Consider the following 57671-nt stretch of genomic DNA (forward strand, 5'->3'; position numbering starts at 1 on the left):
TTTAAAGGACGCCCGGCCTAAGAAGACCGCAGATGAAGGTTTTGCGCCTGATTTTATCATTGACCAAGTGCTGAAGTATTCGAAGCAGGTTACGCTCGTGTTGACAGGACCGTTAACGAATTTAGCCCTTGCGGTAAAAAAATGCCCTGAGCTGATCCATCACGTAAAAGAAGTCATTTTTATGGGGGGTGTCGTGCAGGGACAGGGGAATGTCACACCGGTTGCGGAATTTAATACATATGCAGATCCAGAAGCGGCGAAATTGATGCTGGAGGCTGGTTTCCCTTCATTGACCCAAGTAGGGCTGGATGTCACGAGACAGGTTTTGTTAACGGATGAGAGAATTGATGCCATTCAAAATGAAACGTTAGCTAGTTATATCAGAGAGAGCACAAGCATTTACCGCCAGCGCTATTTTGAGCGGAATGGGGTGTGGGCATGTGCCATGCATGATCCGCTTGCTGTAAGTCTTGCAATTGATAAACAACTTGTGAATACACAGGCTTTTCATGTAGAAGTGGAGACGAAGAGTGAGTTCTGTGATGGTCAAATGATATGTGATTTTCAGCATCAATGGGGAAAAGATCGCAATCTTCAAGTGTGTATGGATGTAGATGCTGAAGGGTTTTTTGATTTAATGAGCAAAGTCTTGAATTCTTAAAAAAGAAGTCTGTGCAAACAGGCTTCTTTTTTATAAGATGGGAACATGAGGAAATGTATGCGCTCACATGAATGAGGAAGGAGTGAAGTCAATTGGCTTCTGTCAGTTTAAGTAGTATGGATAAGATAAGGGCAGCAAGCAGAGGATTGCCGCCAAAACTGAAAGCAATTGCTGAGCACATTACGAGTGAGCCCCGCGACATCATCCATTTGTCGATTGTCGAGCTTGCCAAAAAGACAGCGAGCTCAGAGGCAACGATTTTTCGTCTTTGTAAAAGGCTTGGATTTGAGGGGTATCAAGATTTGAAGATTGCTATTGCCCAGGAAATAGACCAAACGAAGCCTGATTATGTAGATGAAGAGATGAGTCTTGACGATGATACTGCCGTTTTTATGCAAAAGGTATTTCAGGCAAACATCACTGCATTAAAGGATAGTTTTCAATTGTTGAATCCAGAAGATGTAGAAAAAGCCGTACAATTAATCCATGAAGCAGAGCGCTTAGAGTTTTATGGCAGCGGTGGGTCTGGCCTCATCGCCACAGATGCTTTTCACAAATTTATGAGAACAGGCATCAACTGTATTGTTCATACAGATTCTCACTTTCAAGCGATGTCGGCAGGTCTGCTTGATCAAAAGAGCACAGTGCTTGGTATATCTCATTCTGGTCGAAATAAGGATTTACTGGATGCGATGAAAACAGCCAAGGAAAAAGGAGCGAAAACCATTGGCATTACAAGCTATCAGCGTTCTCCATTGAGTCAGCTTGCAGATGTCACGCTGTATACATCAACGCAAGAAACGGCTTTCCGAACGGAAGCGATGTCCGCTAGGCTTGCCCAGCTTACTGTGATTGATGTGCTATATTTTGCGCTTGCACATTTAAGGCAGCAGGAAACATTAACAAACTTAAAGCAAATGAGAGAAACCATTTCTCAAAAAAGAGTGTAATGGTTTCAAAAATAAATTTTTCTATTAGTGAAAAATGCTGTTGTGGTAATGATTCTAAGGTTTTAAATGAAAATTATTTTCTTTTTGGTCGTTGAATGTCGAAAAAAATATTCCTATAATGGGATTTATCAGGTACACCGGCAACACGACACTTTATTTCAAATCAATGATTGGGCGTGATACAGATGAAGGGAAACCAGGCGGTAATTGGTTTGGATATTGGAACAACAAGTACAAAGGCGGTTCTATTTGGACCACAGGGGAAAGTCATATCAAAGCATTCTGTTCCTTATGACCTCATTCACCCCCAGCCAGCATGGGTTGAGCAGAACCCTGAACATATTTTAGATGCTGTGATTGCGAGTGTAAGAGGCGCATTGACGAAAGCAGCATTTGATGCAAAAAACCTCATAGGTGTGGGAATTAGTACGGCGATGCATTCCTTAATCATCATGGATGAGAATGGAAAAGCATTAACTAACAGTATCATTTGGGCTGATAACAGAAGTGCAGAACAAGCGAAACGAATCATAACGGACTTAGATGGCTTTCAAATTTATAAAAGAACCGGAACACCGATCCATCCAATGTCACCGCTTTCAAAAATACGATGGATCAAGGAAATGACACCTGACGTCTTCAATCAGGCAGCAAAATTCATTTCCATCAAAGAGTATGTTCTTTATCATTTCTTTGGTCAGTATGTGGTCGATTATTCAATCGCGTCAGCAACAGGACTGTTCCGATTGGAAACGCTTCAATGGGACGAGGAGGCACTACGTATTGCAGGAATTCAGGTGAATCAGCTGTCTGAACTTGTTCCAACGACGCATCAGCTGCGTGGTCTTCAGCCAGAAATTGCGCTGCGAATGGGCATTGAAGAAGATACACCATTTGTTGTGGGTGCAAATGACGGTGTACTAGCGAATCTTGGTGTTGGTGCGATTGGCAAAGGTGAGGTAGCAGTCACGATTGGGACAAGTGGTGCGGTACGTACAGTCGTAGATCAGCCAATTACAGATGAGCAATCAAGAACATTTTGCTATGCATTGACGGACAAGCATTGGGTCGTCGGAGGACCGACCAATAACGGCGGAATTATGCTGAGATGGCTCAAGGATGAATTTGGGTCTTCCGAGGTGGAGGTAGCAAAGCGTCTAGGTGTAGACCCTTACGATCTGATGATTGATATTGCAGAAAAGGTTCCAGCTGGCTCAGAAGGACTGCTGTTTCTACCATTTTTAACAGGTGAGCGAGCACCTTATTGGAATCCAAACGCAAGAGGCACGTTCTTCGGGATCGGTCTTCAGCATAAGCGCGAGCACTTTATTAGAGCCGTGTTAGAAGGCGTCATTATGAGTGTTTTCTCGATCGGTGTGGCACTAAGAGATTTAACAGGTCCAGCGAAGGATGTCAGGGCTTCTGGTGGATTTGCGAGATCCCCGCTATGGCGGCAGATTTTGGCGGATACAATGGGCAGAGAAGTGCTTGTTCCAGAGAGCTACGAGGCTTCCGCACTTGGGGCGGCTGTCCTTGCACTTCATAGTTTAGGTCATATGGAAGAGATAGAAGAGGTACAGGAATGGATCCGTATTTCTGCCCGCCATGAACCAAATATGAAGAACAACGAAACATACATAGAGCTGTTTTATTTATATGAGCGTCTCTATGACAAACTGAAGGATGAATTTGATGTCATTAGTGCGTTGCAATTAAAACAAAATCGTTAAACATCGGGGAAAAGGTGGGAGAACATGCTTTTATTCATTGTGATTGCGGCTATTGTCCTTTTACTCATTCTCATTACAGTCGCTAAGTTGAATCCGTTTGTGAGTTTGATCATTACCTCTATGCTAGTAGGCTTTGCTACAGGAATGGATTTACAGGAAATCATTCAATCGATTAAAACGGGATTAGGGAACACGTTATCGTTACTGGCGATTGTACTAGCGCTTGGGACCATGCTTGGGAAAATGATGGCTGAGTCAGGGGGCGCTGAGCGGATAGCTCAAACACTCATCAGTCGTTTTGGGACGAAGAATGTGCATTGGGCGATGATGTTTGTAGCCTTTATCGTGGGGATACCTGTCTTTTTCCAGGTCGGATTCGTTCTTCTCATTCCCTTACTCTTTACCATTGCGATTGAAACGGGCATTTCGCTCGTGACGATTGGGATTTCATTAATCGCAGGATTGTCTGTTGTGCATGGGCTAGTTCCGCCTCATCCAGCTGCAATGGCAGCAGTAGGCATCTATCATGCCAACGTGGGGAAAACGATTTTCTTTTCAATCATCGTCGGTTTGCCAACAGCTATTATTGCTGGACCGATGTATGGTAAGTGGATTGGAAAACGGATACATAAACCAGTTCCAGAGATGCTCAGAAAGCAATTCACGGAACGACATGCTGATCGGAAGCTTCCTGGTTTTGCGAATACGATGTTTACCATTTTGGTGCCGGTCATTCTTATGCTGCTTGCCACGTTGGCGGATATTATTTTGCCAGAGGATAGTATGTGGTATCAGATGTTCAAGTACATTGGAGATCCCATAACAGCTTTATTGATTGCAACAGTGTATTCTTTCTTTAGCCTTGGCTTTATACAAGGGATGAGCCGTGACCGAGTGCTGTCATTCAGTAACGATTGTTTGGGACCGATCGCTTCCATTCTGCTTGTGATTGGTGCAGGTGGAGCGTTCAATAATGTACTGATCGATTCAGGCGTTGGGGATTATATTGCTGATTTAGCCAAACACTCCCCAATCTCACCGATTTTACTTAGCTGGCTGATTGCTGCGGTTATTCGTGTGGCAACAGGATCTGCTACAGTATCCATGATGACAGCGGCCGGAATTGTAGCCCCAATTGCTGCATCCATGCCGGATGTGAGCAGAGAGCTGCTTGTTTTAGCAACAGGAGCGGGTTCATTGATTTTGTCTCATGTCAATGACTCTGGTTTTTGGCTGATCAAAGAGTATTTTGGTATGACCATTAAAGAGACGTTCTTGACTTGGACGGCTATGGAGACCATCATTTCCGTTAGCGCCATTGCATTTATTATGATTATTAATATGTTTATATAACGGGACAACAGCTCAATTCTTCGGGATTGGGCTGTTTTTGGTTTGTTGTTATGCCGCTTTTGACAATTTAGGATAAAATAATGATATTGAGCTATGGGAGGCGGACACGATCGAACCTTTAAAACATGTATATAATGAACCATTTATTCAACATTTAGCAGAAAAACTTGTGCAAGCGTCAACTGTATTTGATGCTGATCACTTTCAGCAGCTCGTGTTTCAAGAGGATTGGGAGCAGCTGGAGTTAAAAGGACGAATGAGAAGAGTGACTGAATCGATGCACGCCTGTCTGCCTGAGGATTATGAGAAGGCAATCGATGTACTGCGTCAGACAGCACCGCATTTTACAGGGCTCAGTGCGCTCGTATTTCCAGACTACGTCGAGATATATGGTGTTGACCATTGGGATATCTCGATCAAAGCACTTGAATTCTTTACACCGTTTTCCACTGCTGAATTTGCCGTTCGACCTTTTCTCATTCAAGATCAAGAGAAAATGCTGACGCAGATGCTTGTGTGGTCACAGGATCAAAATGAACATATTCGCCGTCTCGCTAGTGAAGGGTGCAGGCCTCGTTTGCCGTGGGGATTATCCATCCCTGCGCTGAAAAAGGACCCTTCTGTCACGCTGCCCATTCTAGAAAATTTGAAGTCAGATTCGGCCAAGTATGTGCAAAAAAGTGTAGCGAATCATTTAAATGATATTTCTGCAATTCAGCCAGACCTCATGAAGCAAATGGTCAAAAGCTGGTATGGAACCAATGAACATACAAACTGGATTGTCAAACATGCATCCCGTACGTTATTGAAAAAAGGCGATCCAGATATCATGGCTTTATTTGGCTATGGAGATGATCCGTCTATCCAAGTAACGGATTTGAAGGTGACGCAAGACCCCATTCATATTGGAGAGAAGCTGACGTTTCATTTTATTCTTCAAACTGATAAGCCATTAAAGCTGCGCGTAGAGTATGCCATTGATTACGTGAAAGCTCGTGGTACACGCAATCAAAAGGTATTTAAAATCACAGAATTTGAAACAGAATCGGCGCTGTATAGAGAATTTGTCCGGTCACAGTCGTTTCAAAATATGACAACGAGAAAGCACTATGAGGGCATTCATACATTAACCATCATCATCAACGGCATCCCAAAAGCGTCTGTTGATTTCGAAGTCACAGCAGCTGCTCATGAAAAAACCCGCCACTGAGGCGGGTTTCAGCGTGTAGACAAACCCTCGCATTCGGTGTCAGTCCTGCGTGCTGGTGCTCACGAATGTCACATTCGCTCCGCGCCAGTACTCGTCCTTCCTAGACTGCAAAGGTTTTCTATCACGCTGAAAAGAAGACAAAGGGCTAAAATCAAGTTCATTTTAGCCCTTTATCAACAATCTGATACCCGCCACTGAGGCGGGTTTTGCTTGCGTTTCTAAGCTTTCTTTTTCATTAAGAATGAAGCAATGATGGCGGCTGCTAAGAAACTGATACTGATAATCGAGCTAGGTAAGTTCTCTGGTCTGAATAGGAACAGAACAAAACTGACACTGAGTACAAGACCAGCAAATAAAGTGAAATACGGGAATAACCAAACTTTGAAATACGGCTCCTGCGGATATCTTGGACGCAGTTTCAAATGAGCCAGACAGATGCTAATCCAAATAAGAGAGACCGCAAAACCAGGGATAGCCAGCATATAGCTGAAAATTTGATCTGGGTACAAGTAAGCAAAGAATGTTCCGATTAAAAGAAACAGAACAGTCACCCATAAACTTAAAATAGGTACACCTCTTTTGTTGACCTGTGCCAGCTTTTTTGGACCGCCGTCTGATTTAGATAGAGAATGAATCATTCTCGTCGTGCCGTAAATACCAGAGTTGGCGGCAGATAGAACGGCTGTAATTAAGACGAAATTAATGAAGTGAGAGGCACCTTGCATGCCAGCTGCTGAAAAGACTTGGACAAAAGGACTGTTATTCGGATCAATTTGATTCCAAGGAATGAGTCCACAAATAATCAAAATCGGCAGTGTGTAAAACAAGATGATGCGCCACATCATACTTTTGACAACACCAGGTAATACCTTTTCTGCATCCTTTGTTTCTGTAATGGTCAGCCCGATCAATTCAGAGCCTCCATACGAGAAGATCACCACTAATAATGAGGCAAAGACAGCACCCCATCCGTTCGGGACAAAGTTTTGGTAATTGGTGAGAACAGGCGTGCTTTGTTCGCTCGGAATGATTCCAAATAATAATGCAGCACCGAGAAGAATAAACACAATAATAACGAAAATCTTCATTCCAGCGAACCAAAACTCAATTTCACCAAAGTATTTTACATTATTTAAATTAATTCCGATGACTAAGAGCGAGCAAAGTAAACATAAAGACCATAATGGTACGTTTGGCATCCAATATTGAAGCAAACTCCCCGCTGCAATGATTTCAATGACACATACAGTGAGCCACATAAAACAGTAAACCCATCCGACAACAAATGAAAAACGTTGACCAAGCGCAATCTGTATGAGGTCGCGAAGGTTATTCCCCGGGTAGACGATGGCCATTTCAGCTAAAGCCGCCATGACAATGAGAAGAAGCAATCCAGCAAATACATAGGAAAAGATAACTCCAGGACCTGCTAAGCCGATTGTATCGGCACTTCCTTTAAAGATTCCTGTACCAATGACCCCGCCCATCGCAATCATGCGAATATGACGCGGCGATAAAAGCTTTTTTAATTCGTGTTGTTCCTGATTCGCGCTCATGACGTTCTCCTTTTTTAAAATGCTTATGTTCCATTTTCTTTTTTCGAGCGGTCAGTGTCAATATAAAAAAAGAGATTTTTCAGACAAAATAGGCGGTTGATTCTATCAAATGAGCCGTTTTCTTCCATAAATCCTTTCCATGACCCATCCCCAAAATCTGAAACTTCGTGAAAAAATGATCATTTGCCTTCATTCTGACATAAACAATTTTCAGTTTTTGTCGATATATCTTTTGTATTACTAAAGTCCTAATAAAGAATTATTTATAACTGTAAAATATTTCAAAAAAGTATGGAAGAATGAAAGGAGTTATTGAAGATGTTTATGAGAAAAGCAAGTGATTCATCGTCGGGGGCCCTTCTTAGTGAAAGCAGTCAATTAGTTGAACGAATTGAGAAGGGAGATTTTTCAGCCAGAATTGATACTGCTGCATTCTCTTCTAGTCAAACAATAGAAGCAGTTGCTCAAATAAATGAAGCGTTGCAAAAGATGCAAGAAGCGCAAGAAGATATTCATATGCGTATGAATTTAGTGACAAAAGCCATTCAAGTGGGTCTATGGGATATGACGGTTGTAGCAGGAGATCCTGTGAATCCAAAAAACGAATTCACATGGACGGATGATTTCCGCAAAATGCTAGGTTTCCAAAATGAAAACGATTTTCCGAATGTCTTAGACAGCTGGGCATCTCGAATTCATCCAGATGAGCAGGAATACACCTTGAATGCATTCTCTACGCATTTATTGGATCATTCTGGCCGTACACCGTATGATATCGAATATCGTCTGATGTTGAAAAATGGCGAGTATCGCTGGTTCAAAGCAACTGGAACGACGATTCGAGATCGAAATGGGGTACCTCTTCGTGTGGCAGGGGCTCTTTTTGATATTCATGATCAGAAATTGAAAGAAGAAGAGCTGCAAGCATTCGTGACAAGATATGACTTGATCAACCGTGCGCTTGTGGAAGCGCCTTGGGATATGGTTGTAGAGGCTGGCGATCCTGTCAATCCAAACAATGAATTCTGGTGGTCTCCACAGTTTAGAAAAACGCTTGGTTTTACAGATGAAAAGGATTTCCCGAACGTGTTGAGCAGCTGGAGTGATCGTTTGCATCCTGAAGATAAAGAATCGGCTCTCCAAGCTTTTGCGGATCACTTAAATGACCATTCTGGCCGTACACCATTTGACATTGATTATAGATTGCAGAGTAAAAATGGCGAGTACCGCTGGTATCATGCGGGTGGTGAAACCATTCGTGATGAGAAGGGTGTCCCTTTACGTGTCGCAGGAACGATTCGTGATATTACGTTAGAAAAAAATAAAGAAAAAACAGCCAATGAAATGGCTTCCCAAGTAGAGCAGCTTTCAAGTTCTATTAGTGAAATGGTATCTGGTATCAGTTCTGTAACAAACCAAGCACAAGAGCTTGCTGTCGCCCAAGAGCAGTCAACATCTGCTGCTAATTTGGCGAAAAACAGTGCAGATGAGACGAAGAACATTTCAGACTTAATCAAAGAAGTGGCAAACCAAACGAATCTGCTTGGTTTGAATGCCGCAATTGAAGCAGCAAGAGCAGGCGAGCAGGGCCGCGGTTTCTCAGTCGTTGCCGATGAAGTGCGTAAGCTAGCGCTTCATAGTGCCAATGCGACAGAAAATATCGAATCTAGTTTAACTGAAATGAAAACACAAATCGATCAAATTCTTGAAAATATCTCCAATATGACAGCTCTTACGCAAACACAGGCTGCTTTGACAGAGCAAGTGAACGCTTCAGTTGATGAAGTGAATCATATGTCTCAGCGTCTGGTGGCATATTCAAAGAGTATCTAATGCCAAAAAACCGCCTTTTCATCAGAAGGCGGTTTTTTTATTTAAGCATGATCTGCTGGGAAAACAATACCGGCGTCTTTCCTAGCGTCTTCAAGAACCTTCATGACAGAAAGACTGTCATCAAGCCATTCATAACACTTTTCGACATTTCCTGTTTCAATGATATGCTGAAATGCTTCTGCTTCATAAAACAGGCGGTTTGAATTGGTTTGTGCATTGAGTGAAGTGACTTGGTCTCCTATATGCAGCAACACTTCCTCACAGCCATTCGCACCATTTTTCACATGCAGGAACCCTTTTTCCCCTTGAATCAAAGCGAAATTCATACTGCTTGTATCTTTGCTGCCAACACTTGTGGCGATGAAATCATTGTAAGTAAAAGTTAATACACCAGATGTGTCGATGCCGTTTGGATGGCGGTTGGCCTGGTAACGAACGTCTTTCGGTGAACCAAATAGATTCATAATGAAATGAACATTGTAAATGTTAATATCCATGAGGGCACCGCCAGAAAACTCTGGGTTAAAGACATTCGGCGTTTCCCCGGCGAGCAGCTGATTATATTTACTTGAATATTGACTGTAATTGCATTGAACGAGTTTGATTCTGCCTAATTGATGAAGGTGTTTTTTGATTAAATGATAGTTGGGCATATGAACGGTCGTAATGGCTTCAAATAGGAAGAGCTGCTTTTCCTTTGCGAGAGCGATTAAGGCTTCTAGCTCTTTCACATTAGAGGTAAAAGGCTTTTCGCAAATCACATGTTTTCCGTGTTTCAATGCAGCCGTGGCATGCTCGCTATGTAAACGATTGGGTGATGCGATATATACCGCTTCTATGTGGGGATCTTCGAACATAGCGGTTAAATCCGTATAAGTCGTTTGCACCCCAAATTGATCTGCGAGTTTCTTTGCCGTAGCTTCCTTTCTTGAATAGACAGCGTGGCAAGAAGCACCTTCAAGCTGTTCAATTGCCTGGAGGAAACCTTCCACAATCACACCTGTTCCAATGGTTGCTATTCTCATTCTATTCATAACCCCTTTCATGCGAATGATGTCACGTCAAGCTGTCTCTAGTATACCTGATGTTTTCATCCAACGTGTACTTAACAGCTAGGCGCAGAGGGGTGCCAGTAAAAAATACCGGCACATCTTTGGCAGCCTCTACAATTAACTAATGTTAGCTAATGTTTGTTTCGTTAACAGTTGAATGGCCGCCTTCCTCTTTTTTAACTCTTGAATGGATTTTTGAATATCTTCTACTTTTTGTTCGAGCAGCTGTTCCGCTTCTGTTTTCGACTGTTTCTCGAATAGTGACGTGATAATTTCTCGAATTTCTTTGAGTGAAAAATCTAGCTTTCTTGCTTCAGTGATAAAGGATAGCATGAGTACATATTTTTTATCATATAAACGATAGCCGTTATGTGCTCTCTTAGGCTCGGGGAGCACACCCTCATTTTCATAAAAACGAATGGTTTCAATATGTACACCAGACATTTTTGACAATTTTCCTCTCGTAAATGTAATCATTCCCTGCACCTCCTTTCTTTGCTATCCATCATACAATTAGATTTGCTAGTTTCAAAATATTCTCCGATGAACATTTGTTCCTTTTCATACTGTTAAAATGAGAGGTCTGTTCTATTCACAGCGGATTTCATAGAATAGGTTATAATAGATGAGGATGAAGTGATTTTTTGTTACAGATATGAACAAGTAGACAGTGTGAGAAAAAAACGATAGGCTAAAATAGGTACATAGTATGATGAACAGCATGTGATCATGTAGATGATCACTCAAAATAGTGACAGCACGTTTTGCTGAGAAAAGGGGAGCAGTGAATGTATAAATTAGTCGCAATTGATATGGATGGTACGTTATTAAATGATCAGCATATGGTGCCGGATGAGGTGTTTGAAGCCATTCAACAGGCGAAGGCAGAAGGCGTTAAAATTGTTTTATGTACAGGCCGGCCGATTGGCGGGGTGCATCGCTATTTAAAAGAGCTGCAGCTTGATCAAGAGGGGGATTATGTCATCGCCTATAATGGAGCGCTTGTACAAAACAGCCATACAAATGAAGTCGTATCAGAATTAACTTTATCCTATGATGATTTGACTTCTTTATATGAACTGAGCCGTCAGCTGGATACACCTATGCATTATTTCGATTCGGCTCATCTATACACACCAAATCGGGATATTAGTGAATACACGGTACTTGAATCGTATTTAACGAAATTGCCGCTTAAGTATTTACCTGTCGAAGAGGCAGACCCATCCATGAGACTTCCGAAGATGATGTATATTGATCAGCCGGAACGTTTGGAAAAGACGATACAAGCCATTCCATCTGAAGTGAAGGATCAGTACATGATGGTAAAAAGCACAGATTTCTTCCTAGAAATTCTTCATCCTGATGTGAGCAAAGGGAATGCAGTGAAGCTTCTAGCGCATGAACTGGGGATTTCTCGTGAAGAAGTGATGGCGATTGGTGACAATGGGAACGACGTGTCGATGCTAGAATTTGCGGGCTGTGGCGTTGCGATGGGAAATGCCATTGAAGATGTCAAAGCAGTTGCGGATGTTGTGACAAAATCCAATAACGAAGCAGGAGTCGCACATATCTTGCATGAGCGAGTCATCGGAAAATAAAGAAAGAGCGGTCTACCAATGAGGTAGCCGCTTTTTTATATGTGTGAGAAAAAGTAAACAAGCATACGTCTGCTGTTCAAATTTGTTTTTTCGAGCATCGCCTTTACATGATCATGCACCGTATGAGGCGAGATAAATAACGTACTGGCAATTTCTTTTGTGGATTGTCCTTTTATTAAGCAGTCAAGGACGTTCATTTCTCTTTCTGTTAGCCGATATGTTTTCGCTATATAAGGAAGGATGTCACTTGTTTGAGCTCGTTTAATATGAATCATGACAGCCTCTTCCTGCCCGGCTGCTTGTGCTAAACGAAATGCTTGAAGAGAGAGAAAACGCCCTGTCGGCATTCTGGTGATGCTGACCGCTGTTTGGTCACCGCCGCCATATAAAAGCTTAGCACCTAATGCTCTAAACGGACGGGGCATGATGGCACCGTCATGAATTTGCTCAAAGGTTTGGAAGGTGTGGAGCCAATGAAGACCGGTTTCATTTCCATAAAGAAGATGGTAATCGTGTGAAAGAATGAGGAAGCCTTGGTGTTCCGCCGTTTCATCTTCTTCCGTTTCTCTTCTTTTAAAAAGTTCATCTCTCAGCTTGGCTGCGAGTGCTGGTGTTTGGCGACTAACCGCTTGTATATCTTGTTCATGAAAAGGTTCCTTCTCCTTTTTCCGATAAAGGCTGGCGATTCCCCAGCATTCACCTTGAATCACAAGGGCTGCCCGCAATTCATCTGCCCATCCGTTAGGCAACAAAATGTGCTGGTATCGACCACTATTGAGGTATTCTCCGCTTTGGACGAGACTGGCAACGTGGACAGGACCTTTCGCTAGATCTTCATGCTGGTGCACATCTTTTTTTAAATATTCATTTTGAAACAGCTCGTTATGTATGGCTTCAATCGGTTCATCTGTAAAAGAACCCGTCGAGAGGAGAGTAGCTGGATCAATGGTTGTGATACAGGCAGCATCAAAATCACAGATAGCAGCAAGTTCATCTCGAATGCTTTTTCTCAGCTGCTGAAAATGAGCGGCTGGATTGTTCATTTGATCTCCTCCTCAATATCCCTACTTTTAGGGATCGTTTTTTCTCATCTATCTTCTTACAATGAAGATAACATACCGTTAGTGTAAAGGAAACGAAGCAAAGCGGAAACTGGAGGAGAAGACATATGAGTGTAAATCAACATTGGCATGATCCTGTTGCTGAATCCTATGCAGCGACAATTGCACATAAAGTACCGGGCTATCATCTTTTGCATGAGCTGACAGTGGATAGAGTAGAAATCGAATTAATGGGAGCGGCTTCTCGCATGTTAACAGTCGGAGCAGGTGGGGGCGAAGAGATTATCAACATGCTTCAAAGAAATAAAGACTGGCATATCACAGGGGTTGATCCATCTCCAACTATGCTTGAGATGGCCAAGCGCAGAGTGGCACAGCTTCATATGCAAGATCGTGTCACATGGTATGAGATGGCCTTAGACAAAGTGCCGGTTGAAAAGTCGTACGATGCAGCAGTAAGTTTGCTTGTCATTCATTTTGTAAAAGATCAGCTGACCTTTTTACAGGAGATCGCCCGCCGGCTTCAACCAGGGGCACCACTCGTGTTGGCGTTTATTCAAGGAGACCCGGAAACGCCGACATTTCAGCAGGAGCTTCATATGCTTTCTCTATTCATGAAGCGTCAAGGCTTGGGAAAGGAAGTGTTTACGTCCTTCCGAGAAAGGCTGGGTGTCACAACATATCCCGTGTCTGAAGAAAAGATGACAGCACAATTAACCGAAGCAGGATTTCAAGACATCAGACCTTATTTTCAAGCGGGCATGATCAAAGGGATTGTTTGTAAAAGAGGCGATAGAAAGGCGGTTGGAAAATGAGGTCAAAAGTGATGGTGATAGGCGGTTATGGACATGTGGGGCAGCAAATATGTCTTCAATTAAGTGACGTGTATCCTGGGCAAGTCTTTGCGGCTGGCCGAAGTTATGAGAAGGCTGAACAATTTGCACGCCAAACGAATGGGCGTGTACATCCATTTCAGATAGACGTAAGACAACCAGTGGATACGGACTGGATGGATGAAACGAAACTCGTGATCATGTGTCTTGATCAAGATGACACGTCATTTGCTGAAACATGCTTACGATCAGGTATTGATTATCTCGATATTTCGGCAAAAGGAGCCTATATTGAGAAGCTAGCAAAGGTCCATCAACAGCAATTGAACGCAACGGCTGTGCTGAGCGTAGGTCTTGCACCTGGTCTCACCAATTTGCTTGCAGCGAAGGCGGCATCTATTCTGACCTCTGTGGAGCAAATTGATATTAGTATCATGCTTGGGCTAGGTGACCAGCATGGAAAAGCAGCTATTGAATGGACGCTTGATCATGTGCATACGGATTATGAGCTGACGAAGAATCATCAGCGAAAGAAAGTCAAAAGTTTTACTGGAGGGAAACGCATTGATTTTGGCAAAACGCTTGGAAAGCGGCAAGCCTATCAGTTTCCTTTCTCTGACCAGCAAACATTGCCTTCAACGCTCCATGTGCCTTCTGTGACAACAAGGCTCTGTTTTGATTCTGGTGTAGCGACACGTGCATTTGCTCTCACAAGGAAACTCGGAATGACGTCCCTTCTCACGATGCCGAAAATCAAGGAACGAGCCATTTCACTAATTCAATCTGCTCAAATGGGTACAGATCAATATGCAGTGAAAGTGGAAGCGGTAGGATTGAAGGGTAACGAAATTCATCAAGCAGCGCTTGGAATAAAAGGTCGCGATGAGTCTCAAGCAACGGCTCAAGTCGCCAGTGCTGCGGCACTGCATGTATTGAGCAAGCAGTTTCAGGCAGGTGTTTTTCATATCGAAGAATTATTTTCATTAGCGTATGAGAATGGTAATTTTGCGTTGGTGGATCAAAAAACGAAGGAAAAGCACGCATTAGCATTGAGAGCCAGCCTTTTAACGGCATAAAAGAAAACGACAAAAGATACGCATCAGCTCAAAAGAACAGGTCAGTCATGTGGGCGCTTTATTCATGATTCGAAAACAACAGCTTGCTCTCCATGTAAATGGCCGAAAGGCAATCAAGTGTTGTAGTCGGAGCTGATATAATGGTTACATTGGGCAAATAAATCTCAAGTGGGTGTTTACAAGTGTTAGATACAGAACAAGATGTAGTGAGGAATTATATAGATTCACCCCAAAAATTGAAAAAATTATATAAACGAGTATTGTTCGTTGTCAGTCTATCGCAAATATTTGGAGGAGCTGGAATAGCTGCAGGAATTACAGTAGGTGCCATTTTAGCGCAACAAATGCTTGGAACTGAAGCCTATGCAGGAGTCCCAATCGCTTTATTTACTTTGGGGTCAGCTGGGTCAGCTTTCATTGTAGGAAAGCTTTCGCAACGTTATGGACGACGCATCGGTTTATCGACAGGTTTTGTTGCTGGAGGGCTCGGAGCAATTGGCGTTGTGCTGGCAGCTATGATGAATAGTGTCATTTTATTATTTGCATCGCTCTTCATTTATGGCGCAGGAACATCAACGAACTTACAAGCGCGTTATGCTGGGACGGACTTAGCGAATTCTAAACAGCGTGCAACTGCCATTAGTACAACAATGGTCATGACAACATTTGGAGCAGTAGCAGGTCCGAATTTAGTTGAAGTGATGGGTAAATTTGCAGTGTCCATTGGTGTTCCAGCACTTGCCGGTCCTTTTATTTTATCAGCAGCAGCATTTATTGTAGCTGGTCTTGTTCTTTTTATTCTGCTGCGTCCTGATCCATTAGACATTGCCCGAAGAATAGCAACTTACAAAGCAGAACATGGGCATGGAAATAAAGCAGATGCTGCTGATAAAAAAACAGATAAAAAAGGGCTTACAGTAGGTGCCACAGTGATGATCTTAACTCAAATTGTCATGGTGGCACTCATGACCATGACACCGGTGCATATGCAGCATCATGGTCATGGATTAGCCGAAGTGGGCATTGTGATTGGTTTTCACATAGGGGCCATGTATCTTCCTTCACCTATCACGGGTGTACTTGTAGATAAACTAGGACGAACAGCTATGAGCATAGCGTCGGGCATCACATTGTTATTTGCTGGTTTATTAGCCGCATTCGCACCAAGTGATTCAATGATTCTATTAATCATTGCTTTGTCTTTACTTGGATTGGGATGGAATTTTGGTTTAATTAGTGGTACTGCTCAAATAGTGGATGCTACAGAACCATCAACCCGGGCAAAAACCCAAGGAACACTCGATGTTTTTGTTGCGTTAGCAGGTGCTTCTGGCGGTGCCCTTTCAGGAATGGTCGTTGCGAATACGAGTTATGCTACATTATCTTTAAGTGGAGGAATTTTATCATTAATTCTCATCCCTGTCATCATTTGGTCTTTTAAAAGTAAAACATAATGCAGCTCTGTGCTCATCCATCACAAAAAAGACATGCCTCCAATCATAGGAAAGCATGTCTTTTTTGAATCTCTCTTCACAGGATTCTAGTCTTCTTATGATGCTGAGGACACATCTCCTTTTTTCTTGATACTGGCTTTAATGAGCTCAGTCAATGTGTCAGAGCCTTTTGTGGAAAGGTGAACACCATCTGGCTGAAAATAGGATGGCTGTCCGGTAGCGGCTGAATGCCAATCGACTAAGCTCACATTGTGATGTTGATTGGCCACACGCTCAATGACTGCATTCACATCATTTTCCCAAGATCTTGGAACGCGAGTGTTCACAAGAAAAATATGAGCCTTCGAGAAATGTTGAATGAATGAGGTCAAAGTCCCCTCTGTAAAATAACCATTTGTGCCAAGCTCAATAATAACAGCGGCATCAGCCTTGTTAAAAGAAGCATATTGAGGGGCGATGCGGATGGCTTCGTTCATTTGCCTTCCGACCCTTGCGTCAATGGTGATGGGTTCATAGGCCTTTTCTAAATTTGAAGCAATGTCTAACATGACGGAATCACCAATGGCAAGAACTTGGTTAAATTGTTTAGGATCCGCTGCTTTTTTCTCATGTTTGTCTTTCTTTTTCTTCACTTTTGATTCTGTCTGACCGCCTGCCTTTTGGGGCGCTGTCTTAATTTGTGTTACTTCCTTGGCATGTGGGGATGTATGAGACGAGCTAGACATGCCAATGGTAAATAAAATCAAAAGGACTGCGGCAATCCCAAGAAACACTTTGTTGGACATAGACCATTGCTTGATTCCTGTTTTCCAAATCGACCAAGAGGCAAAATAGTGTCTAAACCCGAGTTTACGAATCGGCTGTTCGATCAAACGATAGGAAGCCTCTGATATGAGTAGAATTGCGATGAGCTGCAATGTGACACGTCCTATGGAAGGCTGTCCAATCTCAATGACCGGTGTGGTCAGCACGATAATTGGATAATGCCATAAGTAGATGCCATAAGACCGCTTTCCGAGCCAAACGAGTGGTTGAAAAGACAGCCATTTCCCAATAAGACTGGCAGGATGGCAGACACACGCAATTAAGATCGCTGCATTCAAACAGAATAAAAGCATACCGCCTTGGTAGAGAAAGCCGTCAAATTCGTCGACTGCATAAACACATAAGAGGAAAATGACCATCGAACCGAATCCGGCTATTTGTAACATACGTCTGCCGACAGGAAGTAACTTTCTGCTGGAAAGTCTGTGCATGGGCCAGACAAATGCAAGACTGCACCCGATGAGGAGTGCAAACGCACGTGTGTCTGTTCCATAATAGATCCTGCTTGGGTCAGTATCCGGTGAATAGAGTATGGCCATCCATAACGCAGATACAAGTGCCAGACCAAAGGTGATCATAGGAAGATGGGATCTATTTTTCACCCATTTCAGTCCAGCAATCAACAGTACAGGCCAAATGAGATAAAATTGCTCTTCAATCGCCAAAGACCATAAATTTTTTAGTGGAGATACAGCATTGAAGCTATCGAAGTAAGAGAGCTGATGAAAAATATACCACCAGTTACTCACATAAAAAAAGGACGATAAGGCATCGCCACGAATGGACATTAATGCATTTGAACCAGCAATGGCGCACCAGCTGACGATTAAAAAAATCATGACGTAGGCAGCTGGAAGCAGCCTTCTGATGCGGCCCATCCAAAAAGGCAGAAGCTCTTGATAGCCCAAATCCTGCTTATGCAGCAAGATGGTTGTAATCAAGTAACCAGAAATCACAAAAAACAAATCAACGCCAAGAAACCCGCCGCTTGCGGGTTCAATATGTAAGTGATAAGCAATGACCGCCAATACGGCAACAGCTCTCAGCCCATCTAATCCTAATATGTAACGTAAACGGTTTTCCTTGCTGTTCATGAAAAAGAATCCCCCATCAATGTCAAACGCGTCTTTTTTGTTGTCACTCCAAAAGAACAACGATTCTTTTATTTTATATAAGATTAGACGAATCAGCATTACATTTTGTTGGCGAATTTCTGTCTTTTTTAAAATTTTTTTATATGAAGAATTATTCTAAGGCTTGAGGGATTCTTATTTTTATACTCAAACCGAAAATCCCTGTCATAATAAAAGAAGAAGGAAAGGGGATGTGTTGAATGAGAACGATTGAAAATGATCTGTTATTGGTTCAAATCAATGAGAGAGGTGCCGAGGTGAGAGAGGTGCTTCATAAAGAAAGTGGACGTCAATATATGTGGTCTGGTGACCCTGCTTATTGGGGCAGGGTGTCGCCCGTCTTATTTCCGATTGTCGGACGGTTGAAGGATGATCAATACAAGATAGACGATCAAACGTATCAACTCTCGCAGCATGGATTTTTGCGTGATGTTGATTTTGAACTATTTGAAGAAGCAAAAGATCAGGTGGTTTTTCAATATCAATCAAATGGCCGTCACACGTCACAATATCCGTATGAATTTACAGCGCGCATCAGTTATGCACTGTCGGAAAATGGACTAACGATTTCCTGGGAAATTGTTCATGAAGGAGATGGCACGATGTATTTCTCGATTGGCGGGCATCCGGCATTTCATGTCCCGCTTGTTGAAGGCGAGCAGACAGCTGATTATTCACTCACATTGGCACCTTCCACCGAACATGATCCAGTCCAATATGAACTTCATGATTCACTTGTGAGAGAGAAGGAGAAAGGTGTTGAGTTTGAGCCGATTCAACTTCGCCCAGAACTTTTTCAGAACGATGCAATGATCTTTAGTCATATTGATCAAGTATCATTGATTTCTCAAGCAGGTCACGGCGTTGAGGTCGATCTCAGTGGTTTTCCGTTCGTTGGTATTTGGTCTCCATATGATCAAGAAAAGGGAACAATGGCTCCTTTTGTTTGTATTGAGCCTTGGTATGGGATCGCTGATATGGAAGGGACAAATGGGCAGTATAAGGAGAAATTCGGCATTCAAACCTTAGAGAAGCAAGAGACCTTTCACGCAGCTTACACCATTTTCTTTAAATGAACATTTGTGCATGGTGAAGTGAACAATTTGTTATGATAGAGGAAAAAAGGAGGCGTACGAATGGATCGGGACAAACAGCAATTAAGTATTGAAGCAGCAAGGCTCTATTACTTATCTGATTACAGTCAGCAGGAAATCGCCAAGCAGCTTGACCTGTCGAGGCCAACGGTGTCTCGTCTGCTTCAGTATGCGAAGGAAAAAGGGTACGTCCAAATTACAGTGATGGACCCATTTGAGGATTTAAATGAGCTGTCCTTATTGCTGAAAGAAAAATATGATCTGCTCGAGGCTCATGTGGTATTTTCACCAAAGGACGATTATCCAACGATTACGGATTACTTGAGCCGGTTTGGTGCAGATTATCTTCAGAATACGGTGAAAGACGGCGATATCGTTGGAGTGAGCTGGGGCACCACGATGTATCAAATTGCTCAAAAGATGCAACCTAAACAGGTAAAAGGGGTAGAAGTTGTTCAGTTGAAAGGTGGAATCAGCCATTCACATGTGAATACATATTCTGCGGAAACGATTCAGCTGTTTGCATCAGCTTTTCAAACGGCACCACGCTATTTGCCACTGCCTGTTGTGTTCGATAGTGCCGCCGTTAAAGAGATGGTCGAACAGGACAGACATATTCATCGCATTATTGAAATGGGCAAACAGGCAAATATCGCTGTGTTTACTGTTGGGACGGTAAGAGATGAGGCGCTTTTGTTTAGGCTTGGTTATTTCCGTGAAGAAGAAAAGGCGTTGCTCAAGACATCCAGTGTCGGAGATATCTGTTCACGTTTTTATGATCAAGAAGGACGCATTTGCAGTGAAGCGATTAACAATCGCACAATCGGTGTGGAGCTGGATGATTTGAGAACAAAAGAGCGCTCCATTCTTGTTGCTGGTGGACATCGAAAGGTTGCCTCTATCCATGGGGCGCTGAGAGGAAAATATGCGAACGTATTGATGATCGATCAGCACACAGCAAGAGCTCTTTTAAATGTCACAAAATAGATGAACAAAATTTCATAACTATATTTACAATTGTTCAATAGTCATTTAAGATGAAAGTATCATATTTAAAAGGAAGTGTGAATCATGACAATAGCAAAGCTCATTGATCATACAGCACTAAAACCAGATACATCTAAAGCTGCGATCATGCAGTTACTAGAAGAAGCAAAGACATATCAATTTGCTTCCGTTTGTGTGAACCCAACTTGGGTATCTCTTGCGGCGAAAGAACTAGAAGGAACAGGCGTTGATGTATGTACAGTCATCGGTTTCCCGTTAGGTGCAAACACAACAGCAGTGAAAGCATTTGAAACAAAGGATGCCATTGAAAACGGTGCAACTGAAGTGGACATGGTCATCAATATTGCGGCATTGAAAGATGGCGAATATGATGCAGTTGAACAAGATATTCGTGCCGTTGTAGATGCAGCAAAAGGTAAAGCCTTAGTGAAAGTCATCATTGAAACTTGTTTACTCACAGATGAAGAGAAAGTACGAGCTTGTGAACTTTCTGTAAAAGCTGGCGCTGATTTCGTCAAAACATCGACTGGATTTAGTACAGGCGGTGCAACAGCTGAGGACATCGCATTAATGCGTAAAACAGTTGGACCTGACATCGGTGTCAAAGCATCAGGCGGCGTGAGAACAAAAGAAGACGTAGAAGCGATGACAGCTGCAGGCGCAACCCGTATTGGTGCCAGTGCAGGCGTTTCCATTATTAAAGGGGATCAATCAGCTCCTTCTAAAGACTATTAATTCATACGATCCTATGGTAGGATAACAATCATGACTCATTAGATGATGAAAAAGTCATATGCGGAAGGATCTCATTTCTGGGATTTTCTTCCGCAATTTGTTTGCGAAATAGGGTTTGTTCCATACAAGCACATTAATGTAAACGAATTCATTCAAGGAGGAAAAACATGAAATACGTCATTGGTATTATCGGTTTGCTGGTGATTCTCGCCATTGCATGGCTGGCAAGTAACGGGAAAAAGCGAGTGAAATTCCGTCCAGTCATTGTCATGATTGTACTGCAATTTATTTTAGGTTATATTCTGCTCAATACAGGTGTTGGGAACTTCCTAGTCGGGGGCTTTGCAAAAGGATTCCAAATGCTTCTAGGCTATGCAGGTGAAGGGATCAACTTCGTATTTGGCGGTTTAATGAATGATAATGCATCAACTTTCTTTATCAATGTCTTGCTGCCGATCGTCTTCATTTCTGCCTTGATTGGTATCCTGCAGCATTGGCGTATCCTTCCGCTGATCGTACGCGGAATTGGGTATTTGCTTAGTAAAGTCAATGGAATGGGGAAACTAGAATCTTACAACGCCGTAGCGTCAGCGATTTTAGGTCAATCCGAAGTGTTCATTTCCATTAAGAAACAGCTTGGATTATTACCTCAACAGCGTCTTTATACATTGTGTGCATCTGCGATGTCGACTGTATCAATGTCCATTGTCGGTGCGTATATGCAAATGATTAAACCGGAGTACGTTGTTACAGCACTTGTGCTGAACCTATTTGGTGGATTTATTATTGCGTCTATCATCAATCCATATGAAGTGTCTAAAGACGAAGACATGCTTGAAGTCGTAGAAGAAGAAAGACAATCTTTCTTCGAAATGCTCGGCGAATACATTATGGATGGTTTCAAAGTAGCCATTGTTGTGGCTGCGATGTTGATTGGATTCGTTGCATTAATTGCGATGATTAATGGTATTTTCACAGCTGCCATCGGTGTTTCTTTCCAAGATGTACTTGGATATGTGTTTGCACCATTTGCGTTTATTGTTGGTGTACCATGGAGCGAAGCAGTACAAGCAGGAAGTATTATGGCGACCAAGATGGTGTCTAACGAATTTGTGGCGATGCAAATTCTTTCTGGCGATGCCTTCCATTTCACTGCTCGTACAGAAGCGATCATTTCTGTATTCCTTGTGTCATTTGCGAACTTCTCGTCTATCGGTATCATTGCTGGAGCAGTGAAAGGCTTAAATGAAAAACAAGGAAACGTTGTCGCACGCTTTGGATTAAAGCTGTTATTCGGTGCAACACTCGTCAGCTTCTTAACAGCAGGCGTTGTCGGTTTGATTTACTAAACTAAAAAAGGAATGGTGAAAACAATGAGAATGGTAGATATCATTGCGAAAAAACGTGACGGAAAAGAATTATCTTCAGAGGAAATTTCTTTCTTTGTCAAAGGTTATACGGACGGAACAATTCCTGACTACCAAGCAAGTGCCTTGGCGATGGCGATTTTCTTCCAAGATATGACGGATCAAGAACGTGCAGATTTAACACTCGCTATGGCAAACTCAGGGGACACAATTGACCTGTCTGCTATCGACGGCATTAAAGTAGACAAGCATTCAACAGGCGGTGTAGGCGATACAACAACGCTTGTACTCGCTCCTCTTGTTGCAGCACTTGATGTACCTGTTGCAAAAATGTCTGGGCGTGGTCTTGGACATACGGGTGGAACAGTCGACAAGCTAGAGGCAGTCAAAGGCTTCCACGTTGAAATTACAAAAGACGAGTTCATCGAGCTGGTGAACCGTCATAAAGTAGCGGTCATTGGACAATCAGGCAACCTGACACCTGCTGATAAAAAACTGTATGCCCTTCGTGATGTAACAGGAACTGTTAACTCCATCCCGCTCATTGCAAGCTCGATTATGAGTAAGAAAATCGCTGCTGGCGCAGATGCAATCGTATTAGATGTGAAAACAGGTGCAGGTGCTTTCATGAAAACACCTGAAGACTCTGAGAAGCTTGCAAAAGCAATGGTTCGTATTGGAAATAATGTTGGCAGACAAACGATGGCTGTCATCTCAGACATGTCTCAGCCGCTAGGATTAGCGATAGGAAATTCCCTTGAAGTGAAAGAGGCGATTGACACGCTTAAAGGCGAAGGCCCTGAAGACTTAAACGAGCTTGTGCTCACATTAGGAAGTCAAATGGTCGTTCTTGCGAAAAAAGCAGAGACACTTGATGAAGCAAGAGAAAAGCTAATTGAAGTCATGAAAAACGGCAAAGCACTTGAGAAATTCAAGGAATTTTTAGAAAACCAAGGTGGAGACGGCTCGATTGTAGATCAACCGGAAAAACTGCCACAAGCACCTTATCAAATCGAAGTGCCGGCAAAAGAATCAGGTGTGATCGCTGAAATCGTCGCAGACGAAATCGGTGTTGCAGCGATGATTCTTGGAGCAGGACGTGCAACAAAAGAAGACGATATCGACCTATCTGTTGGCATCATGCTCAACAAAAAAGTAGGCGATCGTGTAGAAAAAGGCGAATCTCTCGTGACGCTGCATGCAAACCGTGAGGATGTAGCGAATGTCATGGAGAAAATTTATGACAACATCCGCATCGCTGACCATGCCGATGCTCCGACTTTGATTCATACAGTAATTACAGAATAAAGAGAAAAAGACAAAAGTGATGAATCGCTTTTGTCTTTTTTTATGTAAATTTTAGGTAGCGCTTCTTCTAGATATGATAAGTTAGATGAGTGGGAGGGGATATACCATGAGAATGCTCAAACTCATTCTCTTTATTTTTGTTGTCTTGATGATTATTGGATTTATCAGCTACTATGTGGGACCAACATCGACACCAAGTTCTTAAGGCGAGCAAAAGCTCGTCCCAGCGTGAAGACAAACCCTCGCATTCGGTGTCAGTCCTGCACGCTGGTTCTCACGAATGTCAAATTCGTTCCGCTCCATTGCTCGTCCTTCCTAGACTGCAAAGGTTTTCTTTCACGCTGAAAAGAAGACAAAGGGCTAAAATAAACTACATTTTAGCCCTTTGTCTACTGTCTGAGACGAGCAAAAGCTCGTCTTTTTTAATTGAAATAAAAAATTTCACTTTATGAAACAAACCTCTTGCAATCATGAAATAATGGGTGTATATTAGTTGACGAGTCAATGATTGATATATCAACTAATTGATCTGAATAGAAAAGAGGGGATGGCATTGACTGCATTTTGCTCTGAAGAAGCAGAGGTATTATATCGTTTGCAGTGCGTGAACCGTATGATGGGTGTGAAGTTCGAAGCATGCACGGGCATCAGCCAATCAAGACTGGAGTTGCTATCACTGTTATTCCAAGCCGACGAAATCAGCCAATCCGATTTGCAGAAAAAAGTAAATATTGATAGTGCGGCTGTGACGCGTCACTTAAAACAGTTAGAAACAAAAGGAATGGTCACGCGCAGAAGAAAGCCGGAAGATAATCGCGTCACGCTTGTTCGTCTGACAGATGAAGGCAGAACAAGAATCGAAGCTTCTAAAAAAGAAAAAGAACGATTTATCTCAGAAATGCTTGAAAACGTAAGTGATGAAGAACGAAAGCTTCTCACTGATGTGCTCATCCGTATACAACAAAACATCGAAAAGATTCAAACAACCTAAAGGAGTGTTACACATGGCTACAACATTAAAAACAAACGATTTTATGGATATTATGAAAGGGCGCCGCTCCATTCGTAACTATGATCCAGCAGTGAAAATTAGCAAAGAAGAAATGACGGAGATTTTAGAAGAGGCAACAACAGCACCATCATCAGTGAATGCACAGCCTTGGCGCTTCATGGTCATTGACAGCCCAGAAGGAAAAGAAAAGCTTGCACCACTCGCAAAATTCAACCAAACACAAGTAGCTACATCATCAGCTGTCATCGCAGTGTTTGCAGATATGAAAAACAATGAATACTTAGAAGAAATTTATTCAAAAGCAGTAGAAAATGGCTACATGCCGCAGGAAGTAAAAGAAAGACAAATTGCTGCATTAACTGCACATTTTGAAGCTCTTCCAGAGCAAGTGAATCGTGAAACGATCTTAATTGACGGTGGACTTGTGTCAATGCAGCTGATGCTTGCTGCTCGTGCGCATGGTTATGATACAAACCCAATTGGCGGATATGACAAAGAAGTCATCGCTGAAACATTCGGCTGGGATAAAGAGCGCTATGTACCAGTTATGCTTCTATCCATTGGGAAAGCGGCTGACGAAGGTTATGCTTCTTACCGTTTACCGATCGATCGCATCACAGAGTGGAAATAATTTTTAAAAAAAGGGAGACGATCATATGATTATTATTCATGCAGGGATGACCATTCATCCAGAGAAAGAAAACGTATTTCTAGAAGAAATCAACGGTTTAATGAAAGCTTCACAGGAAGAAGCAGGCAATGTGTCCTACAAGCTTTTCAAGGATACAGAGAAAGAAAACACCTTTTTAATGGTCGAAGTGTGGAAAGATGAAGCAGCGGTTCAAAGCCATAATGCAAGTGCACATTTCCAAGCTTTCGTCGCAAAGGCAAAAGAATTTTTAGCCGCTCCACTTGATGTTGTTGCATATCAAGGAGAGCAGCTTTCATAGAAAAACAACAAACACCCTAGGCATTTATAGCCTAGGGTTCTTTTATTTTCGACAATTCGTTCCACCTATTTCAATCTCGTATTGTGCATTTTCCACAAAGTTTCTGAAAATAAAATGTTTTTCGACTTAAGTATATTGGAATATGCTAGAATTAGATATTATTTATTACCAAATTAGGGAGGAACCAATATGAAAAAAGGGAAATGGACGAGCATCGCACTAACAGCTGTCCTCAGTTTAGGCACATTGACAGCTTTCAGCACCCCTCTATCTGCCCACACCTCAGAAAAGTCAACATCCTCAGATGGTGGTCATTATTCAGGTATTCCATTCGACGCAAGTGTTGTCAATGAAGACCGCCTCATCAAAGCCTTGAAAAAACAAGGAAAGATCAAAAAGAATGCCAATGAGGCAGAAACCCAAAAAGCATTAAAGAACTACCTAAAGAAAAAAGAAGAAGCAGCGATGAAACAAAGCGCAAGTACCTTAACAGAAGAACCTGAATTCCTAAAAGAATACAAACAAAATGTACATAATAAACTAGCCAAAAAGAAAAAGTTAAAGAAGCATAAAGGAAAAGAAGGCAATCAAGTAAAGCCGGTGAAAAAGGAAAAATATAAAGGCGACGTCCGTAATGATAAAGTTTTGGTATTATTAGTAGATTTTAAAGATTATAAGCATAATAGTATTAAAAAAGAAGAGACTGATATGTACTATGACAAGTATGATCAGCAGCATTACCAAGACATGCTTTTCGGAAAAAATGGCTACATCGGTCCAGATGGTAAAAGAAAAGTTTCTATGAAGCAATATTATGAAAAGCAGTCTGGTGGAAGTTATACGATTAGTGGAACAGTAGCTGGATGGTATACAGCCAAGCATGAAGCAGCATATTATGGCGGGAACGTACCAGACGAATCAGGCAGTGACGGCAGACCGCGCGAATTGGTGAAAGAAGCCCTCGAAGCAGCGGCAAAGGATCCAAACATTGACCTTGGTGAATATGATCAATGGGACCGCTATGATATGGATGGGGACGGTGTTTATAATGAGCCGGACGGTATCATTGACCACCTCATGGTTGTACACGCTGGCGTAGGTGAAGAAGCTGGCGGCGGACAGCTTGGCTCTGACGCGATTTGGTCGCATCGCTGGTCACTTGGTGATGTATTTGAGATTCCAAACACTGAATCAGAAGTGGGTCAAGGCGGAAAGTTAGGCGCTCTAGATTATACGATTGAGCCTGAAGATGGCGCAGCAGGTGTGTTCACACATGAATTTGGACATGATCTTGGTCTGCCTGATGAATACGATACACAATACACAGGCAGAGGAGAGCCCGTTTCTTATTGGTCTATCATGTCAAGCGGAAGCTGGGCAGGTAAAGTACCTGGTACGGAACCAACAGGTTTTAGTCCATATGCAAAAGAAATGCTTCAAAACTTGCATGGCGGCAACTGGCTTTCTGGAAAAACCATTGATGGTAAGACATTAACAAAAAGCAAAACAGTTTTAATCGATGAAGCAGCAACAAAAGGAACCAACCATGATGCGGTTCGAGTCGATTTGCCAGATAAAGAGATTGTGGTCACTCAGCCTGCACAAGGGCAATATTCATACTTCAGCGGAACAGGTGACAATTTGAATGCTACCATGACGACATCTGGGATTGATTTGTCGAAGGGAAGCAAAGCCGAGCTCACGTTTAAAGCATGGTACGATATCGAAGAAGATTATGACTATGCGTATGTAGAAGTTCGTGAAACTGGGACAGACAAATGGACAACCATTGCTGGTAATATTACGAATGATCGAAATGAGGCAGGAGCGAATGAAGGCAATGGCATCGATGGAAAATCAGATGGATGGGTAGATGCATCTTTTGACCTTTCTGCTTATGCAGGGAAGAAGATCGATCTGCAATTCCGCTATACAACAGATGCAGGATATTCACTGCCAGGTTTATTTGTAGATGATCTAAAGATTACAGCAGATGGAGCAAAAGTGTGGTCAGATGATGCCGAGGGAACGTCCACGTTCACTTTTAATGGATTCTCTCAATCTAATGGAAAACAATATGCCGCTCAGTATTATTTACTAGAATGGCGCTCTTATGCTGATGTCGATAAAGGCTTAAAGCATATCAAACGAGGAGCAAGTCTGATGAGCTATAATAACGGTTTGGTCGTGTGGTACGTCGATCAATCGTACAGTGATAACTGGGTTGGAAAACATCCAGGGAACGGCTTCCTTGGAGTCGTAGATGCAGATCAACAAGTGTTGAAATGGAGTGACGGCTCTATTGCAGCGACAGGTTTCCAAGTACATGATGCAGCATTCTCTTTGAATCCAAGCACGAAGCTGAATATTGATTATACAGCGACAACAGGCTTAACCTTAGAGGATCGCTATATCCGCCCAACGCGTACATTTAGTGATAAAAAGAACTATGTGAATCCAAATAACCCGGATGCAGGACGTGATGTGCCAACATACGGCCTATCCTTTAAAGTCGTCGGACAAAGTAAGGACCGTTCTGTTGGAAAGGTATTAATTTCTAAAAGCAACTAAACAAAAAGCCGGATTCTATCCATGAATCCGGCTTTTTGATACGTTAAGACATGGATTTTTAGCGTATGACTCGTCTTTGATCGAATGTTTGTTCTTTTTTATTTTGATATCCGAATGAAACCATTATATAATAGAGGTTGGAAGGTTTTTCTTTCATTCAATGTTCTTTTTAGTTGTTAAAAAACCAAGAAAGGATGAGCGTTACCAATGAGTTGTGTCACTGCCAAGCAATTAAAGGTGATTCGAGGGACGATGCAGACTTTTTGCAGCCATTTAGAGTATGATGGCCACGGTAAGCTTCATATTAATACCATCATGGCTTTTATTAAAAAGGAATTTGGTGTAAGAAAAATGAAAGACATTCCACAAAGTCGTTTTCATGAGGCGTTAGAGCTAATCCAAGACTTTGATTTATACACGGACAAAATACAAATACGAGACCGTCTATCAGAAAGGAATTCACTAAATTGAATATTTTAGCAATGATTTTAGTAGGAATTGTCGCTTTAGAGCACATTGTCATCATGTTACTAGAAATGTTTTTTATGGAATCAAAAATGGCGAAAAGATCTTTCAATCTGCCTGAACACTTACAAAAGGATCCAAATGTGAAAGTGATGTTTGCTAATCAAGGGCTATACAATGGCTTTCTAGCTGCTGGACTCATTTGGGGGCTCATTCTTGGTTCGAATACCGTAGGATATATGATTCAGCTATTTTTCGTTCTTTGTGTATTCATCGCAGCAGTATTTGGCGGTGTGACGTCTAATAAATCGATTATCATCAAACAAGGGTTACCAGCTTTTCTTGCATTAATTGCACTTATCCTGGCTATATAATCCTATCAGCGTGATAGAAAACCTTTGCAGTTTAGGAAGGACGAGCATCGGAGTGAATTTGACATTGGTGAGCACCGAAGCGCAGGACTGACACTGAATGCGAGGGTTTGTCTACACGGTAAAGCCGCCCTAGAGGGCGGCTTTTATCTTTTACGCATTCCCATCAAACGAATAATGGACGTAAGACAAAGGGCAACAGCGACAGCCAATATGATTTTTCCATACATGACGCCCGTAAGATTCATTAAAAAGACAGCCAATATGATACAGAGCGTGATGATAATCATCACAATCGAATAGGTTTTCATCTCTTTTTCCACTCCTTTTAAATTCCCTCTAGCGCAAGAGGTCTGTCAATTGTTTCTCATATTATATCATTTCATCACAATTTTACATGAAATTCCCTGTCAATAGAATGTGACAGAATGATTAGATTTGAAGTGAGGCTATATTTTTTAAAAAATCGGGTATAACATAAAGAGTTGTATCCAAGTCTGATTGCTTGATATTTAATTGTGCAAAATATAAAATAGTCACATGATAAATAGAAAGGATGATAAAGTTGAGCAAGAACGTTTTATTAGTATCCACAAGCAGCTCAGAAATGAACGGACACCCAACAGGCTTATGGCTAGAAGAATTGGCCGAGCCATTTCATATTTTTAAAGAAAATGGACTCAACGTGCAAATTGTTTCAATAAAAGGTGGAACAGTACCGATCGATAAAAATTCAATTCCTGAAGGAGTTCCAGCACAATATCAAGATGTGTATGAATTACTTCAAGACACAAAGGCACTGACCGATGTAAACCCAGCTGAGTATGATGGCATTTTCTTTGCTGGAGGACATGGCCCAATGATCGACTTTGCGTCCAATCAATTGGTTGCCGATGCGATCTTAGCGATTTCAGACAAAAATGGAGCCGTTGGGGCAGTTTGCCATGGCGTTTCTGCCTTTGTTGATGTGAAGGATCGTGATGGAAAATCATTTATCGACGGCAAGAAAATAACAGGATTCACAAATGAGGAAGAGGATGCTGTTCAATTGACATCTAAAGTTCCATTTTTATTGGAAACAAAACTTCGCGAGCAAGGGGCAGCATTTGAAAAAGGCGATGCATTTGCGCCATTCGCCGTTGTAGACGGACAAATCATTACTGGACAAAATCCAGGATCAAGTGCAGAAACAGCACGTTTATTTGTCAAAACCATTGCATAAATCATCAAAAAACCAGTCGTGACGCATACGGCTGGTTTTTTGTTATAAAAATTTCCTAAAAAAGCCCAAAACAAGTATTAGAAAAATGGTAAAATAATCACAGGGTAAAAAACCCAAATTAGGGAAAAGGGGATGTTCCTGTGAGAGCATTTTATGTCAAAATCACCGCCGCCTTACTGTCTATTTTATTGATCACAACAGGTTTATTTTCACCAGCAATCAAAGCAGAAGATGCACCAAAATCAAGTGAAAAAGTATCGCCACTGACTGAAAAAGCCATTCAGCAAGTGCAAGAGTCGTTTGAAAAGCAGGATAAAGGGACTGCGGTTCAACAGAAGGAAGTAAAAAAATCATTTAAAGTAGATAAGAAAAAGGGAATAAGTATTAAACGAAAAGCGGCTGCAGATGGAAAGATGCGCACGTCTGCCGTTCGCTCTATTGATGGACTAGCCATTAATCAATCGGCAGTTTTAAACGAGGAAGATCCAGTTGATTTATGGTTCTTAAGTACATCGTCCCCTCAGGCGCTCATCAGCCGGATTACCTCTCCAAATGCTGATTATTTCGTTCAGTTATTTGTTATTGATTATGAAGAAGGACAAGCTTATCCAACCGATCTGATTCAACCGGCAGGCAGTCTGCTTGCGTTAAGCAATTTACCAGCGGGGGATTATGCGTTTGGTATTACTAGCGGTGGAGACTTTGGAGACTCATATACATTACAGGTGAATGCAAAAAACCCACCAAATTTCACAGGTGCTGAATCCCTGTCATCAACATTGCAATACTTTGTTGCTTCGTATGCCAATGGGGATGTTTTCGCAAATGGTACAAAAGTGTATAACAAACAATCTAAGACCGCCGATTATAAATGGAAGCGTGTATTTTATTTCTCATATGATGGAAAATATCAACAGAGAACGCATTCTGTTGACAGTGTAAAAGTGAAGAGTATTTCGGCACCAGTATCGTACTCTGCTCCATATGCGAGTTCCTCTGAGGCCATTCTTGTCTACTTAGATGTGGAGACATTATTTATGTATCATGAATCATCGTTTGCTAGTGGGCAGTACTACCATAGCAGCTTTGTTGATACTCTCGGAAAGACAACGCCAAGGCGTTTAGACATTGATGACCTGACAAATTACGGCGATCATATTTTGGCTGTTGATTTAAAGACAGGAAAGCCAATTGATTTCTTCAGTGTCCTTAATTTCTACTATGCAGCAGGGATCGAGAAGCTGCCAACGATCAATACATTGAATTAAGATCGGCGGTTGACATCAAATCGCCACATGTGTAGAGTAAAGATAATTAAATGACAAAAGTCCACTAGGGGAGTCATGTATGACTGAGACAAGAGGAAATTTTGGACCCTTTGAACCTGATCTAGTTTGTACTAGCGGAGGGAAGTGGAGCTGGACCTTGTCTTATTCATGATTGAATCGATAAGAAGGCCGCTCCATTTGGGGTGGCTTTTTCATTTATTCAACTGAAAAAGAGGAGGCTTTTTTTATGACATTTTCAACCCAATTAAGGCAAGAAGCAGAACCATTATTTGAAGCGATTTATCAGCATCCGTTTGTGAGAGGACTCGCAGCAGGAGAACTCGAAAAGGAACAGATCATTCATTATGTCAAACAGGATGCAGAATATTTAAATGCCTTTATTAAAATTTATGCGGCAGCCATCAGCAGATGTACAGACAGAGAGGACATTACCTTTTTCCATCAACAAATGGCTTTTGTCCTTGATAGTGAGACACATCCTCATCAAAACCTTTGCCGAGTGGCAGGTGTCGCTTATGATGAACTGCAAGGGGCGTCTTTGGCGCCAAGTGCCCATCACTATATTCATCACATGCTGCAAGTCGCCGAGGAAGGGACGCTAGGAGAAATCATTGCGGTTTTGCTCCCTTGCCCTTGGACCTATTGGGAAATAGGCAAACGAATGCTTAAAGATGTTGAGCCCGACCCTGCCCATCCATTCTATGAGTGGATTACGTTTTATGGCGGGTTAACGGACTCTGTTACAGTGGAGCTTTGCAAACGGCTTGATCAGTGGGCGGAAGGAGCAAGTGAGAAGGAAAAGGAGAAAATGAAACAGCACTTCATCTTAAGCTGTCAGCTTGAGTATAAATTTTGGGACATGGCCTTTACTGTCGAAGAGTGGCCTGTCCAAATGGAGGTGCATTCTTCATGACATGGAAGATGAAAGAAGTCGTTCTTGCTGTCATTTTATCAGTGGCATGCGGAGTCATCTATTTAGGGTGGTCGACTCTTTATTTACCGATTACAGCCCTTGTCGGTCCAGCAGGAGGCAACATCATGTTCGGAATTTGGGTCATTGCCAGTCCAATCGTTGCTTACATTATCCAAAAGCCTGGCGCTGCCCTCATCGCAGAAACAGCTGCCGCTGCCGTGGAATTACTGACAGGCAGCCACTTCGGTCTTTCTGCGCTTTTGATTGGTGTATGCCAAGGACTTGGAGCAGAAATCGCCTTCGCTCTATTTGGCTATAAGCGATATCGCATGTGGACACTCATGTTGTCTGGTGCCTTTGCAGCAGTAGGGGCAATGGCATATAGCCTCATTGCCAATGGATTCGGCTATTACACGCCTCAAGTGTTACTCATGACACTTGTCACTCAAGTCATCAGCGGTATGTTACTCGGCGGTTGCTTGGCAAAGGTTGTGGTGGATGCTTTATCTAAAACGGGTGTGCTGAATCAATATGCCATCATGAAAGAAAAACGAAGTAAGGGTGACCAGCATGGATTCATTTCTCGCGTGCAGTAATCTCACTGTCCGTTTTTATGAACAGCCGAATCCCGTTCTTCATCAAGTATCTCTTTCTATTCAAAAGGGGGAAAAGGTGCTGATATTAGGACCAAGTGGAAGCGGGAAATCTACGCTGATTTCTGTGCTTGCTGGCATTATTCCAGAGCATATGGAAGCTGAAGTACAGGGAGAAGTGATGCGGCAAAGGCATACTGGTGTCATGTTTCAAGACCCAGATTCGCAGTTTTGTATGCACCGAGTCAATGAAGAAATTGCGTTTAGCTTAGAGAATCGATCTGTCCCTCGAGAACAAATGGATGATATGATTCAGCATCTCATGAAAAAAGTACAGCTGGATGTCGACCCAAACACAGATATTCATACCTTATCTGGCGGAATGAAGCAGCGGTTGGCGCTTGCTTGTTTACTAGCATTAGAGCCAGATGTCCTGTTCTTTGATGAACCGACAGCACAGCTTGATCCAGCAGGAAGAATGGAGATATTTCAATTACTTCAGCAGCTTTCAGCTGAACAGAATCAGACGATGATTTTTGTGGAGCATGTGTTAGACGGTGTCATCGAGTGGATGGATCGGGTGATCTTATTAGATCATCAAGGTCGTATCATAGCAGATGGAACGCCAAAAGACGTGATGAACACATTTGAGGGAGAAATGAAAGAAGCCGGCATTTGGCGTCCGAAAATATTTCCCGAGAAATGGTCCACTATCGTACAAGATCCGTTTCATCCACTGAGTCAAACACTCTTGCAAACCTTTGAGGCGAGAAAAGAACGTCATGAGAAATTGTCATCAACAGATCGAGAGGTCATTATTCGCACAGATCATCTACAATTAAGCTACGGGAAAAAAAGCATTATAGATGACCTGCACCTTAATATAAAAGCAGGAGATTGGGTTGCGATCATCGGTGAAAATGGCAGCGGAAAAAGTACGTTTCTTAAACATGTCATCCGTTTAGAACCAATAAAGAAAGGTCACATTTTCTTAAAAGGAAAACACCTGAAAAAGTGGTCTGACCGAACATTATATGAAAAAGCAGGCTTTGTATTTCAAAATCCAGAACTTCAATTTATACAGGACACAGTGTTTGATGAAATCGCATTTGGTGGGAGACAGCCAAATTGGCCAGAGTCTGTTGTGCAAGAAAAAACGAATCAGCTATTGGCAGAGTTCGGCCTAGAGAAGCATAGAGACGTGCATCCTTTCACCTTAAGCTTAGGACAAAAAAGAAGATTAAGTGTTGCCACGATGCTTCTTTTTGATCAGGATGTACTCATTTTAGATGAGCCGACCTTCGGGCAGGATGAGAAAACGGCGAGGGAGTTAATCCGGCGTTTAAAAGAACGTCAACGACAAGGCACCACTATTATCATGGTCACACATGATATGGAACTCGTTGATGAGTGCGCTGATCAGGTGCTTGTTTTTCATCAAGGGGAGCATGTTTATGATGGTACGCCTTTTGATTTATTTTCTCATCAGGAACTTGTCACTTCCTGTGGGCTGAGAGTGCCGTTACATTATCGCTATATGGCTGAAAGAAAGGAAGTGATGACGATTGCAAAGTAATCACTCCTTTCTATCCACTGTAAATCCAGTCATGAAATTACTCGCCCATCTCCTTGCGATGTGCTGTCTGATGGCGATTTCTGATCCTAAAACGACGTTCATCATCTGGCTGTTTGCACTTGGAATTGGACTTGTCCTAGGCGGCTGGAATTTGAAATACCTCATCACCAGACTTGTACCTTATCTGCTCTTTTTCATTCTCGTGTTTTGGATGATGGCGGCCTTTGGCAAGGGAGATCATACAGTTTGGAAGTGGGCATGGTTTCATATCACGGAGGAGAGTTTAAGAAATGGGCTGACCATTTCTTTTAGAATGCTTGGGTTTGTGACATTTGGTCTCCTTTTTACATCAACAACTGATTTGACGGCCTTTATGATGAGCTTAATCCATCAATGCCGAATGTCACCCAAATGGGCATATGGGATGCTGGCAGGCTTCCGGTTTATCCCGTTGTTTCAAAGTGAATTGAAGCAAATGAAGGCTGCACATAAAATTAGAGGCTACAAGCAAAAAAACAGTTGGAAAGCCTTTATACGTTATGCACTCCCCCTTTTCACGCAAGGTGTACGGAAATCTGAACGACTAGCCATTGCGATGGAAGCAAGAGGCTTCACAGGGACGAGGGAGAGAACATATTATCATGTCATCAGCACATCATGGATCGACTGCATGTATCTTTTTTTCATCGTCATTAGTGTGTTGATATGCATCTTCTTCTTTTAAAAACAGCCACATTCTCTTGATAGAATGTGGCTGTTTTATATGTCTTAGGTCATTTGGTTGATATTAGTACACATTGCAGGCTGTAATAGATCATATAAAGAACCGATAAAGAGAGTGTACTGAGAAAAAGAGAGGATGAACGTGAGCGAATGTCACAGAGAATTGATAACATAATAGACGCTTTACCAATCGTTGGACTAGCTATGAGAGAGCAGCTAACCTTTTCTGTATTAGGAAAAGAGAAGGTTCTTTATTATCAGCAGCACGGGAACATTGACTTAGGGTTTAAAGCTGGGGATGTTGTAGCTCCCGGGTTCCAAAACTTTTCGATGTTGAAAAATGGGAGAGAGCCATCGTTTATCCAGATTCCTAAAGAGGTGTACGGAATTCCTATGGACATCGTCGCCATCCCGATTAAAGATGACAAAGGTCAAGTGATCGCTGCCTTCTGTGTAGCATATGACCAAACGAATCAACAACGATTAGAACACATTATGACGGAAAGTAACGATGCTTCCGAAAAACTAGTCGCGATGGTACAGCAAGTGGCCGCACATTCAGAGGAACTACAAGCGACAAGTGAACAAATTCTACAAAATACAAAAACCACTGTCGAAAATTCCTCTAAAATCAACCAAGTGTCTAATCTCATCAAAGGTATCTCTGATCAAACGAACTTACTTGGACTCAATGCATCCATTGAGGCTGCAAGAGTAGGTGAAGCAGGAGCAGGCTTTGGGGTGGTTGCTACAGAAGTGAGAAAGCTGTCTACTCACGCGAAGCAAGCAACGACTGATATTGAAACAGCGCTAAAAGATGTGCAAGGCTCTATCAAAGGAATGGAAGAAGAAATAGCACAAATCGTGGCTTCTTCTGAACATCAAGCAGAACTCGTTGGCACTTTCACAAAAATTATTGAGGGGCTGCACGAAACGAACGAAACGATGAAATCATTGGCAACAGACTTAGTGAATTATCAAGTGAAATAAATAAACGAATCACCAAACCTCCAGCCGTATCGGAGGTTTTTTAACGTGTTAAAGTGAGTTTTTTGTCATGATATTGACGGGTTTTTCACTGACAGGGAAGTTACACTTCTGTATGATAGAAAAAGAGAGACCTGTATTGATCATTAGACCTATTCATAAGGAGGAAGACCATCTTGACACAATCAGCAAAGCTGCAAGAAGTACTTGCGCCTTACCGTCCATTGCTAGATCAAACCGAAAAACCACTGATTCAATTACAGATAAAACAAGGAAAAACAGGACCATATGACAGCAAAATAGCAGGTGATCCTTATTTCCCAAAAAACGACGAATATCCCGTTGATGGAGAAGGCCATCCTATGAAGCTGCTGGCACAAATCAATTTCGGCCAGCTGCCAAAGCTGAAAGATTACCCAGAAACAGGACTTTTGCAAGTGTTTATTTCTGTACATGATGATCTTTATGGGATGAATATTGACCAAAAAACAGAGCAAAAAGATTTTCGGATCAAATTTATTGAGGAACCTTTCTTAGCTGAAGAAGACTTATTGACTGATTTTTCATTCGTGAAAATTCCTGACGATTTTTATTTTCCAGTTACGAAGGAAGGTGCGATTACAGGTGAATTATCAAGCGAAACGATCAGTGTAGGAGATTTCCGCTTTGAAAAAGTCACAGGAAAGCAAAGCTGGGATCTATTCGAAGATGCTGTTGGTATTGATGGTGATGAAGCAGATCATTTGCTAGATGAATTTTATGAGACAGCAAGTGGTTTTGGCCATAAAGTTGGCGGATACCCAGGTTTTACACAAGAAGACCCGCGTACCTATGTAGACCAAGAACATACTGTGCTATTATTGCAAATTGACTCAGATGATGAAGTGGACATGTTGTGGGGAGATTGCGGCATTGCCAACTTTTTTATCAAACCAGAAGACCTCAAACGAAAACATTTCGAAAATGTCGTCTATAACTGGGATTGCTCCTAATTTTGTAAAAAACACTCTTTTTGAAGAGTGTTTTTTGTCTATTTTTAGCCTTTTTGCCCCTAAATCGTCATTTCTGAGAGGTAATATGTCATTCTTTCTAGTTGACCGTATCAAAAAAAAATGTAAAATCATCTTAAAGTCCTCTTTTTTGAAAATAATAATAAAATGACATATCAATCAACAATGAAATGCTCGAAAAAGCGGAATGTACTGGGGGGGATCAATTGATCATTTCGAAAGTAATCAACAATAATGTGGTCAGTGCGTATGATGACGAGCAGCATGAACTGGTCATTATGGGCAGAGGGATTGCGTTTCAAAAGAAAAGCGGAGACCCGATTGACGAAGAACGTATCGAAAAAGTATTTTCCATTCAAAATAAAGATATATCAGAAAAATTCAAAACCCTGCTTTATGATATTCCGATCGAGTATATGCAAGTGTGTGAGGCAATTATCGATCACGCAAGAACGACCCTTAACAAAAATTTAAATGACAGCATCTATGTCACATTAACGGATCATATTACCTTTGCTATTGAACGTCATCAAAAAGGAATGGACATTAAAAATGCCTTGCTTTGGGAAATCAAACGGCTGTACAAAGAGGAATTCATGTGTGGTGTAGAAGCGATTCGGATCATACAGGACAAGCTCAACATCCATCTTCCCGAGGATGAAGCAGGCTTTATTGCGATGCATATTGTCAATGCAGAACTGAATGAGGAAATGCCGAATGTCATTCAAATTACAAAACTGATTCAAGATATTTTGAACATCGTAAAGTATCATTTCCAAATTGATTTGGACGAAGAATCATTAAATTATTTCCGTTTTGTCACGCATTTGAAGTTTTTTGGACAGCGTCTGTTTAACGAAACACAAATGGAAAATCAAAATGAGTTTCTGTATGAAGTCGTAAAAGAAAAAAATACAGCCGCTTTTCAATGTGCGGAGAAAATTAATGACTATGTGCAAAAAGAATACAACCGAAGTCTCATAGAAGATGAGATGTTATACTTAACTTTACACATCGATCGAGTCATAAAAAGAAAATAAATCAAAAAGAAAGCGTTGACATATCAAAATTAACATGCTAATTTATAACTATAAACTCAATAACCCACAATCTTTTAGGATTGTTACTGGTCAAGCAGGCAAAACCTAAATCATTGTCCCTATCTTTGATAAGGCATGATTTAGGTTTTTTTGTATCTAAAGGCTTATAAAATTGAATAACGATCAATCGCTATGAAGGATTGTTACTGGTTAAGCAGGCAAAACCTAAATATCGATTAATGTCTGAATCGCTATTTTTCGGGCATTAATGGATGTTTAGGTTTTTTCTATATCAAGATGAAATCAACGATTGGAGGGTAACACAATGAACCACAAACAAACAGCAAAAGAAGTTCTAGAGCTTGTCGGCGGTGAAAAGAATGTAAAGCAAGTCACGCACTGTATGACAAGGCTCCGCTTCAACCTATACGATGAAAGCAAAGCGGATAAAGAGAAGCTGCAATCAACAGACGGCGTCATGGGCGTGAATCAAAGCGGCGGTCAATACCATGTCATTATTGGCAACGACGTATCAAACGTCTATCAAGCAATGATTGCTGATTCTGGGTTATCAGCCGATGTGAAATCAGGCGGTTCAGAAGAAGCTTCAAAACAAAATGTGATTTCTAAACTTTTCGATTTTATCTCTGGTGTCTTCACACCGATTCTTCCAGCCATCGCTGGAGCTGGTATGATCAAAGGGATCTTAGCATTAATGCTGACGTTCCAATGGATCTCAGATAAAAGCAGCACATATGCGATTTTAACAGCTATCGGAGACGGAGCCTTTTACTTCTTACCGATTCTGCTCGCTGTAAGCGTAGCCAAAAAAATTGGCACAAATCAATATATCGCCGCTGCCATTGCAGCAGCCGCACTGCACCCGCAGCTCACTGCTTTACTAGGTGCAGGAAATACAGAATTTCTAGGCTTGCCAGTGGTTGCCGTTGTGTACTCTTCATCGGTGATTCCAATTCTACTCACTATCTGGCTCGGCTCTTATGTGGAAAGATTCGCAGAAAAATATAGTCCGAAATCACTAAAAATCATTCTTGTTCCAACAGTTACACTTCTTGTCGTGGTACCAGTTATGCTCATCGCGGTTGGACCACTTGGAGGGATTATCGGAAATGGTCTTTCAGGTGGAATTGATTTATTGTTCAAACATGCAGGTATTTTGGCCGGACTCTTAATCGGTGGCTTCATGTCACCATTGATCATTACGGGCATGCACTATGCACTACTTCCAATCATGATCAACAACATTACATTAAACGGTTTTGACTTCATTCTTCCAATGATGTTTGTAGCGAATATGGCACAAGCAGGCGCAGCATTCGGTGTCTTCTTAAGATCAAAAAACAAAACATTCAAATCATTGGCGATGTCTACAAGTATCACTGCGTTAATGGGTATTACTGAACCTGCTATGTATGGTGTGAACATGCGATTGAAAAAACCGTTCCTTGCAGCCCTCATTGGTGCAGCAGCAGGCGGCGTGTTCATGTCTATCTTCAAAGTAAAGTCATATGTGATATCAGGATCAGCAGGTCTTCCAGGTCTCCCAACATTCATTGGACCGACATTTGTGTACTCCATCATTGGATTAGTGATCGGCTTTGTTGTAGCAACCATCATGACACTTGTTCTAGGGTTCAAAGATGTACCAGTGAAAGATGATACAAAAGCAGACAAACCAGAAGAAAAGAAAGACACAGTAGCGCTTCAAAATGAAGTGGTACAAAGCCCGCTTGAAGGTCAACTAAAGCCGCTCAATCAAGTAAATGATGCAACATTCTCTAATGAAATCATGGGTAAAGGAACAGCCATTGTCCCAACAGTTGGACGTGTAGTAGCACCGTTCAACGGCAAGGTTGAAACCATTTTCCAAACGAAACATGCCATTGGTTTAAAGAGTGATCAAGGCACAGAGCTTCTCATCCATGTGGGGATTGATACAGTAAAACTTGGCGGTAAACATTTCACAAGTCATGTGCAGTCAGGTGATCTCGTTCAAGCAGGAGATCTGCTAGTTGAATTTGATATCAAGGGCATTCAGCAAGATGGCTATGATGTAACAACGCCAATTATCGTCACCAACACAAATGATTTTGCACAAGTTGATGCGAAAACAGATGGGGCGATTACAGTAAAAGAGACATTGCTTACAGTCAGTGTAGAAGAAAATGAGGAGGGCATTCAACATGACCAATTTAGAAAAAACATTTCCTAAAGGTTTCTTATGGGGCGGCGCGGTAGCCGCCAACCAAATTGAAGGCGCTTATAACAAAGATGGAAAAGGCTTATCGACAGCGGATGTATCACCACACGGTATTATGCACCCATTCGATGAATCAATGAAGGACCTTAACTTATATCATGATGCGATCGACTTCTATCATCGCTACAAAGAAGATATTGCCCTGTTTGCAGAAATGGGATTCAAGTGCTTCAGACTATCCATTTCTTGGCCACGTATTTTCCCAAATGGCGACGATGCGGAACCGAATGAAGCGGGCCTCGCTTTCTATGAAAAAGTATTTGATGAACTGCATAAGCATGGAATTGAGCCAGTTGTCACGATCTCTCACTATGAAATGCCACTTGCACTTGTGAAAAACTACGGCGGTTGGAGAAACCGTAAGCTTGTGGGTCTTTATGAAACATACGCTAAAACATTGTTCACTCGCTTTAAAGATAAAGTGAAATATTGGATGACTTTTAATGAAATCAACGTTGTGTTACATGCTCCTTTCACAGGGGGCGGCCTTGTATTTGAAGAAGGCGAAGACGAGAAGAGCATTCAATATCAAGCAGCGCATCACCAATTTGTTGCAAGTGCTCTAGCTGTTAAAGCAGGACACGAAATCATTCCTGATGCGAAAATCGGTTGTATGATTGCAGCGATGACAACTTATCCGTACAGCTCAAGACCAGAAGATATGTTTGCTGCGATTGAACAAGATCGTAAAACATTGTTCTTCTCAGATGTACAGGCAAGAGGTTATTACCCTGGATACATGAAACGTTATTTCCTGGAAAATAACATCAACATTGAGTTCCAAGACGGTGACGAAGACATTCTAAGAAACCATACAGTCGACTATATTGGCTTCAGCTATTATATGAGTTTTGTGACAAGTACAGATCCAGAGGTTCTTGGACAAGTTACTGGTGGTAACCTATTTGAAGGCGTGAAAAACCCTTATCTAGAAGCAAGTGATTGGGGCTGGCAAATTGATCCAAAAGGACTTCGTACAACACTAAACCAACTATATGACCGCTACCAAAAACCATTGTTTATCGTAGAAAATGGATTGGGTGCTGTGGATCAAGTAGAAGAAGACGGCTCCATTCAAGACGATTACCGAATTGATTACCTCAGAAGTCATTTGCTTGAGGCAAGAGAAGCGATCGCAGACGGCGTTGATCTGATCGGCTATACAAGCTGGGGCCCAATTGATCTTGTCAGTGCATCAACAGCTGAAATGAAAAAACGCTACGGCTTCATTTATGTCGACCGCGACAATGAAGGCAACGGTACATTAGATCGAAAGAAAAAGAAAAGCTTTGATTGGTATAAACAAGTGATCGCGACAAATGGAAAGCATTTAGACGACTAAATAGAGAAAATATTTGGTTTCTTTGAGAACACACGGTGTCATAAAACGATGAAAACAATTTGAATCGAGGCATTATCATTCTTTAGGTGTCACTTTGGAATGATAATGCTTTTTGTTTTATGAAAAAGACAAAATTGCACAAAAAATAAACCACACTTTAAATTTTTGCGTGGTTCAAATAAATCATATGATCTTTCGAATATATTTATTTATGCTTTTGAAGAAGAGCTTTGATCTTCAAAAAGTGATTTTAATTCGATAATATCAAGTAATACTGATTCTTCAAGTCTTTCTTTTATATCTCTAAAATTTTGATTATTTTGAGATAAAATATCTTTTATGGATTTGATACCATTGATTTTACTTAAAAAAGTAAACCATTCATAATCATCGCGTGAATCAACAAGGTATTCAATGTTATTATTAATAGTGATATATAATAAGTTATCCTCTTGTAAAGGCATTAAAACATCTATGTTTTCTTTTAGTATTGGAATGTGTAATGTATTAATCGTGAGAGCTGCGTCTTGGTTTAAGTTAAAAGTGAAATCGCAATAACAATCAATCTGCTTTTTATAGTCATCGTATCAACCTTTTTTCAAATTCTAATTCATCTTTGACATTTATTCCGTAATTTCCTATAGAGGGAATTGTCGGCTTAAGCATTCTTGCTTTATCAATTGCACCGATATAGATGTTTTTGAAAGAATATCCCTTTCTTTGATAAAACCTAATGGCATTTAAGTTATCATTACTAGTGATTAAATTAATAGATTGTATATTTTGTGTTTTTAGATGTTGTTCTAACTCAAAAAGCAATTTACTGCCAACCCCATGGTACTTTTCTAGAGCCTCTAAAGTCAGGATTTCCGCCTCTTCTTTGAATATTTTGTAAACTAATATTCCTACTATAGTATCTCCACGTTTAGCCAACATAATGTTTTCATTTAAAACATTATAAGTTGTCCCTTTAGACACCATAGTCGTTCCACCCCAATGTTCATTGAAAAAACATGTTAACCAAGAAAAGTCTTTTGAACTTGGCTGAGTTACTGTCAATTCTTCTGAAAGAGACCATTTTTTTGAAAGCTGGATATGAGCTATTTCGTTGTCATTCGCTTGATCCTTAGAAAAATTGATTGAGATACCTAGTTTTTCGGCGTTTATTTGAGCAAGTTTTTGTGCGTAGTTCGAAAAATCTTCAGGGTCAATACCAAAATAAAAAAAACTTTCAGGTGGATTCTTTTTGTACCACAATTTGCTACTGATGACATATTCGTTTTGTTTTGTTTCAGTTATGTTGATATCATCATATAATAGTGCTCTTCCTTCAATAAACTCTACGACAAATTCATCTAATTTGTTTTGAGTAAATAAACGGTTTTTTTCTTGAAAATATCCTATTGCACTTAATTTACTGTGAATCCAATTAATTAAATCATCCTCGTTTAGTTCATGATCTCTTGCTAGTGCCATTAGCATTGCAATGTAATTAACGATTGTTTTGCTTCTCTTAGTTGAAATGTTTTTATAGATGTTTTCTAGAATATCATCATTCAGTTTATTCATTTTACATATACAACTTCCTTTTCAATTAATTGTTTACTCAATGCTTGGAGGTCTTTGATACAAGTTTGAACATCTGTATCATATTCTTCAGCGATTTCCGTTACTATTGAAATAAACTCTCTTTGTCCGTCAATTCGTTCATAAAAATCAGCTGCGACTTGATTTAGGGACATGCCCGGTTCGATAATGATACCTTTTAAGTACTTTCTTGTTCATTATCAGGATTTTTTACGAAAATTGTATTATTCTTCATTGTGATTCCCTTCATTCTTTTTTCTATAACAAGGTACCAAGATTGTAGCTTTGGCTCGTTTGTGTCAGGGTATGATTTAAGATTTTATTATCTTCAAAGGATATATGTATAGTTGATTTTCTTTGACAAAATCATTATATAAATAACATTCATCATGAGTCAGCAAAGATTGTACACTCCTTTCATAAAGTGTTAGGGTATGAAAAACTAGTTATTAATGTCCTCCAGCAACAACTACATTACGAATCTCAACAAGACATGGAGTTTTATAATTTTTTTGATGTAACATTCCTCTTATATATGTATTAAATTCCTATTTTATATCCTAACAAAAGAGATAATAGCATGTCATTTATATTTTTTTTCAATATTTAAACAATGATTTTTTGACAAATTTTATGTTTATAAAGTAATAGTGATGAGTAGATTGATGTTGCAAATAGATTGATAGTTTGTAAAAAAGAAATTGGAGAAAATACAAAAGATGGCTAGAATCATCGGTTATTTTAATCTAGGAAGGCGTTTATGGTTTTAGAGAGCTGTATATCCACTAAATTGAATTCTAAATGGTATAGGATAATCTTTTAGGCTTGCCTGAGGGAACAATGGCAAAAGCAGTATTGTATGCTGCTAAAGAATCAGCTGGATTTTCAGCACATTTTGATGCGTATTGTAATTTCATTTTTCAACTTAAAGGGAAAAAGAAATGGAAGTTGGCTGAAAATTTTAATACAGTGAATCCACTTCAACATTATGAATTAATTGAGGCTCCTCATTTGCCAGATCCATTAAAGTCGTATTGGAATGGTGATTTTCCTGATGAAAATTTATCTAATGGTAGGGAATTGATTTTGGATACGGGATCATTTTTATTTCTTCCAAGAGGTTGTTGGCATTCAACTAGTTCTTCTGAAGAAACCATTGCATTAAACTTTACCTTCGGTCAGCCAGCTTGGCTAGATCTAATTTTAATAGAATTAAGGAATCGATTGATTCAAAAAGACGAATGGAGAGAACTCGTTAATATTGACCTTTTGGATGAAAATGAACGAAAAAAGGTAGAAGAAAAATTAAAATCAATGATAAATAATTTACCAAACGATTTCAAGGGAATTTCAGTAGGGGATATACTGGCAAGAAAGAAAGATGACTTAGATGTATATCAATCTACACAACTTGTTGTAAGACAACTTATGAGTATAAAAGATGGTTTTTAAGAAGATAACTTATATTCATTATCTTCTTAACTCTACTATAGAAGTATGACGATTAAACTTCATATAATGTTGATAGAGATGACAAAAAATAAAGAACCGCCAAAAAAGCGGTTCTTTATTATGACGGTAAGCTTTTTCTGCAGATTTCCGCCTATTTCCACACTTGATCCGCAATCTCAATCACATGACGCAGCTTTTCCCATTGCTGTTCTTCTGTTAACAAATTGCCTTCCTCTGTTGAGGCGAATCCGCATTGTGGGCTCAAACAGATTTGGTTGATGTCCACATATTGAGCCGCTTCCTCGATTCGTCTTTTGATCTGATCAACGGGTTCAAGTTCCCCATACTTTGAAGTGACAAGACCTAGTACGATTTGAAGGTTTGGATTTTTCACATAACGCAGGGGTTCAAATCCGCCAGAACGGTCATCGTCGAATTCTAAGAAGAGACCATCCAAATCGAGACCTGCAAAAATCGTTTCTGCCGCTGCCTCATAACCACCTTCGGCTGCCCAAGTTGATTTAAAGTTACCACGGCAAATGTGCATGGTGATCACTAAATCATCTGGTCGATCGGCAACTGCTTCATTGATTGTTTTCGCAAACGATTCACGCAGTTCATCTTCTTCGCGGCCAAAAGCTTTGATTTGTTCATGTCCTTTTTCAGAAAAGAACACAGCCCAAGCTGTATCATCTAGCTGTAAGTAACGGCAGCCTGCATCATAAAAAGCACGGATGGCTTTTTTATAAGCTTGTGCCACGTCATGGTGAAAATCATCTAAGCTGTCGTACACACCTTCTTCAAGCTTTCCACGGAAAAAGAGCATATTCGGACTTGGAATCGTCATTTTAGCCGTATGATCACCCGCGATGCTGTGAAGGAAGCGATAATCCTCCAGCATTGGATGATCAGTAAAATCAATCTTACCTGTTACTTTGATGCCTCTCGCTTTTGTCGTCGTATTGTGGAATTGAATGCCTTGGTCTGCTTCAAATCCTTCGACCCCATCAAGCCCTTCTAGAAAGTCAAAATGCCACCATGCACGTCTGAATTCTCCATCTGTGACAACCTCTAATCCAATTTCCTTTTGCTTCTCTACAATACGAGTGATTTCTTCGTTTTCAATTTGTCTGAGCTGTTCTGCTGTCAGTGTACCGTCTGCTTTTTGCTTGCGGGCTTCTTTGATGCGTTCAGAACGAAGTAAACTCCCTACTTGATCTGCGCGAAATGGCGGCTTTGTTGTTTTCTTACCAATGGTTTGTACTTGTGTCATGCTGAATCCCTTCTTTCTTCAGGTTATAAATCAAATAAAAAAGCTCTTCCTTGGATAAGGAAGAGCATCATATACTGTGAGATCTCTGCCTTATCTTCAAACAAGCTTCAGCTTGCTTAAGGAATTAGCACCATTCTGTTCCTAGGAACAGCGGTTGCCGGGTTTCACAGGGCCAGTCCCTCCACCACTCTTAATAAGGTTACCTTTGATTCAATTTTCTTAATAAACACAATTATTCAATCTTTTCGAGAAAAAGTCAATGGTTTTTCCTATTTATTTTCCTACATAAACAAATCAGCGACGAGAACACCTGCTAATCCAACAAGTGATAGAACAGTCACCATCAATGTCCACGTTTTAAAAGTTTGAGCCATCGACAAATTAAAGTATTCTTTGTAAATCCAGAAACCTGCATCATTCACATGAGAGAATGTTATACTGCCGGCGCCTGTTGCAATCACCATTAATTCTGGGCTGACTCCCGTCAAACCAATCAGCGGTGCAGAAATGCCAGCTGCTGTGAGACCCGCGACAGTCGCTGACCCTAAAGAGACACGAAGGACAGCTGCAATTAGCCAAGTGAGGAGCAGAGGAGACAGTGTGCTTCCTTGCATAATCCCTGCAATGTATTGATCAACGCCGCTGTCAATGAGCACCTGTTTAAAGGCGCCGCCGCCTGCAATGATCAATAGAATCATCGCAATGGAGCCAATTGAATCCGTAATCGACTTCATGACGTCCTGCATGCTCTTTCCTCTGCCAAGACCAAATGTGTAGATGGCAAGCAGCACAGAGATTAATAGGGCAATCGCCGGCTCACCTAAAAACTCAGCCGCCGGTAGCAGTGGAGAGGACGGGAAGAAAATTTCTAAACATGCTCTGAATGTCATGAGCAATACAGGTAAAATAGCGGTGAAAATACTAATGCCGAAGCTTGGCATTTCCTCTTCTGTAAATTCCTTTGGATTAAACAAGTCCTTTGGAATGTGTGCATGCAGTTGATCTTTCTTAAATAGTTTCGTAAACAGAAGTCCGCCTACTAAAACAGCAGGAATGGCTAAAATAATTCCAACCAATAAGGTTTGTCCCATGTTGGCTTGAAATACATTGGCAATGGCTGTCGGCCCTGGGTGAGGAGGGAGAAAGCCATGTGTTGTAATGAGTGCAGCGACGAGCGGCATTCCCACATACAACACAGGGAGTCTTGCGGCTTGAGCAATGGTAAAGACTAATGGAATAAGAATAATGAATCCGGTTTCATAAAATAGAGCAATTCCGATAACAAATCCAGTCAGCATCGTTGCCCATTGAATTTTCCCGATACCAAAGCGGTCGATGAGTGTCATGGCAATACGCTGAGCACCGCCAGAATCAGCCATCAATTTACCAAGCATCGCTCCAAAGCCAAGAACCAACGCCAGATGGCCGAGTGTACTTCCAAGCCCTTTTTCGACTGAAGCAATCGCTTCAAGTGGTGACATGCCTTCTAAAACGGCAACGATTAAAGAGACAATAATCAACGAAATGAAAGCGTTTAACTTAAAGACAACCATGAGTAAAAGTAATAACAAAACGCCAAGTCCGATAAAAACTAACGACATGATCTTTCCTCCTTTGTGCTGCATAAGGGAGCGTGAACGCTCCCTCTGCTTTATCCTTCAAGTATGTCTACTGCTTCTTTTAACGTATCCTTTGAGCCAACATTTCCCGGGAAAATCACATAAGACATGAATGGGAATTTACTTTCTTCTCCTGTTTGCCAAACGGGAATACCTGGTCTGATTTGACCTGCGACAGTCGCACGTTTGACACTGAGTCCTCTTGTGCCAATATCACTTGAGGTGATTCCACCTTTGGCAATGAGGTACTTAGGGCGAATGGAGAGGCGCTGAACAATGCTTGTCACAGCATCACTAATCTGAACAGAGAGCTTCAATTCTTCCTCTCGGCGATTGTCTCCAAGATCAAGCCGTTCTCTCCTTGTATAAACAGCAACCGATTGCCCGGTTGTTAAAAGCCTTTCAGTTTGTTGAATCACGCGGTCAATTTCCTCTTGAAATGCTTCAGGTTCTAACACGAGGTGTGTATCAAATTCAATAAATGCGATGTCTTCATTTTGCTGCAGCGCTTGCAATTGTTCGGTTGTTTTTTTGACATGGGAACCGACCATGATGAGGCCACCGTGCCTGCTTTCTTCCTGTATTAAGTCTTGTCTAGTTAATAGTGCTTGATCCTCAACACCGCCAAGCACTTTTGTGAGAGCTGCCGCACTTCTAAATAGAAAGTGCTGACCTGCTTTGATAGCCTCTATGAGGGCAACGACAAAGACTTTGACATCGTCATAGTCCACTGCATTCACAACCACTTTTTGAAAATCCTTCACGGTCATCAGCTGATCCTTTATTTGTTCAATACGTAAAGCCCGGATATCTTCTAAAGAAATATAAGTAGTGTTTTCCTTAGTGAACGATCCGTTTGATTTCTCTTCGATCCATTCTCCGAGGTGAGAAGATTGAAATCCGAATGTACGATCCAATGCAAATTCTGTGTCACCAGCAGGAATTAATTTGTGACCTTCCTGTACGTAGTGAATATTGCCAATCGTAAAGCGGCCGCCTTCTTTAAAAAAGGGAAGAAGAATTTCGCCGTCAAATTGGCGGGAGCTTTGCTGTTCAATGGTCGTTCTGAGAATTTCAGTCTCCAGTGGGAAATGTCCACGCAGGGTGGAATCCCCCCGGCTGACAATGATGAAATCTTGATCAAGCCGTTCAGCCGTTTTCACAATCGTTGATGCGATCGTTTCATGAAGAACCGCCGTTTCTTTCTCTGTCATACTGCGAGAGTTGGTTAAGATAAAGAACATACGGCTGTCTTCAAGAAAACCAGCCTCAATGCTTTTCTCTGACCAATCGGTGAAAACAGAGACGCCGTGTACCGTTTGAATGCCTGTTGGGTCATCGTCTAATACAATCACTTTATGGTGAAAATGGTTTAGTGCTTGTTCGTATGCTGATTGAATGCGGGCTGAATCCGCTTTCGGAATGGCATTTAGTATCTCAATGCTTTGTTTCATAGAACCTCATCCTTTCTTCACTTCAACATGAGCCATTTTTTCGTAATATTGAACGATCCCGCCGTGATCAAGTCCAGACTTTCCGTCCGCTTTGAGGGCGTGGAAGATTTCCAGCAGCTGACTAGAAAGCGGGAGAGGGACGCCGATATCGTGGGCAGTTTCCATGACATTGGTTAAATCCTTTAAGTTGATGTCAATACGTCCGCCAGGCTCAAAGTTTCGTTCTAAAATGAGAGGAACCTTCGCATCGAGTACAGCACTTCCTGCCAGTCCACCTCGGATGGCTTCATACATTTTATCAATCGCAATGCCAGACTTAGCGGCAAGGACGAGTGCCTCGGACATGGCAGCGATATTTAAGTTGACGATGATTTGATTCGCAAGCTTAGCGGTTGTCCCGCTTCCATTTGATCCAACTAATACGACATCTGTGCCCATCGCATAGAGGACATCCTTTACTTGTTCAAAGATCTCTTCTTCTCCGCCCGCCATAATCGCAAGTGTCCCGTCTATCGCCTTTGGCTCTCCGCCACTGACAGGAGCATCGATAAATTCGACCTGATGCTGTTTTGCCAGTGCCGCTAATGCTCTAGAAGTAACAGGTGAAATAGAGCTCATATCTATAATGATCGTGCCAGGTTTTGCTGCAGCCAATATGCCTTGTTCACCTGCTACGACTGCTTCTACATGCTCACCTTTTGGAAGCATCGTGATGATGATATCGCTTTCAGATGCTGCCTCAGCAGCTGATGCAGCGGCATTTGCGCCCACTTCTTTTAATGCTAGAACAGCTTCTGTATGAATATCGAAAACAGTCACAGTATGACCGGCTTTTAATAGATTGAGTGCCATAGGTTTCCCCATAATGCCTAATCCAATGAATCCAATTTGCTTTGCCATTTTGTCCGCCTCCTATTTAGAAACCCCTTACAAAAAGCGCTTTCTTTTCTTTTTGTTAGTATATATACTATCTTTTTAATTTAATAGTAGAAAATAAACTATTGTTCATTTAATGTACATGACGAAATAGGAATGTGTCAACGGAAAATATGAGAAAAGTCACAAAAAAAAGACCGGAAACAGCTCCGGTCTATTGTCGATTATGTTTTATTTTTAGCTACAGCTAATCGAGAACGTTTGACGTTGTCGATCGCATTTGATCCTAATTCTAAAACAGCTGCGACATACAAAACATCAATAATCACAAGCTGATTAATACGAGAAATCATTGAGTCAGAACGATAGGTTGTTTCTCTCGATGAACTGAGCAGATGAAAGTCAGATTTCTTGGCGAGCTCTGATTTCGGATAGCTCGTAATCGAGGCGACCGTTGCACCTTTTTCCTTTGCAAATTGCACGGCATCAAGGATTTCTCTACTTTCTCCTGAATGTGAGATCGCGACGATAAAATCATGTTCCGTTGCATGTGTTGCAATCATATTCATCATATGAGGATCACTGCATAGACTCACTTCAAAGCCAAGCTGGAGAAACTTATGATAGGCATCTCCGGCAATAAAACTGGAGGCACCTGCTCCAAAGAAGACGGTTTTATGAGCCTGTTTCATTTGCTCAATAAATTGTGTCACAGCTTGGTCTTCTAAAATATGTTTCATATCCTGAATAGAGTTGGTGGTTAACTCTATGACCTTATGTTTAATATCTGCGACACTATCAGATGCTTCGATCTCACCGTATATGGATTGAGGTGTATTGGTCGCAATATCCTGCGCGACATGGACACGAAACACTTGATAGGACTCATAGCCAATTTTTCGCAGAAAACGAAAGATCGTCGTTTCACTTGTGTTGCATTCAGCAGCGAGTGCACTAATCGAATGAAGCACAACTTTCTGAGGGTTTTGTAAAATGTAATTGGCAATCTTTTTCTGGGTAGGGGACAAACTATGAAATGTTGTCCGGATATGACTAAAAATATTCTCTTCTATGATAAACACCACACTTCATCTAACATTCTATCTTAAGCATACAGGAACTTATGAAAACGGTAAACAAACCTCACATGAAAAATAAAGAATAATATGGAAGAAAACACTTCTTTTGGTTCTTTTGTCATGGTATACTCAATTGGTAATAGACAAAAATGGGGGTTTTTACTATGACAATGAAAAAAGGCCTAACGATCAGCCTGCTCATTTTTTCGCTGATTGTTTCGTTGTTTGCGCCAGTTGGATCTGCGGATGCCAAACAAGTGAAAAAAGCAAAAGTAAGTACACACTATTATAAAAAGAAAAAAACGTTTAAATATGCACAGGTGAAAAACCTTAGTAAAGCGCATATGAAAACCATCAATCGTGATTTAAAAGAAGATATTGCATTCTCTTATTCTACGTACTTGTTCTTAAAGGACGAAGCGAAAAAGGAAGGCTACGGGAAGGTCACGTATGAGAGAACGTATGAAACGAAATTTAACAATGGTAAGAAACTGAGTATCTTAAACTATGATTACATGTATAACGGTGGAGCGCATGGGGATACGATGGTTACGAGCATGAACTATGTGTTAACAAAGAAAAAAACAAAGCAACTGTACTTTACAGATGTGGTAAAAACAAAGAAAAAGCGTACAAAAGTAAGAGATTATATCTATAACTACACAAAGAAGCATAAAAGTAAATTCTATGCGAATCTGAAAAAAAGCGATATTCAAATCGGCTACGACACGCAGTACTACTTCACGAAAAAGGGAATCGCTGTTGTCTTCCAGCCATATGAAATTTCACCGTACTATGTAGGAATTCCTATGATTCAAGTACCTGCGAAGGTGTATAAATAAACAAGAGAAACGGCCATGAATTTGGTCGTTTTTTTATACATAAAAAGAGCCCCTGATGATGAGGCTCTTCTTTTACATTTATACTTGTTTGGGTGCATCGTTTAGTGGGTGACGGCGTTTGCCGTTGTAGTGGCGGCGCATACGAAAGATTTCAAACTCCGAAAGCTCTGCGCTTTTTCGTTTTTGGGTGCGGTTATCTTTTTTGAAAGAGAATAGTAAGTAGCAGCAAAGTGAAGCGATAATCAATAAAATCATCATATGACATTCCTCCAATTCATCCTATTCTTTAAGTGTAGACAGGGTGAGTGATGTTTATAACTGAAAATAGTTAGCAAATCGCGTTTAGTTCTAAAGGTTTATTCTAGGTGCTTTTTTAGGTCTAAAATACTGGTTGTTTTTAACTATTATATTTCCAGTTATTTCACTCGTCAAGAAGAATTTTTCTGGGGTTGTCTCTATTAGTACGATTAAGTGTCATAAAAGTTTCAGAAAATTGTAAACTTTTATTAAAAAACCGTTCCCGAACAGGAACGGTTGTAAACATGTTTATGCTTTTTCTTCAAATAAACGTGCAATTTCCACGATCACTTCTGACGCTTTCAGCATGTTCTCTACAGAGATGAATTCATATTTACCATGGAAGTTTTCCCCGCCAGTAAAGATGTTTGGCGTTGGAAGTCCTTTATATGAAAGCTGTGAGCCATCTGTACCGCCGCGGATTGGTTCAATGACAGGTGTCACTGAGCGGTTTTCCATGGCTTCATGAGCGATGTCTACGATATGTTTAACTGGCTCAATTTTTTCTCTCATATTGTAATATTGATCCTGAATGCTAAGGGTGATGCTGTTTTCGCCGTAGACTGCTTTTAAGTCGTTTGCGATTTTTTCAAATAGTGCTTTGCGCTTGTTGAATTTCTCTTTATCAAAATCACGAATAATATATTGCAACTCTGCTTCTTCTACTTCTCCTACAAATCTTGTGAGGTGGAAAAAGCCTTCGTATCCTTCTGTGTATTCTGGAGATTCATCTGAAGGAAGTTTGTTGTGAAAGAGCATGCCGATCTTTGCAGCACTGACCATTTTGTCTTTTGCTGTCCCTGGATGGACGTTGTTTCCTTTAATTGATACTTTTGCACCTGCGGCGTTGAAGCTTTCATATTGAAGCTCTCCTAGCGGGCCACCGTCAATCGTATAAGCATAGGAAGCGCCAAAGGCATCAACATCGAATTTGTGAGGTCCTCTGCCGATCTCTTCATCTGGTGTGAAGGCGACACGAATTTTTCCATGCTTGATTTCTGGATGCTCAATCAGGTAATGCATGGCGGTCATAATTTCTGCGATACCAGCTTTGTTATCTGCACCGAGCAGGGTCGTGCCATCAGTCGTGATGAGCGTATGTCCTTGGTATTTTTGTAAATTTGGAAACTGTGCTGGAGATAATACGATATGTAGATCTTCGTTTAACGTGATGTCCCCGCCTTGATAGTTCTCGTGAATCTGCGGTTTCACGTTCTTGCCAGTGAAGTCAGTGGCTGTGTCGATATGAGCCAGGAAGCCAATGGTTGGCACTTCTTTGTCTGTGTTAGATGGGATCGTGCCCATGACATAACCGTTTTCATCCATTGTCACTTCTTGAATGCCGATGGATTTCATCTCTTCAACTAGCTGCCTTGCTAGGTTCAGCTGTCCTTCAGTGGATGGGCAGCTCTCTATGTCTGCATCAGACTGTGTATCCACTTTTACATAACTTGTGAATCGCTGGATCATTTCCTCTTTCATCAATACGTCACTCCTTTTGTAGAATATGTTCATTTTATCATGTCTTGAATGCGCTTCATAACAAGAAAGGCTTTCTCTGACAATTAGAGAGGAAAAAGACCTACTTTTATTTTGCGATGTGCTGAATGGTTCTTTAGGGTGATTTTTTTGGGTGTCTTTTTATTTATAATGAGGACATATAAAATCATCCATTTGTACGTTAATTTGGGAGAAAGGGGTGCGAAAGTTGGATTCTAGTCAAACACTTGCACTCGCTCAAAAGTTCCAAGAAGCCGCTGATGGCATTCGGCAGTCGAAGCAGCTACTTGAGAATCGGCTGAAGGCAGTTGGATCAGGCTGGCAAGGGGAAGCAAGAGATAAATTTGATCAAAGCTTTGAGGAAACAGTGACACGCTATGATCAATTTGAAAAGGACTTGCTTGAAACAAGTCAGGAACTGCGGGATGCTGCTGTCAAAATCGAGGAACGTAAAGCTGAAATCGCCAGAATGGAAGAGCTTGAGCGAAAAAGGCGAGAAGAACGGAGAGAAAGAAACCGAGAAGGGAGATGATGTGATGGCGCGTGACATTGTAGTAGATCCAGATCAGCTGACAGGGCTGGCGAATGATTTTGTAGGAGAGCTTTCGGCCATCGAAACAAAGCACCACGATTTACATAGTGAACTGGATGGCCTCATCCTAGGCTGTGATCCCCGTTATCGAAGCTGTTTTTCTGGAGTAGGAGATGCGTGGGGTTCTGGACAAGCCTTAATGAGCAAATTGAGCAGTGACGACATTGCTATTCGTCATGCAACGGATAAAATGGTCGAAGCTGATGATATTTTAAGGAAAATGTACAGTTTGTATGATCAATATGGTACACTCACGAGCTTAGCTGGTATTGTGATGATGCAGGCGAAATACTATGGGCTTGGCATGACAACCTTTATCAAAGAAAATGGCCGCTATGCTGCGCAACATTCAAAGCTCCTTCTTGATGTGACCGGACGGGTAGAAGGAACGAGATTTGACCGGCTGGCAAGGATTTGGCTGAGCAAAAAAGAATTATTAAAACGATCGAATTGGTCGATGGCTGACCTAGTCCATAAGAAATTTACGAAATTTTATCCTAGCGATACAGTTGCGTTCACGAACAGTGTACGTGATTTCACAAAAGGAAGTATCAATTGGAAGGACACAGCTGGCATCAAGTCTGTTCTGAAAAATGGTGCAAGGTTTGCGAAAGGAAATGCCATCATTGCAACGGTCGTCACGGGTGCAACAGAAACGGTTGGCTGCGGTCTGAAAATTGCGGAGAACTATGCGGAATTTGGGGATCAGCCAGAAGTTCTCAAGCGTGAAAATGCAAAGGCTGTTGGAAATGCAGTGAATAATACGGTCTTTATTGCAGGCGGATCTGTTGCAGGTGCCGTTGTGGGCGGCGCTCTTGGAAGCTTTGCAGGACCGATTGGAACAGTGGTTGGCGGTGCGATAGGATCAGCAGTAGGTGGCTTTATTGGTGAAAAAGTCGCCAAGCTTACTTCTGGTTTTGCAGAACAGGTCGCAGTGAAATTAAAAGACCCAATTCATGCGGTTGTCGATAAAGGAAAAAAAGCATTTGAACTGGCAGGTCAAGGTGTTAAAGCAGTCAATGACACCATTGATCAAGCAAATCAGGTGATACATAAAGGAATAGAAAAAACAAAAGAAACCGCAGATTCGCTGTTGAAAGGTGCAGGTGATTTCTTGAAGGGCGCATTTTCTTTTGGATAAGGAGAGATCAAGTTGGATCAGCTAAGTCTAAGTATCGAGGAACTCATCTTTAGTTTTTACAGTGAAGGCTATTTTGAGCAAGGGATGTCTTTAAAGGAAGCCTATTATCCAGATGTAGAGGATGAACGTCTTGGATTTTTATTTGAAATTGCATGCCGCTCTTTGCTGGCAAAAGACGTGCTGGAATTTCGAAATAGACAATACCGTTATAAAGAAGAATACCGGCATTTCATTCAAGCCATGAATGATGCATCACATACCGTGAAAGCTTCAAGGTTTGGTGCATTAGATGAAGAGGTCAGTACGTCCTTTCATACGACTCAGGCAGGTATGTATTCACACCATACGCTTTATGATCAACAAGTGCATCAGATTCACAAACTAAAAGACGATCAGCAGACTGTGGAGCAAGTGACAACCTTTTTGAACATACACATGAGTGAACACCTCACACCAGTCATCAATTTGCAGGCGGAAGAATTTGAACTGCTGTTAGAACAAGCCAGTCAAGGGAATGAGGATTGCCCTTCTTTTCTAAATAAAGCAGAGAACCAAGAGCTTGTGCGGGCATTTGCTTCTGATGTAAGGGTTAGAAAAGGAAAAATGGATTCTTTGATGAAGGTCACTTATGATAAAAATAATACGCCGGATGTAGAGTCTATGATATTTGTTATTCCGGGGCAGAAGCATTCTTGGCTAGTGTCGGGCATGAAGGAAAATGAATTTCGGATAGAGACGGCTCATATGGACGGTTTACGTTCTATATTCTAATGGAGAAAAGGAGAATGGCGCTTGAATCCAAGTGAAGTAATAGAAGTGAGGAGCAGACCCTTTCTAAGAGTATGGGCATTCTTAGCAACGGGCGGGTTTGGCATCATCGGTATTTGGTTATTTTCAGAAGCTCTTACATTTGAATCGAATTATACGTTGTTTTTATTTTTAGGTGGATTATTAGGCATTGTCTATGGGTGGATCTCTTTTTTGATGATTCTTCCGGCTTTTACGAAGAGGGGAAATGTGATTTTTCGCATTCAGCGAGGAGAGAATGGCGCTGTTTTATACCGGCAACAAACAATCCCTTTTCAAGACATTCAATCTATTGATATGCGCAGGCATCGTTACAGTATCAGGGGATTTCTGTTCATGGATGTGCTCATTCGGAAAATGGATGGGAAATTGATCAAGATTCCGGCGTACAGTATTTTAGATGAAGAAGTATTTGAGCAAACGGTGAAACAAAACATTTATCCATATTTACATGAGACTGCCCAAGAAAATTGGAAACAGCAGCATGGTCATGGTGAAAAGCAGAATCAATAGATGTTTTAGCCATCATTCCATGAGGTGAGACGCCACTTTTTTTAAGAAATCGTGTATGATGTCAGTAAAGACTGAACAATCAAGAGGTGATGAGAGATGGACAAAGAAATGGTAATCGACCTCGTCACAGAACAAATGGCACGAATTCGAAAAGAAAAAAACTATACACAGGACCGCATGGCTGAGGTGCTTGGGCTATCCAAACGGCATTTGCAGCAGGTAGAAAAGAATCGTCTTCGCCTCAACTGGACGCAATCTGCGGCCGTATGTGCATTATTCAGGGATAGTGACATTTTAAAAGGGACACTTGGGGATGATCCGCTTGAGATTTTGGAAGTCGTCGCCCACGATGAATTGCATTTATCTGTTGAACGTACGATTGGCGGAAAGGTTTGGTGGCGGACGTCTGTGAAAAAAGGTACGTTTCGTCTTCAGCAGAATGTGCTAAGCCAGC

General features: G+C 41.3%; 54 protein-coding genes, 1 pseudogene and 2 riboswitches (2 of these 57 cut by a window edge). Of the genes and pseudogenes, 39 read left to right on the forward strand and 16 right to left on the reverse strand.

Annotated elements, in window-relative coordinates; all coding sequences use genetic code 11:
* The 5 genes from ACTJJQ_RS09320 to ACTJJQ_RS09340 all read left to right on the forward strand — a co-directional run.
* Positions 1–661 carry the 3' portion of a nucleoside hydrolase gene (locus ACTJJQ_RS09320; protein ID WP_440600142.1) on the forward strand. It extends 275 nt beyond the left edge of the window, so 661 of the gene's 936 nt are visible here — the last part of the coding sequence; the start codon falls outside the window, past its left edge; the stop codon is at positions 659–661.
* A 116-nt stretch (positions 662–777) separates the two neighbouring features.
* Positions 778–1611 (forward strand): MurR/RpiR family transcriptional regulator, encoded by an 834-nt coding sequence (locus ACTJJQ_RS09325; protein ID WP_034646848.1) that lies wholly within the window; start codon positions 778–780, stop codon positions 1609–1611.
* A gap of 185 nt (positions 1612–1796) precedes the next feature.
* Positions 1797–3341, forward strand: a complete 1545-nt coding sequence (gntK, locus tag ACTJJQ_RS09330) for a gluconokinase (protein WP_440600143.1) — start codon at positions 1797–1799, stop codon at positions 3339–3341.
* Positions 3342–3365: 24 nt separating this feature from the next.
* Entirely contained in the window at positions 3366–4694 is a 1329-nt protein-coding gene (locus tag ACTJJQ_RS09335) for a GntP family permease (RefSeq protein WP_281201143.1), read from the forward strand.
* A 109-nt stretch (positions 4695–4803) separates the two neighbouring features.
* A complete protein-coding gene (locus tag ACTJJQ_RS09340; protein ID WP_440600186.1) occupies positions 4804–5904 on the forward strand; it encodes a DNA alkylation repair protein in 1101 nt (366 codons plus the stop codon).
* A 218-nt stretch (positions 5905–6122) separates the two neighbouring features.
* Here ACTJJQ_RS09340 and ACTJJQ_RS09345 read toward each other — a convergent pair whose 3' ends face one another.
* Complete coding sequence (locus ACTJJQ_RS09345; RefSeq protein ID WP_440600144.1) at positions 6123–7460, reverse strand: amino acid permease; 1338 nt, start codon at positions 7458–7460, stop codon at positions 6123–6125.
* Between the two features lie 318 nt (positions 7461–7778).
* Here ACTJJQ_RS09345 and ACTJJQ_RS09350 point away from each other — a divergent pair, with 318 nt between their 5' ends.
* Positions 7779–9293 (forward strand): methyl-accepting chemotaxis protein, encoded by a 1515-nt coding sequence (locus ACTJJQ_RS09350; RefSeq protein ID WP_171465931.1) that lies wholly within the window; start codon positions 7779–7781, stop codon positions 9291–9293.
* A gap of 41 nt (positions 9294–9334) precedes the next feature.
* Here the strand turns inward: ACTJJQ_RS09350 and ACTJJQ_RS09355 are convergent, their stop codons facing one another.
* Both ACTJJQ_RS09355 and ACTJJQ_RS09360 read right to left on the reverse strand, forming a co-directional pair.
* Complete coding sequence (locus ACTJJQ_RS09355; RefSeq protein WP_241511645.1) at positions 9335–10318, reverse strand: Gfo/Idh/MocA family protein; 984 nt, start codon at positions 10316–10318, stop codon at positions 9335–9337.
* Between the two features lie 144 nt (positions 10319–10462).
* Positions 10463–10822, reverse strand: a complete 360-nt coding sequence (locus tag ACTJJQ_RS09360; protein ID WP_007498034.1) for a MerR family transcriptional regulator — start codon at positions 10820–10822, stop codon at positions 10463–10465.
* Between the two features lie 311 nt (positions 10823–11133).
* Here ACTJJQ_RS09360 and yidA point away from each other — a divergent pair, with 311 nt between their 5' ends.
* Entirely contained in the window at positions 11134–11946 is an 813-nt protein-coding gene (gene yidA, locus ACTJJQ_RS09365; protein WP_007498032.1) for a sugar-phosphatase, read from the forward strand.
* Between the two features lie 35 nt (positions 11947–11981).
* Here yidA and ACTJJQ_RS09370 read toward each other — a convergent pair whose 3' ends face one another.
* Positions 11982–12989 carry a helix-turn-helix transcriptional regulator gene (locus ACTJJQ_RS09370; RefSeq protein ID WP_017358624.1) on the reverse strand — a complete coding sequence of 336 codons (1008 nt, stop codon included), beginning with the start codon at positions 12987–12989 and terminating at the stop codon, positions 11982–11984.
* A gap of 125 nt (positions 12990–13114) precedes the next feature.
* Here ACTJJQ_RS09370 and ACTJJQ_RS09375 point away from each other — a divergent pair, with 125 nt between their 5' ends.
* The 3 genes from ACTJJQ_RS09375 (at position 13115) to ACTJJQ_RS09385 (ending at position 16370) form a co-directional block, all read left to right on the forward strand.
* Positions 13115–13822: a class I SAM-dependent methyltransferase gene (locus ACTJJQ_RS09375; RefSeq protein WP_163116108.1), complete on the forward strand. Its 708-nt coding sequence runs from the start codon at positions 13115–13117 to the stop codon at positions 13820–13822.
* A complete protein-coding gene (locus ACTJJQ_RS09380; RefSeq protein WP_440600145.1) occupies positions 13819–14916 on the forward strand; it encodes a saccharopine dehydrogenase family protein in 1098 nt (365 codons plus the stop codon). The genes ACTJJQ_RS09375 and ACTJJQ_RS09380 overlap by 4 nt, the downstream gene beginning before the upstream one ends.
* A gap of 182 nt (positions 14917–15098) precedes the next feature.
* Positions 15099–16370 carry an MFS transporter gene (locus ACTJJQ_RS09385; RefSeq protein ID WP_440600146.1) on the forward strand — a complete coding sequence of 424 codons (1272 nt, stop codon included), beginning with the start codon at positions 15099–15101 and terminating at the stop codon, positions 16368–16370.
* 95 nt (positions 16371–16465) lie between these two features.
* Here the strand turns inward: ACTJJQ_RS09385 and ACTJJQ_RS09390 are convergent, their stop codons facing one another.
* Positions 16466–18289 carry an acyltransferase family protein gene (locus ACTJJQ_RS09390; protein WP_017358628.1) on the reverse strand — a complete coding sequence of 608 codons (1824 nt, stop codon included), beginning with the start codon at positions 18287–18289 and terminating at the stop codon, positions 16466–16468.
* Positions 18290–18528: 239 nt separating this feature from the next.
* Between ACTJJQ_RS09390 and ACTJJQ_RS09395 the strand changes: the two genes are divergently transcribed.
* The 11 genes from ACTJJQ_RS09395 to ACTJJQ_RS09445 all read left to right on the forward strand — a co-directional run bounded on the left by ACTJJQ_RS09395 (position 18529) and on the right by ACTJJQ_RS09445 (position 29212).
* Complete coding sequence (locus tag ACTJJQ_RS09395) at positions 18529–19404, forward strand: aldose 1-epimerase family protein (protein WP_048002488.1); 876 nt, start codon at positions 18529–18531, stop codon at positions 19402–19404.
* Between the two features lie 60 nt (positions 19405–19464).
* A complete protein-coding gene (locus ACTJJQ_RS09400; RefSeq protein ID WP_046526802.1) occupies positions 19465–20409 on the forward strand; it encodes a sugar-binding transcriptional regulator in 945 nt (314 codons plus the stop codon).
* 84 nt (positions 20410–20493) lie between these two features.
* The gene (deoC, locus tag ACTJJQ_RS09405; RefSeq protein ID WP_007498018.1) at positions 20494–21165 is read left to right on the forward strand and encodes a deoxyribose-phosphate aldolase; all 672 of its coding nucleotides are present in this window, start codon (positions 20494–20496) and stop codon (positions 21163–21165) included.
* A 167-nt stretch (positions 21166–21332) separates the two neighbouring features.
* A complete protein-coding gene (locus ACTJJQ_RS09410) occupies positions 21333–22514 on the forward strand; it encodes a NupC/NupG family nucleoside CNT transporter (RefSeq protein WP_019743592.1) in 1182 nt (393 codons plus the stop codon).
* A gap of 24 nt (positions 22515–22538) precedes the next feature.
* The gene (locus ACTJJQ_RS09415) at positions 22539–23840 is read left to right on the forward strand and encodes a pyrimidine-nucleoside phosphorylase (RefSeq protein WP_039164991.1); all 1302 of its coding nucleotides are present in this window, start codon (positions 22539–22541) and stop codon (positions 23838–23840) included.
* A 547-nt stretch (positions 23841–24387) separates the two neighbouring features.
* Entirely contained in the window at positions 24388–24831 is a 444-nt protein-coding gene (locus tag ACTJJQ_RS09420; protein ID WP_045033720.1) for a MarR family winged helix-turn-helix transcriptional regulator, read from the forward strand.
* A 13-nt stretch (positions 24832–24844) separates the two neighbouring features.
* The gene (locus ACTJJQ_RS09425) at positions 24845–25483 is read left to right on the forward strand and encodes a nitroreductase family protein (protein WP_017368360.1); all 639 of its coding nucleotides are present in this window, start codon (positions 24845–24847) and stop codon (positions 25481–25483) included.
* Positions 25484–25508: 25 nt separating this feature from the next.
* On the forward strand, positions 25509–25802 hold the full coding sequence (locus ACTJJQ_RS09430; protein ID WP_008345714.1) for a putative quinol monooxygenase: 294 nt from the start codon (positions 25509–25511) through the stop codon (positions 25800–25802).
* 189 nt (positions 25803–25991) lie between these two features.
* Positions 25992–28373, forward strand: coding sequence for an immune inhibitor A domain-containing protein (locus tag ACTJJQ_RS09435; RefSeq protein WP_100324611.1), 2382 nt, complete (start codon positions 25992–25994; stop codon positions 28371–28373).
* 207 nt (positions 28374–28580) lie between these two features.
* A complete protein-coding gene (locus ACTJJQ_RS09440; RefSeq protein WP_008345710.1) occupies positions 28581–28844 on the forward strand; it encodes an ORF6C domain-containing protein in 264 nt (87 codons plus the stop codon).
* Positions 28841–29212: a DUF1304 domain-containing protein gene (locus tag ACTJJQ_RS09445; protein ID WP_007498006.1), complete on the forward strand. Its 372-nt coding sequence runs from the start codon at positions 28841–28843 to the stop codon at positions 29210–29212. The genes ACTJJQ_RS09440 and ACTJJQ_RS09445 overlap by 4 nt, the downstream gene beginning before the upstream one ends.
* A gap of 143 nt (positions 29213–29355) precedes the next feature.
* Here the strand turns inward: ACTJJQ_RS09445 and ACTJJQ_RS09450 are convergent.
* A pseudogene (locus tag ACTJJQ_RS09450) lies at positions 29356–29547 on the reverse strand (hypothetical protein); the annotation flags it as partial.
* 227 nt (positions 29548–29774) lie between these two features.
* On the opposite strand from ACTJJQ_RS09450, the gene ACTJJQ_RS09455 reads away from it, so the two are divergent.
* The 11 genes from ACTJJQ_RS09455 (at position 29775) to ACTJJQ_RS09505 (ending at position 42185) form a co-directional block, all read left to right on the forward strand.
* Positions 29775–30431 (forward strand): type 1 glutamine amidotransferase domain-containing protein, encoded by a 657-nt coding sequence (locus ACTJJQ_RS09455; RefSeq protein ID WP_017358640.1) that lies wholly within the window; start codon positions 29775–29777, stop codon positions 30429–30431.
* A gap of 140 nt (positions 30432–30571) precedes the next feature.
* Positions 30572–31699, forward strand: a complete 1128-nt coding sequence (locus ACTJJQ_RS09460; protein WP_440600147.1) for a hypothetical protein — start codon at positions 30572–30574, stop codon at positions 31697–31699.
* Positions 31700–31755: 56 nt separating this feature from the next.
* A riboswitch (TPP riboswitch) is annotated at positions 31756–31859 on the forward strand.
* An 87-nt stretch (positions 31860–31946) separates the two neighbouring features.
* Complete coding sequence (gene tenA, locus ACTJJQ_RS09465; protein WP_007498001.1) at positions 31947–32633, forward strand: thiaminase II; 687 nt, start codon at positions 31947–31949, stop codon at positions 32631–32633.
* Complete coding sequence (locus tag ACTJJQ_RS09470; RefSeq protein WP_019743666.1) at positions 32630–33229, forward strand: ECF transporter S component; 600 nt, start codon at positions 32630–32632, stop codon at positions 33227–33229. The genes tenA and ACTJJQ_RS09470 overlap by 4 nt, the downstream gene beginning before the upstream one ends.
* Positions 33204–34802: an ABC transporter ATP-binding protein gene (locus tag ACTJJQ_RS09475; protein WP_440600148.1), complete on the forward strand. Its 1599-nt coding sequence runs from the start codon at positions 33204–33206 to the stop codon at positions 34800–34802. Before ACTJJQ_RS09470 ends, ACTJJQ_RS09475 begins: the two co-directional genes overlap by 26 nt.
* The gene (locus ACTJJQ_RS09480) at positions 34792–35526 is read left to right on the forward strand and encodes an energy-coupling factor transporter transmembrane component T family protein (protein WP_041091251.1); all 735 of its coding nucleotides are present in this window, start codon (positions 34792–34794) and stop codon (positions 35524–35526) included. Before ACTJJQ_RS09475 ends, ACTJJQ_RS09480 begins: the two co-directional genes overlap by 11 nt.
* 533 nt (positions 35527–36059) lie before the next feature.
* Positions 36060–36515, forward strand: coding sequence for a methyl-accepting chemotaxis protein (locus ACTJJQ_RS09485; protein WP_255201823.1), 456 nt, complete (start codon positions 36060–36062; stop codon positions 36513–36515).
* A 173-nt stretch (positions 36516–36688) separates the two neighbouring features.
* Complete coding sequence (locus tag ACTJJQ_RS09490) at positions 36689–37504, forward strand: YwqG family protein (protein WP_041508002.1); 816 nt, start codon at positions 36689–36691, stop codon at positions 37502–37504.
* Between the two features lie 224 nt (positions 37505–37728).
* Positions 37729–38562 (forward strand): BglG family transcription antiterminator LicT, encoded by an 834-nt coding sequence (gene licT, locus ACTJJQ_RS09495; protein ID WP_017368351.1) that lies wholly within the window; start codon positions 37729–37731, stop codon positions 38560–38562.
* Between the two features lie 325 nt (positions 38563–38887).
* On the forward strand, positions 38888–40795 hold the full coding sequence (locus ACTJJQ_RS09500) for a beta-glucoside-specific PTS transporter subunit IIABC (protein WP_284565264.1): 1908 nt from the start codon (positions 38888–38890) through the stop codon (positions 40793–40795).
* A complete protein-coding gene (locus ACTJJQ_RS09505) occupies positions 40767–42185 on the forward strand; it encodes a glycoside hydrolase family 1 protein (RefSeq protein ID WP_440600149.1) in 1419 nt (472 codons plus the stop codon). The genes ACTJJQ_RS09500 and ACTJJQ_RS09505 overlap by 29 nt, the downstream gene beginning before the upstream one ends.
* Positions 42186–42394: 209 nt before the next feature.
* On the opposite strand, the gene ACTJJQ_RS09510 is transcribed toward ACTJJQ_RS09505, so the two are convergent.
* The 3 genes from ACTJJQ_RS09510 to ACTJJQ_RS09520 form a co-directional block, all read right to left on the reverse strand.
* Positions 42395–42649, reverse strand: a complete 255-nt coding sequence (locus tag ACTJJQ_RS09510) for a hypothetical protein (protein WP_025208230.1) — start codon at positions 42647–42649, stop codon at positions 42395–42397.
* Positions 42650–42764: 115 nt separating this feature from the next.
* A complete protein-coding gene (locus ACTJJQ_RS09515; protein WP_017358651.1) occupies positions 42765–43754 on the reverse strand; it encodes a GNAT family N-acetyltransferase in 990 nt (329 codons plus the stop codon).
* Positions 43751–43927, reverse strand: a complete 177-nt coding sequence (locus tag ACTJJQ_RS09520; RefSeq protein ID WP_017358652.1) for a PqqD family protein — start codon at positions 43925–43927, stop codon at positions 43751–43753. The genes ACTJJQ_RS09515 and ACTJJQ_RS09520 overlap by 4 nt, the downstream gene beginning before the upstream one ends.
* Positions 43928–44612: 685 nt before the next feature.
* Between ACTJJQ_RS09520 and ACTJJQ_RS09525 the strand changes: the two genes are divergently transcribed.
* Entirely contained in the window at positions 44613–45224 is a 612-nt protein-coding gene (locus tag ACTJJQ_RS09525; protein WP_231101345.1) for a JmjC domain-containing protein, read from the forward strand.
* Between the two features lie 151 nt (positions 45225–45375).
* Here ACTJJQ_RS09525 and ACTJJQ_RS09530 read toward each other — a convergent pair whose 3' ends face one another.
* The 5 genes from ACTJJQ_RS09530 to ACTJJQ_RS09550 form a co-directional block, all read right to left on the reverse strand.
* A complete protein-coding gene (locus ACTJJQ_RS09530; RefSeq protein ID WP_025208229.1) occupies positions 45376–46497 on the reverse strand; it encodes a 5-methyltetrahydropteroyltriglutamate--homocysteine S-methyltransferase in 1122 nt (373 codons plus the stop codon).
* 87 nt (positions 46498–46584) lie between these two features.
* A riboswitch (SAM riboswitch) is annotated at positions 46585–46697 on the reverse strand.
* Between the two features lie 81 nt (positions 46698–46778).
* Positions 46779–48098, reverse strand: coding sequence for a gluconate:H+ symporter (locus ACTJJQ_RS09535; RefSeq protein ID WP_008345676.1), 1320 nt, complete (start codon positions 48096–48098; stop codon positions 46779–46781).
* A 50-nt stretch (positions 48099–48148) separates the two neighbouring features.
* Positions 48149–49570, reverse strand: a complete 1422-nt coding sequence (locus tag ACTJJQ_RS09540) for a four-carbon acid sugar kinase family protein (protein ID WP_440600150.1) — start codon at positions 49568–49570, stop codon at positions 48149–48151.
* Between the two features lie 6 nt (positions 49571–49576).
* Complete coding sequence (gene garR / locus ACTJJQ_RS09545; protein WP_008345672.1) at positions 49577–50470, reverse strand: 2-hydroxy-3-oxopropionate reductase; 894 nt, start codon at positions 50468–50470, stop codon at positions 49577–49579.
* Positions 50471–50670: 200 nt separating this feature from the next.
* The gene (locus ACTJJQ_RS09550; RefSeq protein WP_017368342.1) at positions 50671–51528 is read right to left on the reverse strand and encodes a MurR/RpiR family transcriptional regulator; all 858 of its coding nucleotides are present in this window, start codon (positions 51526–51528) and stop codon (positions 50671–50673) included.
* 161 nt (positions 51529–51689) lie between these two features.
* Here ACTJJQ_RS09550 and ACTJJQ_RS09555 point away from each other — a divergent pair, with 161 nt between their 5' ends.
* Positions 51690–52367 carry a DUF3298 and DUF4163 domain-containing protein gene (locus ACTJJQ_RS09555; RefSeq protein ID WP_008345668.1) on the forward strand — a complete coding sequence of 226 codons (678 nt, stop codon included), beginning with the start codon at positions 51690–51692 and terminating at the stop codon, positions 52365–52367.
* 78 nt (positions 52368–52445) lie between these two features.
* Here the strand turns inward: ACTJJQ_RS09555 and ACTJJQ_RS09560 are convergent, their stop codons facing one another.
* Together ACTJJQ_RS09560 and pepT are read right to left on the reverse strand one after the other, a co-directional pair.
* On the reverse strand, positions 52446–52625 hold the full coding sequence (locus tag ACTJJQ_RS09560; RefSeq protein WP_008345664.1) for a hypothetical protein: 180 nt from the start codon (positions 52623–52625) through the stop codon (positions 52446–52448).
* Positions 52626–52913: 288 nt separating this feature from the next.
* Positions 52914–54146: a peptidase T gene (gene pepT / locus ACTJJQ_RS09565; RefSeq protein WP_008345662.1), complete on the reverse strand. Its 1233-nt coding sequence runs from the start codon at positions 54144–54146 to the stop codon at positions 52914–52916.
* Between the two features lie 226 nt (positions 54147–54372).
* Between pepT and ACTJJQ_RS09570 the strand changes: the two genes are divergently transcribed.
* The 5 genes from ACTJJQ_RS09570 to ACTJJQ_RS09590 all read left to right on the forward strand — a co-directional run.
* On the forward strand, positions 54373–54696 hold the full coding sequence (locus tag ACTJJQ_RS09570; protein WP_008345659.1) for a WXG100 family type VII secretion target: 324 nt from the start codon (positions 54373–54375) through the stop codon (positions 54694–54696).
* A gap of 4 nt (positions 54697–54700) precedes the next feature.
* Entirely contained in the window at positions 54701–55897 is a 1197-nt protein-coding gene (locus tag ACTJJQ_RS09575; protein ID WP_017358662.1) for a DUF6861 domain-containing protein, read from the forward strand.
* A gap of 12 nt (positions 55898–55909) precedes the next feature.
* Complete coding sequence (locus ACTJJQ_RS09580) at positions 55910–56668, forward strand: hypothetical protein (protein WP_242731279.1); 759 nt, start codon at positions 55910–55912, stop codon at positions 56666–56668.
* Between the two features lie 21 nt (positions 56669–56689).
* On the forward strand, positions 56690–57217 hold the full coding sequence (locus tag ACTJJQ_RS09585) for a YfjD family protein (protein ID WP_007497966.1): 528 nt from the start codon (positions 56690–56692) through the stop codon (positions 57215–57217).
* A 96-nt stretch (positions 57218–57313) separates the two neighbouring features.
* On the forward strand, positions 57314–57671 hold the 5' portion of the coding sequence (locus ACTJJQ_RS09590; protein WP_007497964.1) for a helix-turn-helix domain-containing protein. 98 nt of this gene lie beyond the right edge of the window; only the first 358 of its 456 coding nucleotides appear in the window; it begins with the start codon at positions 57314–57316; its stop codon lies beyond the right edge, outside the window.

Source organism: Bacillus sp. 22483 (genome assembly GCF_052044605.1).
Lineage (GTDB): Bacteria > Bacillota > Bacilli > Bacillales > Bacillaceae > Bacillus > Bacillus altitudinis.

Coding starts and splice junctions, on each gene's coding strand:
- ACTJJQ_RS09325 (WP_034646848.1), top strand. CDS start 778: ATGGATAAGATAAGGGCAGCAAGCAGAGGATTGCCGCCAAAACTGAAA.
- gntK (WP_440600143.1), top strand. CDS start 1,797: ATGAAGGGAAACCAGGCGGTAATTGGTTTGGATATTGGAACAACAAGT.
- ACTJJQ_RS09335 (WP_281201143.1), top strand. CDS start 3,366: ATGCTTTTATTCATTGTGATTGCGGCTATTGTCCTTTTACTCATTCTC.
- ACTJJQ_RS09345 (WP_440600144.1), bottom strand. CDS start 7,460: ATGAGCGCGAATCAGGAACAACACGAATTAAAAAAGCTTTTATCGCCG.
- ACTJJQ_RS09350 (WP_171465931.1), top strand. CDS start 7,779: ATGTTTATGAGAAAAGCAAGTGATTCATCGTCGGGGGCCCTTCTTAGT.
- ACTJJQ_RS09355 (WP_241511645.1), bottom strand. CDS start 10,318: ATGAGAATAGCAACCATTGGAACAGGTGTGATTGTGGAAGGTTTCCTC.
- ACTJJQ_RS09360 (WP_007498034.1), bottom strand. CDS start 10,822: ATGATTACATTTACGAGAGGAAAATTGTCAAAAATGTCTGGTGTACAT.
- yidA (WP_007498032.1), top strand. CDS start 11,134: ATGTATAAATTAGTCGCAATTGATATGGATGGTACGTTATTAAATGAT.
- ACTJJQ_RS09370 (WP_017358624.1), bottom strand. CDS start 12,989: ATGAACAATCCAGCCGCTCATTTTCAGCAGCTGAGAAAAAGCATTCGA.
- ACTJJQ_RS09375 (WP_163116108.1), top strand. CDS start 13,115: ATGAGTGTAAATCAACATTGGCATGATCCTGTTGCTGAATCCTATGCA.
- ACTJJQ_RS09380 (WP_440600145.1), top strand. CDS start 13,819: ATGAGGTCAAAAGTGATGGTGATAGGCGGTTATGGACATGTGGGGCAG.
- ACTJJQ_RS09390 (WP_017358628.1), bottom strand. CDS start 18,289: ATGAACAGCAAGGAAAACCGTTTACGTTACATATTAGGATTAGATGGG.
- ACTJJQ_RS09395 (WP_048002488.1), top strand. CDS start 18,529: ATGAGAACGATTGAAAATGATCTGTTATTGGTTCAAATCAATGAGAGA.
- ACTJJQ_RS09400 (WP_046526802.1), top strand. CDS start 19,465: ATGGATCGGGACAAACAGCAATTAAGTATTGAAGCAGCAAGGCTCTAT.
- deoC (WP_007498018.1), top strand. CDS start 20,494: ATGACAATAGCAAAGCTCATTGATCATACAGCACTAAAACCAGATACA.
- ACTJJQ_RS09410 (WP_019743592.1), top strand. CDS start 21,333: ATGAAATACGTCATTGGTATTATCGGTTTGCTGGTGATTCTCGCCATT.
- ACTJJQ_RS09415 (WP_039164991.1), top strand. CDS start 22,539: ATGAGAATGGTAGATATCATTGCGAAAAAACGTGACGGAAAAGAATTA.
- ACTJJQ_RS09420 (WP_045033720.1), top strand. CDS start 24,388: ATGGCATTGACTGCATTTTGCTCTGAAGAAGCAGAGGTATTATATCGT.
- ACTJJQ_RS09425 (WP_017368360.1), top strand. CDS start 24,845: ATGGCTACAACATTAAAAACAAACGATTTTATGGATATTATGAAAGGG.
- ACTJJQ_RS09430 (WP_008345714.1), top strand. CDS start 25,509: ATGATTATTATTCATGCAGGGATGACCATTCATCCAGAGAAAGAAAAC.
- ACTJJQ_RS09435 (WP_100324611.1), top strand. CDS start 25,992: ATGAAAAAAGGGAAATGGACGAGCATCGCACTAACAGCTGTCCTCAGT.
- ACTJJQ_RS09440 (WP_008345710.1), top strand. CDS start 28,581: ATGAGTTGTGTCACTGCCAAGCAATTAAAGGTGATTCGAGGGACGATG.
- tenA (WP_007498001.1), top strand. CDS start 31,947: ATGACATTTTCAACCCAATTAAGGCAAGAAGCAGAACCATTATTTGAA.
- ACTJJQ_RS09470 (WP_019743666.1), top strand. CDS start 32,630: ATGACATGGAAGATGAAAGAAGTCGTTCTTGCTGTCATTTTATCAGTG.
- ACTJJQ_RS09475 (WP_440600148.1), top strand. CDS start 33,204: ATGGATTCATTTCTCGCGTGCAGTAATCTCACTGTCCGTTTTTATGAA.
- ACTJJQ_RS09485 (WP_255201823.1), top strand. CDS start 36,060: ATGGTACAGCAAGTGGCCGCACATTCAGAGGAACTACAAGCGACAAGT.
- ACTJJQ_RS09500 (WP_284565264.1), top strand. CDS start 38,888: ATGAACCACAAACAAACAGCAAAAGAAGTTCTAGAGCTTGTCGGCGGT.
- ACTJJQ_RS09505 (WP_440600149.1), top strand. CDS start 40,767: ATGACCAATTTAGAAAAAACATTTCCTAAAGGTTTCTTATGGGGCGGC.
- ACTJJQ_RS09510 (WP_025208230.1), bottom strand. CDS start 42,649: ATGCCTTTACAAGAGGATAACTTATTATATATCACTATTAATAATAAC.
- ACTJJQ_RS09515 (WP_017358651.1), bottom strand. CDS start 43,754: ATGAATAAACTGAATGATGATATTCTAGAAAACATCTATAAAAACATT.
- ACTJJQ_RS09520 (WP_017358652.1), bottom strand. CDS start 43,927: ATGTCCCTAAATCAAGTCGCAGCTGATTTTTATGAACGAATTGACGGA.
- ACTJJQ_RS09525 (WP_231101345.1), top strand. CDS start 44,613: ATGGCAAAAGCAGTATTGTATGCTGCTAAAGAATCAGCTGGATTTTCA.
- ACTJJQ_RS09530 (WP_025208229.1), bottom strand. CDS start 46,497: ATGACACAAGTACAAACCATTGGTAAGAAAACAACAAAGCCGCCATTT.
- ACTJJQ_RS09535 (WP_008345676.1), bottom strand. CDS start 48,098: ATGTCGTTAGTTTTTATCGGACTTGGCGTTTTGTTATTACTTTTACTC.
- ACTJJQ_RS09540 (WP_440600150.1), bottom strand. CDS start 49,570: ATGAAACAAAGCATTGAGATACTAAATGCCATTCCGAAAGCGGATTCA.
- garR (WP_008345672.1), bottom strand. CDS start 50,470: ATGGCAAAGCAAATTGGATTCATTGGATTAGGCATTATGGGGAAACCT.
- ACTJJQ_RS09555 (WP_008345668.1), top strand. CDS start 51,690: ATGACAATGAAAAAAGGCCTAACGATCAGCCTGCTCATTTTTTCGCTG.
- ACTJJQ_RS09560 (WP_008345664.1), bottom strand. CDS start 52,625: ATGATGATTTTATTGATTATCGCTTCACTTTGCTGCTACTTACTATTC.
- pepT (WP_008345662.1), bottom strand. CDS start 54,146: ATGAAAGAGGAAATGATCCAGCGATTCACAAGTTATGTAAAAGTGGAT.
- ACTJJQ_RS09575 (WP_017358662.1), top strand. CDS start 54,701: ATGGCGCGTGACATTGTAGTAGATCCAGATCAGCTGACAGGGCTGGCG.